The sequence below is a fragment of the Rhizobium redzepovicii genome, assembly GCF_019793435.1.
In the GTDB taxonomy this organism is placed as follows: domain Bacteria; phylum Pseudomonadota; class Alphaproteobacteria; order Rhizobiales; family Rhizobiaceae; genus Rhizobium; species Rhizobium redzepovicii.
In genome coordinates this window covers 1-57,671 of the sequence record NZ_JAILYH010000023.1, presented here as the reverse complement: position 1 = coordinate 57,671, position 57,671 = coordinate 1, and the positions used below count along the sequence as shown (strand labels likewise).

Below are 57,671 nucleotides of genomic sequence, written 5' to 3'. Positions count from 1 at the left end.
GGCGGCGACCGACGAATTCACCGTCACCATCAAGGGCCGCGGCGGCCACGCCGCCCAGCCGCACCGGACGATCGACCCGATCGCCATCGGCGCCCAGATCGTCGCCAACCTGCAGATGATCGCCTCGCGCACCGCCGATCCGATCAGCTCGGTCGTCGTCTCGGTGACCAAGTTCAATGCCGGTTTCGCCCATAACGTCATCCCGAATGATGCGACTTTCGCCGGCACGGTGCGCACCCTCGATCCCGAAGTGCGCACGCTGGCCGAGACGCGGTTCCGGCAGATCGTCGAGGGCATCTCCGCCGCTCACGGCGCCGAGGCCGAGATCGGCTTCAACCGCAACTACCCCGTCACCATCAACCACCCCGACGAGACCGAGCATGCGGTCGCCACCGCCAGCGCCATTGCCGGCGAGGGCAACGTCAATGCCGAGATCGACCCGATGATGGGCGGCGAGGATTTCTCCTACATGCTGAACGCCCGCCCCGGCGCCTTCATCTTCATCGGCAACGGCGACAGCGCCGGCCTGCACAACCCGGCCTATGACTTCAACGACGAAGCCATCGCCCACGGCATCTCCTACTGGGTCCGCCTCGCCGAACAACGCCTGGGCGTCTGACAAGAATTAAGGCTTGGCTTCGCGCCAAGCCTTTTGTATGCATGGCATCCAGTGGTCCCGTAGCTCAGCAGGATAGAGTACCTTTCATAGTGTGGAAGTTTACTGGTTGGGCGAAATCCCCAGCAGGGCAGGTCATCGGCGCACCAGTAAATTTACTGCCGCCCCTAATGACGAAAATTGGACGCCAGTTCACGGCAATCTGGGCAAAGCCTGCCGCAGAGCTAATCGGAACGATGTCTCGCGTAGCTGATTTTCGAATTTGAGAAGTCACCCGTTCAAGCAGATCGCTGTTGCAGCTGGGGTGTTGATCTTCGGGAGAGCATGGGTTACGAACCATCTTGAACGAAGGTTCGTCCACATAGCTCAGCAGGATAGAGCACAGGATTCCTGGTTGCATAAATTGGGGGCTACACTCTGAAAGGTTGTAGTCGATCTACTCAAATTCGGGGAACGCTTCGCTGTACTCTCAGCATGCCAATCCCGAGCCAAGCTTCGGAGAAATCCGTTGAAGGTGTAGAGACTGGATGGGTAGCACCTAAAGGCCTCGGCCCATGGTGAAGGGACAGTCCAGACCACGAACGCTCTCGGGCGGCGGTTAAAGCCGAAGTGGTATGAATCCTGGGGTCGGAGGTTCGAATCCTCTTGTGGACACCACTTCCTTTGAAGTTCGGAGTAGGACATCTACCTGCACGCGTTTGGTCGCAGCCCTACGGCTCCAATGTCGCCGTAGCGAAGCATTGCATGTCATTCTATCAAGTCGATGACCCTGGTGGCTGGTTCGAGGACAACCACCGTACCAACGCCGTTGCGGAAGGTGAGATCGTCATTTTCCGAAATGATTATGGGTACGCGCATGTCCTGGTGCAAAAGGTCACGACCCAACGCCGAGCTGCTTTTCAAGTATCAGCTGCGATACTTTGATTGATCTCATGGTCGGAGCAGGAGCGGTCTGGCTCGACTGTGGAAGGTCACATGTTGACCTGCGAAACCCCCGTCAGCCTGAGCCACGAGTCGAGGGTTTCCCAAGATTCGGGAATGACGGCATCGGCAACTGCGCTCTGGTCGGCGAATAGCACATAGTTTGTTCCTCGCTCTCCAGTGGCGCTCCGGTACCGAAGCCCATCGATCTTCCCTCCTTCAAAATCGAAATCGCGGAGAAACTCGGTGAAGACCTGCGTCGGGATGTAATCCACGTTCACGCGGTTATCTCGTTCTACGGGTTGAATGATCAGTTCGGCGAAGGCGCGCAAGAAGCGCAGCACCAGACGGTCGATCCGAGGTGCCGTGGAAAAGAAGCCGGGCACACGCGGCAATGACGCCAAGTCCATTATCCGGATTGTTCGCGTGGTTCCGAACCTCCCCACGGAGGCCATGGAATCGCGTATTTCCGCCAGTGCAAGCTTGCGACGATCCGCACCATAGAACATGGGAATACCCGGAGGGTTCATCCGGTTTGATTGTGTTGCATACTCCGCTGGCGGTGGCCCAAGGTCCGCGGCCAGCCGAAAGGGTCGCCTGAACTGTCGGGCGCGCGCTCTGTAAAGAGTGAGCCCGATCGGCTTGTCCACGATCAGCCCAAGGCCTTCTGCGTGGTTGCAAACCTCGGTGAGGAACTCAAGCGGAGACCGCCGGTCCGGTTCGTAACCGGTCGACCTATTTATGTCGTGGAAGAAAAACCTTCGGCGGTGCTTGGTAATCTCGCAGAACTGGTTCCACGAGAACCTGAGGCTTTCGTCGGGCTCTAGTGCCAGCCAATCGAATTCGCACCATTGGTCATCTCCGATGCCGTCAACCAGGGCCTGGTACAAACGGCCGGAACAATCGCGCGGAAGCTCGATTGCCAACTTCTCACCTATCATATCCCAACTGTCGATGTTCCAGGCCTGGAAACCACCCTCCCGACCGTCATACGGTAACTCGTCCACGGCTCTCGAAAACGAGCCCTGTATCCGTTCGAGTATGAAGTCAGTAACGTCGTCTATCGGCATCGTTGCCGCGTCTTTGCGACCGCAGAACTCGCACCCGCGCGGTCCTGCGCAACCCCGGATCATTTGGCGAAGGTCATCGTCGCCAAAGCATTGATAGCAGACATTTGTGGGCATAGATCGTTCGACTACTTTCCAAATGGCCAAGACGGCAGGTTGTAGGCTCTTAGGTTTTGCAGAGCTGGCGGGCAAGAAGCACTGCGGTCAATTAATACCTCCGAGCCTGACGTTCACCAGGACATCGTGCATCAGACATGACGATTTTGCGCGATGTGAACAAGCAGCTTCGATCACAGGACGGCGACATCGGGCTTTCCGCCCGCTCGGCTGGATGAGCTGTAGCTTAGGGCTTTCTTTACCAAACATGATACAATAGCCCGCAACTTTGGAGCTCCTGATGGCCGACACGACGATCGAATGGACCGACGCGACTTGGAACCCGGTAGCGGGCTGCTCCATCATGAGTTCCGGCTGCACCAACTGCTATGCCATGCGCATGGCCGCTCGGCTTGAAGCCATGGGCGTAGACAAGTATCGGGGCCTAACCCGCAAATCGGGCGGCCGCGCCAAATGGACTGGCGCACTCTTCCTCGACGAGACCGCTCTCCAGGTTCCCCTGGGCTGGGCCCGGCCTCGGAATGTATTTGTGAACTCGATGTCGGACCTTTTCCACCCTAACGTGCCGGTCGAATTCATCAGAAAGGTCTGGTCGGTGATGGCACAGACCCCGCGCCACACCTACCAAATCCTCACCAAAAGGCCGGACCGAATGGCAGCCGTTCTCCGAAGCGGGTTCAACGTTCTGCCGAATGTCTGGTTGGGAGCGAGCGTGGAGGATGGCAAGGTCATCCACCGGCTCAATGAGCTGCGCGAAGTCCCGGCAGCAATTCGTTTCGTTTCCTTCGAACCACTGATTGGCTCCGTGGCGAGCGGTAGCCTGGAAGGCATCCACTGGGCAATTGTCGGAGGCGAGTCGGGCCCGAACGCGCGGCCAATGGACCCAGCCTGGATCGATGAAATCTTCGACCTTTGCACCGACTCCGACACGGCTTTTTTCTTCAAGCAATGGGGCGGCTTCAACAAAAAGAAGACCGGCCGGTCTTATCGCGGTCGTACGTGGGACGAGATGCCGGCATCGATAATGTGACGCGCGAACCGGTTCGCTAAGTCAATAGCCTTTGGCGATGGATTTGACGCCGCGAAGAACAGCGAAAACCGTTGCGGCTTCCGTTGTGGTGGTAGGGGAAAAGGGTCGGCGACCAATGGGAAAATCGTTTCGAGCCGTCGCTTAACGTAGGCTTCAAGGCCCGCCACGTCTGCATTTCGCTGGCGTTCCTCTGGGGCATCGAGAGCACCGAGGAGGTCCGTTGACGGAGGCACCGAACTGTAGAGCTCGGCCTCCCATTCGTCGGTACCGAGCATGTTGGTCAACACCTTGCGTTTGGTTGCATCGACAGCGCTGATGTTCCGCGCGGCCTGTCGGTAAAGCCCTGATAGAGGAAACAGGAACCAAACGTCGATCGCCTTGGTCCTGGCGATTGCCTGCAACGTTTCCCATGCGACTTCCATTCCATATGGATCGAGAAACATTATGGCTCGCCGAGAAGACCAGTTCACTCGGTTGATATTCGCTTGGATGAAGGCGTTTGCATCGCCGTTCAGAACATGGATATCACGATCAGGATGCGACGACTTGAGCATCTCCAGAGCCGTGCAATGCGCGGGCTTTCGTTCCATGAAGATCAGGCGGTCGAACTTCGGCTCAATGTCCAAGGCGATTTTTGCCGAGCCTCTGCGGCTCTCGACGCGCTCCGGAACGGGCTCGTCAAAGAGATCACCATCCTTCGCCTCGATCCGTACAGTCCGCGAACCTGTTCCGGCGAAGGCGTCGATGTACCACAGCGAGTTGAACTTGTGGCGCAAGGCAATGGAATATGCCTTGAGGTATTTTTCGACAATTTCAAGCTTTATCTCAGTATGCTGCCCACCAAACTCGTGATCGTTCAACGACTTCATCAGGTTCTCGCAACCTCTGCCTCGATTCGCGCACCCTATATTACAGGTTGTAGATTCAGGGTCACGTCGTCGTTGCCCTTATTTCTTTGGAAAACCTTGAATGGACGCGGATAGTGGAAATTGGAGGATGACACCTGGCCCGTCGGCCTCGATCGCCTCCACCACCTACCTTGTGAAGGTGACCTAAACGAGAAGACTGAACCAGGTGTTACTGACGCCGGTTCCTCAATGGGCCTGAACGCATCGCGAAGAAAAGGGCATGACCATGGGTGCATTGCTCGGGCTCCTCCTCCCTACCAAAACATTTGTCTAAATTGCGTGGTGCTGTTCGCTTCTTGCAGACCAGCGGCTAATCTTCATCCTCCAGCTCATGAGCGAGGGAAACCTTTGGTAACGTCACGGGCTCTACCAATGTCACAACTCGGTCGACGGCCCTCAACGCCGCCACAGCGTCGGTGATACCTTGACCATCTCCACCTCAATCGCTCCGTCAGCCGTCTGTCGAACGCCGCAATTTCCGGGCCTGCAACTGTTCATCGACGAAATTCTTTATGTCCTTGAACAGATCGGCGTCCATGATGATCGTCCCCGGACGCGTCCTGCCTGTTACATGCAGGCTCACTTCATCCAGACCGAAACCAAGTCGGTCCATACGAGCCACCCAGATGTTTAGGCCGTCTACAATAGCGTCGAGCCTGGGGGATTCCTCATCCGGGCCTTTCCGGCGAACGATCGCACGCATGGCAGCATTCTGTTGTTCGGTTTCCTCCAACAGCCGTCGAATTTCCAGGAAGTTGTAGCGGTCCCCTTCGCTCATGATGGACGTGTCGACTTTGTCCAAGTCTTTCCTCGCCATCGGGTCCACCGATTGCATATTCCTGATCGACACGTAAGCCTCCCGCCAAATTCGGGGAATGTCCGGGTAGTCGTTGTAGATGGTGCTGGTCATCGGAAAGACGTCCTCGCCATATTTCGCGATGCCTTCCTCGATGATCAGAGGGACTGTCGGCTTGAGCGGTTTAGGGCGACCTACCAAGCCTTGGCATATGGTCCACAACATCCGCATGTTGCGGTGAGAGATCGTATTCGCCTCAGGTTCCTGCTCCGTCAGGGCGAGACATTTCTTGTCGGCGACCTTGATGATATCCGCGATACGCGATGTCATGCTTGGGCCTCCAGCAGCAAGGATTCCCGCCGGTCCAGACTAAATGACTCGTCCATTACGCTCGAGACAAGCGCCTGCATCTCGGTGCGAATACCGAAATCTTGAAGCCGGGAACTTCCATCGACCAATTGTTTGCGTTGCAATGCCGTGGTGCGCCTCACCATGAGGTCGGCAAGAAGGTCCGCAGATTTCCGCCTCTGCGCTTCAGTGGACTTGAAATCGAGTTCGGGGGGAACAATGCCGCCGGCGAAAGCTATCCGGTTCAGATGATTGGTGAGCTCGTTGCGAATACGCGGATTGCCAAGGATCGGATAATGTCTCGCGGCGGCCGACATGAAGAGCGAGAATTCGAAATGATCGACTTCGACAAACTCGGTGACCCGCTCCCGGTCGTATACTATGAGTGCGGGTGCGTCACCCGGCTTCATTTCGTCAAGGAGCTTCGCACATGCGGCCAGTAGAACTTCGGTGTTGAAAATGCCCTGCTGAACTAATTCCTGCTCTTCGAGTACGGGTATCAACTCGGATTGCAATGCGTCGTACTTCTGCAGATACTCAGCCTTCGCGATCGCGCCACTATCGAGCTGGGCGCGCAATTCGTCTGCCTTTGCGTTGCACTCCCGCTCGACCAACGCAAGATGCTGACGTTGCTCACACAGCTTCGAACCGTACCATTCAAGCTGGTTCATCCACTCCGGTCCCGTCACGAAATGTCGGCAAATGACGCAATTCCGCGTTGGCACAGATTTGTAGGTATGCTTGTCAGGACCGTTCTTTACAGTTTCTTTCCGATCGATGGGACCGCCGTCCCAGCACCGAGTGCAATCGAACGGGCACATTCCGATATCGACGTTGCAATATTCCAGTTTCGAGGGCGACAGGACTGCCTCTTCGATCGCGGCGGCTTCAAGGGCCACCGTCCTCTTGCGAGCCTGCTCGTAGTTCCACGACTTCAGACCATCAATTAGCTCTCGCTGATGCTGGGCGGCGGCTTCGATCGCTCCTGCCTCCAACATTTGATGGACCTTGTCCGGGTCCCACTCGAGGTAATATCTGGTCATCATAAACGTGGCATGCCCGGCCACTAGCTTGCTCAGGATTTCCATGGGGACGCGGGCGCGGTAGAGGTCGGTCAATCCGCGTACCCGCAGCCCGTGGAGATTGTAGATACAACCCCATGGCTGTCCCGTGGTGGAGTTGATTTTTATGATGTCAATCTGATTGGACGGTTCGCGTTCGTTCCAGCGGCGCTGGGCCTCCGCCATGACATGTTGCCAAGCGTGGCCTACTTCCGACGCTGTGACAATTCTACCTTTGAACGGCCGATCCGACGTTGGAAACAGCCTGAAGAGCGCGTGGATTCGAGGCATGCCGCGCTTTGTGCGCTCAGGCGTTCTGTCCGGCGTGTCCAGATACTCATCGGGACCGATAGCATCGTCAATCGGGTTGTATTCCTGCTGCCACTGTCGGAGAGCCCAAAGCCTTCCGAGAATGAACTCGTGCTGCCAGGGCAGTACGTATGGCGAACCGGTCTTGTTGGTGTTTACGAAAATGCCTGTGGTAGTGCTTTCCTCGAACCGGTGGGCGTATCCATGGGTAGGCACGTCGGTTCCGTCTTCTTCCGCGGCCCAGAATCCTGCTAGGTGACCTGGGTTATCCTCCCATTGACCCGTGTCGGAGTTGAACTGGACTCTGTCGCCTTCCCCACTGTCCAATCTGCGCCATTGACCGATCCGCAGTGGCAAATGCGTTGCGCATAAGAGGAGCGTTGGAATAACCGGGCAAAATATAGTCTGCGGTTTGCCATCGATCATGAGTTCGACGTTGAAGTGGCCGGATTGCCCAGGCCATCCGCCCTCGCCTTCCGATAGAATTTCGCGAACGAGAGCGAACAGCTTGATGGGCAAGGGTCGCGCTTTGGAATGGCTAGGCTTTTTGTTAGCCGGTGGACCAGCCGCTTTAGTCAAGGCCATTTCGGCTTCGGAAATCAGCGGATAGACCATCAGCACTGGGTTTTTATCGACCATTTGGCCGGTGAAATGATCAAGAAGTCGCTTAACGTATGTGGATTGGGCTATGACGTAGTTCGTTATGCTCCCGTTCCGCTGCTTCAAGAATTCGGTGAAGGAAACAGGTCGTGCTTTCGAGGTCAGAACGTCAAGGAGAGACATTCCGGGGTATCCAGACCGCAACCACGAAAGAATGTCGTAACATGCCTGCTGGATACCTTTTGGTGGAATCGTCGTTTTGAGGAGGGCGACATCGGCAAGTGCCACAACTTCTTGGTCTAAAGGATCGGTTGAGGTGCGGAGTTGGTCCCAAATCTTGGAACCAACGGCCGCCCCCGCACGCCGACCTACGCTCGATTTTATCAGAAGGTCGCGGTCACCGTAGATTTTATAGAGACCGGTGATGACGTTCTTTGCGCATTGCGTCACGATTTCTGACGATCCAAAGACCTCCCTTCTCCAATGACGCCCGTCATCAGTCCGATAGGTGTCCACTACCGAATTGATAAATTCCAGCGGCGCACTGTCCACGGAGTCCACTCCGGCGGAGGAGATGACGAAAGGTGCCAACAGCCGCATAATCGCGCCATCGGCGTGACGTCGCGCAGAGGGCTTGAGCTTCTCCAGAAAGCTAAACGATCCGACCGCGTCCAGCCTTTCGTAGAGGTCAAAGCCAAAGGTGGTCTCCATCACGAAATAGCGGCAGACCTCTTTGTGAACAGCACTCTCCTTGCCGTAAAACCACCACGCAGAGAGAATAACGTTCGAGTCCAAAATCAAGTCCATCGCGCTTTTGATGGTGTCGTCGATAGGAATATGGTGTTGCAGCTCCTCCAACATCTTGCAGGCCGCCTTCACCGACCGCCCAATCCTGCCTCCCTTCGCGACGCTTTGCGGATTTGGGGTGTTGTTGAAGTGGACCGGACCTTCGTCCGTTTCGAACACAAGCATTTTGACTCCTGGATTGCGGGCCGATCGGCGTTCCGCGGCACTTTTGTTGCTCAATCAGCGGGCGCGCGACCACCATCCCCGACCCGAATGACGGCCCCCCCCGGAAGATGACCGGACGCCGTAGGTTTCCCCATGGAAATCGGCCTCGAAATCTTTCCGTGCTGCGGCGATCGGATTTTGAATGGAAACGGATGGGTCGTTGTCGTTGGCGGCCGCTTTCTTGAGGATCGCGTTGACCTCGTCTGGCGAGAGCTCGACGTAGCGCAAGTGGCTGTCAGGGTGCTTATGGTGCATGCATACCTGAATGATGTCACCGCTGATCCCAAGCGTTCGTAGGAACCTGCCATAGAAATGGCGAGCGCCGTGCGGAGACGTTCCGAAGCGTTTTCCGTACTTCAAACCAGATTCCGGATATCTACGAGCAATCCGCTTCACGGCGGCCTTCCAAGCCGACCGAAACGCGGCGGGAGTATAAAGGTCGCCTACGTCGCCCCCGTTTACGGTTCCCGTACGCCCCGAGCTAACAAAGAGAAAAGGGTGGTCTCCTAATCGCGCAGGTCGCCGCATCATCAACGCCGGACGAATGACACGCAGGTACGTCTTCAGGTGCTTACCCAACATGTCTTTTAGCCCGCCGACGGGAAGCCAATAGATAGGGTCGCCCTCGTCGTCGTTGCGGACACTCTTCCAGCCTGCCTCGTCTCGGCCGTCGTGCATCGTCCGCGAGGTCCGCTGGAAGTGCTGCAAATAATCTTTTCGGGTGATCAATTCCGCGCCGTACTGCAGCAGTCCTTCCTCCGGGTGGTGGAGGTACACCGCCGGCGTCTGCCCGACGAACTGGACGTCCGAGCAAAACAAATGGAACGACTCGCTAGTCCGCAGCCCGCCGTAGAACAGGAAGAACGCGATCAGCTGAGCCGTCTCGTCCGTCTCGCCCCGTTCGTTCGTGAAACCTTCCATCAGGAACGCGGGAACCCACTTCGCAGGGAAAGAGTACGTCTTTGGCGTCGACCTGCCGGGAGAACGAACAACGCCGGTGAAAGGGTGTGGTGGCTTGCCATCCTCGCCATCCATATATTGCTTGAGATGGGCGAGCAGTGATTTCGAGCGGCGGATGGCAAGGTGAGCCGTGGCCCTGAATGCCTCCGATGAGCTGGTCGTGCCTTTGTATCGCTCCAGCCATTCGGGTGTGACGCCCATCTTCGCCAAGTGGTCGAAGAATGTGTCGAGGACCGAGAGAAGCCGGAAAGCCCGCCGGGCGCTACGGCTCCTCCAGAACAGCCCTTTCTCCTCAATCGGTACGCCGTCGTCACGGAACGAAATGGTTCCGTAGGCAAGCGCGACGGCGAACGATCGGAAGAGGACATTCTCCAGGGGCAGCGCGTCCCCGTTGAGTTGAGCGGCAGTCAACGACGGAAGAATCGCGACGGTATGGTCAATCAGGAGGCCGAATACCTGGCAGGTCTCCTTTCTGTGCTGCTTCGACATTTTCGGGTGATCGTCGAAGTACCGATCTATGATCTCCATGGGATGGGCCACGACGGAGCCGTCCTCAGACTTCCCTATCAAGAAAAGTCGATGCCAGCTTCTCAGAAGCCCTGAGCGCATCATCGGCTGGCGGCAAACGACGAAATTCAACCCGCGTGCCTTGTTGCGCCGGTACGAGTTGAGCTTTTGACGTCCAGATTTGTGTGCGTTGGATTGGGATGCCACTGTTTATTGTCTCCTGGCCACACAGCAGCTTGGCGTGATCTCGTCCATTAGGAGCATGTTAGCTTCCTCAAAACGCACCGCTTCGATACGCCGCGAGGTCTCGCGCGCGTCGGTGCTGTGTTACGACTGGATTTGGCCGCGGCTCGAACTGCGATTGGGTCCAAGCGGGCGGAAAGGTCAGAAGCCGTTGCGGGTTATCAGGTCCGCTATGTCGTCCGGTTCATCCTGAGGCGGCGACACCTCCCCGGGCGGGCAATCGGCCAAATACCACTCGGTCACGGCCTCCCCATTGATCAAATACGTGGTGGGAGTGCGAAACGTCGTTTCGTGTTTCAACTTGAGGTACAGTTCCAAAGGTATCGGAAAAAATTTTGGTCGCGTCATGTTTCTCTCCATTCTTACCACGCGCAGATTGCCGTGTGCGCGTTCTTGCGACGAATTTTGGGGTCAAGGGCTGCGCAGCACCGGAGGACATAAGAAACACCTCCAACCGGTGTGAACGATCTCCGGACGCGGCAAACAGGAGTGCGCCGCCACGTGTACGTCAGCGCACTTCCCGTGTTGTTTTCGCATCGAGGGTACGCCTCACTGCCTGGCACGCATTTGGAAGTGCGCGTACAGCTTTCATCTTGGAACCTTGCTACAGGACGAAGACGTCCGTTGTCATGGCGTGCGCGGCCGCACAAAGACGACCGCGCACGCAGCGAAGTGATTCGAAGATTGCCCCTGCTGAAATATCGCGACACACGATTTGTCCCCTGGAACTGGCCCAGGGCACTCGAAATCGCTATCCAAAACCCAGGATACAGGTTTTCAACACCGCTGACGCGGACTGAAACCGGTTCACTGTTGCAGGGGGAAAAACGCCGGGATAGAAATCTACATATTCGCTCCTTTCTTGGTGGAAGGGATTCGGATGACATCGGCGGCACGTGTTAGCGCACGTGCCGCTTTGCGTTTATGGACGAATCGTCGCGTGGGCACAGTAGCAGCTTAACGTACCCATTCAAGCAAGCGATTGACGTGTACACACGATGAAATGGACACGGATTTGCGGGCGACACGCACCCCGGAATGCAAATAGGTCCGAGATTATGTGCCCACAGAAATCAGGTGAGTACGTCGCCGCCGCGGTGGCAAAGCCTCAGTGGCCGTGTTAACTGCATCCTGAACGACCGATTTTCGTAGCCAGAATCGGCTGCGGCGAGGAGATGGAATGTCGAACGCGCAAGGCACTCTTGAGGATGTACTCCGCAACATCGACTTGGACATTCAGCGTTTGCGGAATGAGCGTGATCGCATCGAGACTGAACTCGAGCGGGTCGAGCACGAGATACAGCGAGCGGAGGAATCCAAGCGCTACATCCTCTCAGCCGCAAAAGGCAACGTGCCCCCACGTAGTGGCGGTGTGTCTCTCGCAAAATCGCCGAGGTCCATAAACGAGCAACGCCGACCTGCCCGCGATCAAGCAGGTACGTCCCAGCGCCAGTACGTCATCGATTTGGCCATAGCGATTCTAAAGGACCGGGACAACAGGCCGATTCGACGTGACGAGCTCTGGACTGAAATGCGGGCACGCGGTTTGCAACTCCGCAACAGCAACCCCGAACATTATATCGCCAGCAAGGTGCTTGGGGGTGCCAAGGACATCTTCGGCAACAACGGAGGCTATTTCCTGCTCGGGCATTCCCACTCCCCCGCGGACGACACGAACGAGTGACCGGATCATAAATGTCTTGTTCGGTCTCAGTTGCAGGTTTTGGTCGGCCTCTCTTATATATCGTCGTGGTTGACAAAATGCCCTCGTGAGAATGCATCTTTTTAGCTGGAAAAACCGTAAGTTATGCTGGGCCCGATAACCGATCTACTCAACGAGAACCTAACCCGCGTAGAAAATCTCGTCTCTCTATACGGCCCGGAGAAACCGGGCCGACGTCGCGTTCAAGACACCGACATACTACGCGGTGCGCTAGTCCTTCTCCACGCGGGGCTCGAAGACTATTTGAGGTCGCTTATGGTCTGGAAAATCGACACGTATCCGCCAGAGGTTCTGAACAACTATATGTTTCCAAATGGCAGTAAGCGGGGAATTCAAAAAATCTCGCTCGGTGAACTTGCATCATCAAAAGGGCGATTGGTCGATGATGTGATCACAGAGGTCGTCAAAAGTTACTTGGACAGGTACCAGAGTTTCAATGATCTTGGCGAGGTGAAAACTGCCCTCAAGCAATGCGGCATAGCACCAGAAGCAGTTGAAGCCAGGAATTTCGGAAAACTGCACGAGATGATCGCGCGTCGCCATAACATCGTCCACAAGGCTGATCGAAACGAAGTGATCGGGGGCCAAGGAAATCACGGAACCCAGTCACTGCGCAAAGGGACGGTTGAAGGCTATGTCGCCTCGGTGAAGGATATCCGAGATTTTGTTACCGACAGTCTTTAGTAGCCCGAAGCCGGACCAGCATACTCAGTATTGTCCTACACCGAGATGATCGCGACGGGCCTAAAGATGTCTACAGGTCCTATTATGTGTCCGTCTCGAAGAAAGCTCATTCCATTGACCTCCCCCTGCCATCGATCAAGAGGGCGCAGGCCCGCGAGGTTTATGAAGTCCGTTTTTGCCGCTTTTATCAGGGATCGCGCGGTTTGCTCCTCGACTCCGAAAAAAGTCCCCCCACTTACATCAAGCCTCAGCAGATTTGGGGGAGATATCACCGGTTTCCCGCCGAAATCGAAATACGGTTGAACTGCCCTTGTGTCGGTGGGGAAATAGCCGCCCACAAACCTTACGCTAGCCAGCGCAGGGTGAAGGCATTCCCACACAGCAAACTGGAACTCGAGATCGCTTGGCAGCAAAAATCCGCTTATTAAGGCCGCAGCAATGAGGGGTTGACCAAGCTTCAAAAACGTCGATCCGTAATGGACGGCTTTGACCGCTACCGCCACGCGGCCGTCTTCATCGCGAAACTCTCGGTCACCGACCGTTTCAGGGTCTTCAGCAGACAACTTCGTGTAAACCGCGGGACTATTTTGCTCTGTGGCCCAACGTGTTGCCACTATGTAGCCCTTAACCCGCAACAGCTTCCCAGCGGCGTCAAGCACCTTCACTCTCTTAAACTGGTTTCGCCACTTTTTAAAATCCGCGCTTTTGAAACCGACTGCGCGGCTCGTCCCCTTTGCTTCTGCGAGGGACACGGCCCCGCCACCATCGGCGCAGAAATAGTCTGGAGCGTCACCTTTCGTGGTGTAGTCAGTTTGAACGGAAACGCCGCCCCTGGATGTTAATGTGCCATGGTCGCGTACGTGTTCGAGGTGGGCGATATAGGTAATGTCGAGCTTCTCTGCCAAAAACCAGCGACAAAATGCGTGCCCAAGTTCGTTTGACGTGTTGCCGCGAGACGTTGTGGAGGCCCCTAATCCATTCCGTTGAAACCGAAAATCTGGTGTCGGCATCAAGTAACGAACATGATCGAAGTGCACCGGGTCTGGATTTGGCGGAATCCTCTCCCACTTGTCAAAGAAATGATGGAGATATAGGTCCGCGAGATCAACGCTGAGCTCAGTCACAGGCTTGGTCACATCATCGTGCCGCTGCAACTTCGCGGGCACAGAGGGAAATGCATTGATTGCTAATTTGATTGATTTTTTCATTTGATTGATCCGGGAATAGCAATCGCGAATGTTGAAATGACGACCTTCGAAACGGCCTACAAACTTTAGTCGACGTGCGGATAAATCGCGCCCACATTACCCCTATAGGATTTCGAAACACGCATAATTGGAAGCAACCACCGTCGGCACAAGCAGACCCCGGTCGAGCCTCGTATTCCGAGCCTCGCACGACGTCTCAGGGATAAGAAGGCAGGCGTGACAGGCAGCGCCATGAAGATGGCGATCATCATGATCGCCGTTGGGTGTATGCTCCGCGCAAATCGGATCGTTGGAGCATAGCTCAAGGCGTTTCATCGCTCGGGTCAGCAATTCGCCCACGCGGTGAGCCATACCACTCAGCCCGCCGAGCGTTCCCTGTCCGCCGGCCGTCGATGTGTAAATTAGCAATCCATATCGATCCGCTTGGCCGGCACCGCTGGAATAGACACGCTCTTTCAAGGACGAGAGTGGATAGCCGCATTCCAATGAAAGCTCGGACATCAGTGCGTGGGAAAGCGAATGTAGCGCCCAGTAGGCTATTCCTAAATGCGAAGGAGGTCGACCGAACCTCTCGGCCTCACGAGATTCCCCCTCTCTCAACACACGCATCCGATCGTCCACCGCGGGTTGGCTTCGCCAACGATTCAGATGCTCCGGATTGACGTGGAGAAAGATACCTTCGCCGAACTGCTCGATGGCCGGGAGCCATTCGACGTTCCTAGCTAGATCGGCACCGTCAACTGCGAGCTGAATTTCATCCAGCTCGCTTTCGGCGGCCGTTGGCGGTGGCTCGAGGCGCGTGAAACCATATAGACAAGTTACTTCCCGAAGCCGATGAACCTTGACGACCCCCGCCAGGAAATCTCGCCACGGCTGATCCAGACGCAGTTCGTCCAACGGCAATGTTTCCGCGAAAAGATGAGACGACGGGCCGTCATGTCCGATGAAACGAGTGCCGGACGCCAAGATGTCAAACTCTGCGATCCTGGGATTAGCGGAAGTCCTCGCATCCCCAGTCTCTTCGTCGAGTGCGCGCAAAATTTCTTCGTCTGAAAACTCCGCGAACGCATCCTTGGTATGGGGCAAACTACGCAGGATATCGATGAAATTCGGCAACGGCCGAATTGAATCGATGGTTGGTCGATGCTCCTGAACCGTTTGGCGGACGCGATCATCCGAGTTCGTCAGCGAGATCACTGTAACGGTCTGGGCAAAATACGTGTTGGTCGCGGATCGCGGCAGCAAACGTAGGTCAATGCCACATTCCTCGTCATGCAGCCTTTGCGGCTGGAGCCAAGGGCTCTCTGATCGGCAGGTGCCCAAGAACTTCGGCTTGTAGAGGTCGGCCATGGTCAACATGGCACCGCATGTGCAGCGGACCGAGATGTCCGACGGGTCAGAGCTTACACCGCGCTCAACCCAGTACATTGGCTTTCTACACGTTTGATCGCCATTGCGATGAGCCAGGTATCGCCAACCGATGTCCTGCAGGTGCCCCTTCGTGCAGGCGGCCACGAAACGGATCGGGTTCACTTCCCGGCGCTTGCCCCGATCATCTTTGTAGGAGAGCTTGCCGCCCTTGGTGGCCGTCAAGTGGTCGAACTCCACCATTCGTCGGCGCTTCTCGAGGGCAGCAGAGGTTTGATCCCCGCCGCCACCGGACGCATCCCCATCTTCGTCGACGGTAAACCAGCTCGGAAAAAGCAATACCTCTACCCCAGGAGCGCGGTCATCGCGTCGCTCCTCGTCCTGCTCCGGTGGCTGACGGAGGCCTGAGAAGGTGGGGCTCAGCTTGTCCCCCAGCTGATCACGAAGAAGAGCAATCAGGCGATCCTCCGCCACGGTCTTCATGTTTGGACCATAGCGCCAACCCTGCAGCCCCGACACGATCACGGCCTGATCCGGGAGGTCGAGCATAGCGCCTGGCCCGTAAGTCAGGAGCAATTGGCTGAAGCTTTGTGTGATGTCTGCCATGGTTCTTCTCGCTACTCGAACAAGCGGCCGTCAGGCCTTCTGATTTTCAGCAGTGCGACCGGTTCGGTATCGCGCATGGATCGAGCAGCGACGAAGAAGTTGTTTCCGCGTAGGCCCAAGGTGTCTTGCAACAGGCGCTGCACCGGCTCCGCTTTCGCGTAGACGAAGCGATCCCCGTTTTCCGTCTGTCTGTCAGCTATTGATATCCACGCGTCGCGCAACTCATCAAGCCGGGCAAGGCACCGGTTGACCAGTTCCTGCTCGACGTTCGCGGTCGCCATCTTTTCTTCGACTATCTTGCGAACAGCCGTATAGGCAGCGGGGTTGTCCCCCATCCGCGTGACAAAGTCGTTCTGGCTGAGGTCAGGCTCCACATGGCGCGCGGCGGCAACGAGTGTTGCTGCAAGTGCCCGGTCCAATGCCCGAGGAGAGAACGGAGTGACGCTTGTGGCCTCGACGGCGCGGTAGAAGCTCATGTGGAATGCGCGGAACTGTTCGTAATGCGTTCGGTCTCGCGGCTTGTGGATGTTGAGAAGTGTGATGACGAGCCCGGGCTTGGAGGCTTCACGGCCGACGCGAGACGTCGCCTGAATATATTCGGCAGCCGTTTTCGGCTGACCTTGCACAACCATCAGACCAAGGCGGCCGATATCCAGACCGACAGAAATCATGTTGGTCGCCAAGGCTACATCGACAGCGTTCTTCTCTAGCACCGGATAGCCTAGCCGCGTGCGTGCCTCCGATACCTGGTCGGTGCTGTAACGCGAAGTCAGCTCCTGGACTTCACGCAATGTCCTATCGGCGAACGGCTGTCCACTCGGTTGTTTGCGGACACGGCTGCTGCCGTAGCTGGTCAGATGCGCCCGCACCTCATCCTCGACGATACGCCGTGCGCCTCCGAGCTCTCGAAGGGCGTTGAAGTAGCAGAGAGCCGTCAGGTAGGGGTCGGCAGGATCGTTGTCGTTCCCTGTCGAAAGGGCTGCGGCACCGGAAAGGATCGTCTGCAGCGCCCGCAGGTAAACCAGTTTCGGGCCACGGCCTGGCGATGCAATGCCGGCATAGAAGCGCGATGGCGATTCCCGGTCGACCTTCGCAAAGAAGGAGTCGTGGCGGCTGATGCCGGGCGGCGGGAAGATCGCCGTCTTCGAGCGGCCGAATAGGTTCTTGATCTGGGTTTCCGCCCGCCGAACGGTTGCCGTGGACGCAACGATCTTCGGGCCACGACGCTCGCCGTTGATCTGGCGTGAGGCGAGCAGATCGAATGCCGTCTCGTAAAGGCCGGCGATGGTGCCGAGTGGTCCGGAGATCAAATGCAGTTCGTCCTGGATGATCAGGTCGATGGGGCGCAGTTCCCGCGACATGCGGGTGCCATCTGCTTCACCGGCACCGTAGAACCCTGAATAATCCGAGCGGGTGACGTGGCCGAAGAATGCGCCTGCGCGACCTTCCCAGGGGACGCTGGCAAACTTATCGACAGTCGCGATCATGAAGGCTGGCAGACGACGATAAATCTCATCATCGACCACCACTATCGGTAGACGGTCAGCGCCTGAAAATTCGCAATGCAGATTGTCGCAGCGAATGTCCAGGCGTTCTGGCTTGGTCAGGTTTGGATGAATCTGGAAACTGTTCTTGTTGAAGCGCTCACCACACCAAGGGCAGTTCTTCATCGGGGCCGGTGCCGGCCCGTTTCGGCTGCGGTGTTCCGCCAACCAGGCAACGGCAGTGCTTGGGTTCTTGTTCCTGGCGTCGCCGAGCGCGTTGGGGGTCGCGCCTCCCCCTACCCAGAGACCGATCTCGATGGGCCAGGTCCCGAGTTCAGGATTGCTTTTCCGCTCGAGCTCGAGCGCGCAGACGAGACCTGCCGCACGTTGCAGCTGGTCGAGCGTCAGAAGCCGCAGCGTGTAGCGCATCACGACCGACAGCCCCGCACCCTCCAGGCCCGGATTGGCCAGACGGCGGCGGGCAATGGCGAAGGCCGCGAGCCCCAAATAGGCTTCTGTCTTGCCGCCACCGGTCGGGAAGAACAGGAGATCGACAATCGGCCGATCGTCATGGCCGGGGTCAGCCAAGCCGTCGAGGTTGAGAAGGATGAAGGCTAGCTGGAACAAGCGCCATGTCGGTGCGCGTTGCTCTGACAGCGGCTTCTTGTTGTCGGCCGCAGCCCGCTGTCGGTTCGCCCGCGCCATGACCTTGTTCATGATACGGAAGGCCTCGCGGCTCGTCGGGTCATTCACCAGACGATCGATCCCGCCTTCGATGCGGCGGCAGGCCTCGCGGATTCTCACAAGGCAGTCGCGCGCGACGTGTTGGCGGCGTGCTCCCGAGACGTCGGCAATCAACCCATCCTGCTCGATGGCCCATTTGGCATATTCGACCGGCAGGGCGGAAAGTGCGGCTTTCAGACTGGCGACATCAGCCGCGGCCTTCTCCAGTTCGTCCATGCTCCGCTCCACAGCGGGAACGGGAATGTCGGCACCAAGCTTTTCCACCTCTTGGACGGGGATAGGATTGGTGAATACGGTCACGATCCGACCACGCTCGTCGAGCACGCACCAATCGGCTGAGGTGTTGTGGCCAACGGCAAAGGAGCAGACATCACGGTAATGGAGATCGGCAAGGCGCTCATCGAAATCGCTGGCATTATACGATGCGCGGTCGTCGCGAGGCGCAAAACCATCGACGGTATGCAGTTCGAGGCGAGCCTGGAAGCAGAAGGCGATGTCTCCGAAGCGGCGATATGTTTCCGGGCGGGCGTTCACCAGAAAAACGGAGACTGCCAGAACATCGTCCCGGATGCCATCGATGCCTGCCGTCTGGGCCGGCCGAACGGTAACCACCAGTTCGAGCCCGCCCCCTGGCACCTGCGGGGCTGCGCTCTCGGGCACCACGATGCGCTGGGGAATCCCCTCCTGCAATGTTGCCAGATCGATGGTCAGGCGTTCCTCGCGCGGAATTCTGCGCCAATCGAGTGAACTCTTTGGCGGCTCCTTCGGCTGCTCGCCTGCCTGAACGGCCTTTTCTCTCTCGTCGGGCAAAAACACGGCTTTGTCGAGCGGCGGTTCGGTAACGTAGTCGCCCCACGTAACGCGCGCTTGAAGCGTCTTCGCCGAGCGCGGCAGCAGCACTGTCAGACCTAGTGAAGAGGGAACAAAGGAACGCATCGGCGGCCGCTCGCTCGCGCCGTCGTCGACGGCGCTGCCCGAGCCAGGAGCGCCCAGTTCCATACCCTCGGCCGAGCGCAGGGCGTCGAGCTGGGCTTCTGCCTTTTCGTCGTCGGCAGCGCCATTTCCGAGAATTTTCTCGGCGCGGCGTTCACGGCTATCCTTGCGGCGGGGGGCGAGAAAACCGGTGAGATACCAGGTTGAGGGGCTCGTGCCGGAAATAATTTCCCGATCGAGATCAGGATCGAGGTCAGGATGCGCTCCAACCAGATCACGGCGCAGCAGGTTCATCAAGCGTTCACGAACTTCAACGGGGGATGTCGGCTTGGGGAGGATGCTTAGCGCATCTTGCAACGGTGTCGTGGTCGTATTGTTCGACATTACTTCCCCTCCAGCTGCGCAAGTTGCGCCAGCGCCTGATCAAGCCACTTTTGTGTATATGATGACTTGAGGTCGAACTTGGGCTTGAAGCCGACATCACCGAGTAGCCGCTCGAGCGACACCAGACGCTCGCGGAGACCAAGGCGAATGCCGATCCGGAGGCTGGCTTTGTCCGGACCGCACAATACCCAGGCGTCCTTCCTACGGATCGCATGCGCCCAGAGAGCACGTTCGCCAGCGTCGAGGTGCGCGATTGAAAGGTCTCTGGTCACCGCCTCGGCATGGTCAATATCCTGAACGGCGTGGACGGCCTTGAGTGTCTTCGCCAGTACATCGCTATCAATCTGCTCTTCGGGTCGACGTTTCTGGAAACCGGTCTGCGTCTCGACAAAACAGTCGCCAACCGTCTCGACCGCGTAGCCCCCACAAAGCGCTTTCCACGCCGAGACACGCCAGCACTCGATGATGACGTTGGTGTCAACGAGAACAGGGCCATGGTGTCGAGCCATGCAGCCTCACAACTCGTAAGGCGCTTCGACGCCATGGGCTGCAAACAGATCGGCAAAATCGTCAATGGCAAGACCAAGGATAGAGGCAATCCGGCGCATCGATGTTTGCCCCTCATCCAGTGCGGCAGCAACAATCTGGACGAACGGCTTTGAGAACAGCGGCGGTGTTTCCGGCTTTCCCGGTTTCGTCCTGCCGTTGTTTCTTAGGTCATCTCCAGAAATCGCATTGCTCAGCTCGCGGCTCAAACGCTTCATGCCGACGAGCCTCCAACGCAATGCCTGCGATGTCACTAGCATCTCGTCTGCCACTTCATTGAGGCGATCGACCAATTTCTCATCCGTCAACCCCCCCCATTCACCAAACCGATCCAGCACGGCTCCAGGCATCAGAAGCGCCGACGCGAAATTGTCTGCCAGTTGCTCGACGCGGTTTCGCCTTTTCGGCATGGCTTCCTCGATATGCTCGGGGGGCATCTTCTCCCATGTCAGGATGTGAAAAAGCTCATGTGCAAGATCAAAATGGCGTCGCCCCGGGATTTCATTGCGATTGATGAGCACGACATCCAGTTCGGGTAGACGACAGGCCGCTCCCGAAACACCGTCGATCGGGTCGACCATCAGGACTAGGATGCCGAGCTTTTCCATGGCATCCGCCAGCCGGCGAGCCGGCACGTCTCCGAGATCAAATTCGGCGGCGAAGCGTTCGCCAGCGGCACTTGCGTCGTTATAGCTCGACTGCTTCGACAGGCTCAACGCTGGCCGCATGAGAGGAGGCTTGTGGCCTGTCTGGCGTGCGAGTGTGCGGAAGGCTGCAATCAGACGACCGGCGGACTCCTCGTAGCCACGGAGCCCGTCTCCATCGACCCCGGTCTGTCGCCAGGAAAAACGGCCTTCTCCGGCGAGCATGAACGGATCAGTGAGATAGTCGATCGGCACGCCGAAGATTTGGACGGCACGCAACAGTTCGTCCGCTGCGACCTTGCGGTCGCCGGTTTCGATGGCCGACAGGGTTTGACGATCGTTAAAGCCGAATTTCTCAGCCACGTCTTCCTGTGAAAGCCTTCGCTGCTCTCGCAATGATTTGATGCGTGCGCCGATGGTCGTGGTCATTGGGGTTCTCCTTCGCCCCATATAATCTTGCAAATTCCATTATGCAAGAATTTCTTGCGATCTTCTATTTGCCAAACGCGACGCCAAGCAGAACCGCGACAAGCGATCCGACGAAGCTCGCAACGGTCGGCACCCACCAGCGCCAATCTGTATGTTGCTCGCGCGCTTTGGCATGCAGTTCGATGGCAATGTCGATTAGAGTCTTGATCTCGGCGTCCGGCACCCGCACCCGTGACACAAAGGTCCGTTCCTCGGCGGAAAGCTGATCGTATTCTGGCTTCGTCAGCAGCCGATCCTCTTTGCGATAAAAGAGACGAGGCGACGCTCGACGCCAGATCAGCGCATAGTGATCGACATTGTCAGGCGACTTGCGGAAGAACTCTGGATGTTCATCGAACACCTCTCGCCAATGATCCGCTTTCGTCTTATCGCCAGAAATGTAGTCTGCCCACTTCTCGCAAGGTTGGCTGGAGCGCACGTTCTGGGACATGAACTGAATGGCAGCAATCACGTCTGCGAGACGGTTCTGCTTGAGATAAGGCATTTCCGTCATTCCGCCTCCTCCCCATCCTCGTCTTCATTGCTCCGCGCGGAGCCTTTCGGTGCAATACCCAGCCGAACCTCTTCCGCATGTCGCTCGGCATTGAGCGCCAGCAGGCGGGACATTACACGATCACGGCCTTCGGCATTCCAGAAGTAGCGACCCTGATAGGTGGGGTCATCTTCAGTCTCTTTAGTGAGAAATTGGGGACGCAGTTCATCGGCAAGGTCATCCCAGCCATAGGCGCGCAGAACGGCACGATCCATTTCGTCGTGAAGCTCGCGCAGATGCTCGATGGGCTCGCTTCGCTCGTCCATATCATGGAAGCGGCTGTACGTCTTGGTCATGCCCTCATTAGACGAAACCATCACTGATGCACGGCATTCCAGATATATCGCACCGATACCATCCAAGGCTTCATTGTTCTCTTGGCAATCAGGTAAGGCAAAAGTCTCAAAGCAATCTTTGGGGATGTAGCGCGCATCATTTTTCATGGTTGCGGAGAACATCCTTATCCAGAGTTCATGTACCCGCGATTGGAGCACAGCAAAAAACGAAATAGCATCGGTTGGGAAAACTACGGCAGTATGGCTGAAGACAACGGGTCTTGAGACAAAAGCGAAACCGAGCATGTTACCGGTCTGCGCAATTGCCAAAACGCGGGGATACTGACCTAAGGCGTGAGTAAGCTCTCTGCGGACTCGCCAAAAATGCCAGAATGGCCATGTAGACAAGTCGCCCTTCTTCTGCAAACGCTCGGGCAGCACTTTGTCTCTTACAATTTCGAAAAGGTCCGGCCATTGCCTTGCTTGATTCTCATCCATCTCCCCGAAGTTGATGACATATCTACGAGGTCTATGGCGGGGATCGGAGTTGATTTCTTCGCCACCAATGTAGGGAAATATAATCTCGGAATTTCTTGGCGCGGCTGAAATCAGATACTCCATCTTGGACAACGACGACGCCATCGGCTCGTCGTCGGCAAACAAGAAGCCCTGGCCCTTAATGTCACAACCGATAAATGATTTCCCGGAGTTCCGATTAAGTCGTTTAGGGTCCTCGTGACTACCGCCGCTGTACAGAAATGCAGAAATGAACGAAACGGGTTTGCCGTCGAGGGTGCAACTCTCAACGCGGGAATCGCCTTTCACTACCACTGCCGAGCTGACAACGACGGCAGCCTCGCCGGGCCAACGTAGACGGCGTTCAGCATGAACGATCCGACCACCATTTTTTCCAATCCAGGCGAGGCCTCCGCGCCTAGTATCGCCTTGAGCGATGGTCTTTGTGGCAATGAGACCAAAGGCACTCCCTGCCCTGAGAAGTCCGAAAGCGCGGCGAAAAAAATGTGCGACTAAGTCGACGTTTCCATTGGTGTCCTTGTTAATCTCGACTAGCCAATTTCCGACCGCAGAGCCAAGCGAACCTGATATGCGCTTCCCGCCAAGAAATGGCGGATTACCGATAATGGCATCAAATCCCGGATTGTGCCGTCCGAACACTTCTGGAAACTCGATCTCCCAGTGAAATGGTCGCCAACCCTGTTCTGTCCGGAAGGTTTGTGTCTTGGCTTCCAGGAGGTCCCAGCGTGGCTGAAGATGGCCGCCTATCCAGCTTTCAACCTTGGCCCGCTCCATCTCGCGTGCCTTCGCCTTATCGGCAGCGAAGAAGGCAGCGATGACGGCATCTCCAACGATGCGTGCCGGCTCAACCTCTGTCTCGACACGGCGAAAGCGAGATTCCTGTACGGCACGCGTGATATCGTCTGGCGCATTCCGGATCGCCTCGCGTCCCTCTTGGGCGCGGTCCACCGCCTCCTTGATCATGCTGCGGAACAGCGGCAGGCCGAGCTTTGAGGCGTCCCAATGGGCGGCTTCGATCTCATGCCGTGTCAATCCGACCAGGCTATCGCCGCTTTTGATGGCATGGTCGAGGAAGGTAAATTCGTGATCCCGCGCTAGGGTCGCCAACCACAGGGATAGACGCGCCAGGTCCACCGCCATCGGGTTTCGATCAACGCCATAGAGGCATTTCTGAGCGACCAGACGCCGGGCATGCAACGCCTCATCCTCATCCGGCGGAATGGTCGGCTTTTCCGCGCCGTACATATTCCAGGCCTGCTCCAGCCGCGCACCTAGCTGGCGGCAGGCTTCGACCAGGAATGCGCCCGAGCCGCAGGCCGGATCACAAACCTTCAGCGAGAGCACAGCCTCGGGCGAGGCCTTGGGGCCAATTCGCTCGAAGGCCGGTTCCAGCGCATGGCGGACAATCGGCTCGGTCAGCGAACGCGGGGTGTAGTGCGAGCCTGACCTTCGGCGTTCTTCGGTCGGCTGAAGAAAGGGTGTGCCGGGAGCGATGGCGGAGCCATCCGGCGTGGCGCGTAGGTCGATCAGCCCGCCAAAGGTATCCAGGAGCGCCGGGACGTCGACCGCGTCCATGATGACCTTAGCCTGCTTGGCCGACAGTTTGATTGCGTGATCCTTCAGCCACTTCTGACGGTCATTAGGCTTCTGGGCGAGAAGCGCCTCGAGGCCGATGAAGGTCGGCAGCTTCTTTTCGTCGCGAAGCGCAATCATCTGCTCGTCGGCTCGCAGAGTGGTGAAGCCCATCACCGTTTCATAGACCGAGCCGATGCTTTCGACATCAAGGGAGCGGTAAGACAGGCGCTCGCGGATTTTCTCGCCCGACAGGCTCCGGGCCTCCACCGTCATCAAACCGTGGAGGATGCGCAGGATGCAGCCATCCGAAATCGGCAGGACCTTCGCCTCGTCCTTCGAACTGCCCTTGTCCCGGCCTTCGAGGAACGGGAAGACGTCGGGATCGAATAGCTTGCCGCCTCGACGGGCGACCCAATCGCCGTGGCCTTCATGGATAATACGGAAGACGGCGAGAAGCTGGCCCCAGCCACCACGGCGTTCGTCCATCGTATCCGGATTGAGCGCCTCGTCGGTGAGAAGCTTGGCATAGAGCGTCTTTATCGAATACGCGCCTTCCCACAGCGTCTTCAGCTGCGGATCGGATGACGAGGGCAACAAATCGCGATCTTCCGCGTAAAGCAAGAAGACGAGCCGCATCAGGCAGGTAAGCAGGCCCTCGTAGAGATGATGCGACTCTGCTTCTGCCAGCCGTTCGATGCGTTCTGGATCAGCCTGGTGAAGACCGCGTAGGAGTTCGTGGAGCGCGCCGAGGACTTGTCCCGACAGCTTTTCCGAAACCTCGTTCTGGGCTTCTCGCGACTGTTTGAGAACCGGACGAAGCCGCTTGTCCGGTGCGCCGGTAAACAGCGCGTTTCGGCCAAGGCAAAGCTTGAGACCGGCCAGCATGGGCCGTCCCTCCACTCGACCGAGGGCGGCGAGCGGCCACGATATCCACCCTGCCGTTTCCCCGCGTGGCGCATAGACGACGCGCAGGGTGTTACGTGCGACCAGCAGGCCGACACCAACGCCAGTTTCACGCAACAGGCGTTCCAGTCGCTGGTGCGGGCTTGCTTCCCAGTCGCGATCGCCGAACTGGCCTCGACCATCAGCATCCAGGCTCGGATGGACTGAGACCAGCATCTGTGCCGGTATGCCATCTTCCGTCACGTCGTTCCAGAGAACGACCATGTCCGGTGTCAGCAGGGTTTCGTGTTCGGGAACCACCCGTGTCAGATCGGCCGCGACGGCGGGCCCAGCTGGACTGCCGGCGACCAGCTTGGTGGGCCAACCGAGCACCGTCTCAAGGAAGCCCCAGGTGTTGCGCAGCACGAAGAACTTGTCGTCCTCTCGCCTGGCTTCAGGAGACAGTTCCAGGGCCTCGGCAACCGCCTCGGTATCCAGTGGCGTCTGCCGGATCGGTGTCAGGCCCTTGTCTCGGAGGACGTTCGCTCCAACAACCAGACCTTCGGGCTGAAGGTAATTCAGCCATTCCGTGGTTTCATCTGCGCGTGCGTAAAAATTCATGAAACTGCTCAATTCGTCGCGGGCCAGAGATAGACAATGCCGAGCGGCTCCAACTGCCGCGCCTTCACCTCATACCCGTCCCTGACCTTCTGGGGTTCGTTATCGAGGTCATCCTGCAGGCGAAGCAGTTTCTGATCCCAGGTGCGGCGATCGGCCTCCATCTGCCGCATCTCCTTTTCCGACTGCTGGCGCTGCTCTTCCGTCGAAAAGTCAAAAGCGAATTGATCGATGGGCTTCTTCTCCCGCATCGCCTCGCGCACCTTCTGAATCTGGCGCGAAAGCAGATCGGCCATCGCCTCAGCTTCGCGGCGACCGTTTTCAGCAAGCTCCGTCAGAGCCGTCTTCTCCGATGCCTCGGCTTTATTCTCGAGGTATGGGCGAAGATCACGGATATCGAGTTCCACCGTTTTCTCGAGCCGATCAACGACGCTCTGGATCGGCGTGTGTCCTGTGCGCAAGGCATCATCCAACTGGGCGATCGTCGTCATCTCGCCCGCCTCTGCGAAAGGCGACAGAGGAGCCTCATTTCGACGAACATCGCGCCAGGCGGCAGTGATCGGGATGATTTCCTCATGCAGACGGCGTGCGCCCGGGCCAAACAGCGACAGCCGACCAATCAAGACGACGCGCGGCTGTGCTCCAGGACCGATGATGGCGGTGACCCTACCGATATTGGAACGGAAGCCCTGCGACGAAAAACGGGAGATCAGTCGCTTGACCAGTCGGTGCTCCAGATGGAGCTGAACCACGTCCTGCGGCTCTGGCTGTCCCTCTTTCACAAAGGGAGGTTCAAAGACGAGGCCACGAACCGGTGTCTTCTGCCTCCACCGCTCCCGTTCATAGGGACGTCCCGGGCGGCCGGGCCGGAGTTCGTCAAAAAGCGTTGCCCAACTGCGATCCTTGGCGAATGCCGGCTGCTGCGGATCAAGCGCCAGAGCCTCGGGTACGCTGAAATGCCCTGGCGACAGCGAAGCGTGGTCATCCTTCAAGGCGATCTCGACCACCTGCCGGATTTCGGCTCCATCGACGCCGACCCGCTTACGTGCCTGCTCGAGCAGGCGCTGAAGTCGGTCTTGCTCTTCCTTCAGCCGCCCCAGACGTTTTTCCTGTTCGTCGCCAAGTTCCTCTTCCGCAGTCGAGACCTTGGAGGAGTTCTCGGCTTCGATCTCGGCGGAGATGCGTTGTGCCTCTCCGCGGCGGATGCCATCTCGTGACAGGCGCTTTTCAATCGTCTGCCGCAGCACTTCGCCCGAGGCCCCGAGTTCCTTTCGGATGACCTCAGTCTTGCGAACCAGAGCATCGAGAACACGGTCCTCCTCACGTTGGGTGTAGAAGAAATAGCTGCAGTTAACGGTCTTAGATGGCTGCAACTTTCGGTCAATTCGGCCGTTTCGCTGTTCGAGGCGCGAAGGGTTCCAAGGCAGATCGACGTGGATCAGGTCGTGGCATCGCGCCTGTAGATTTAGGCCTTCGCGTGCCGCATCCGTACAAACCAGAATGCGCACCGGCTCCTGATCGAAGGGGGCATTGAAGGCAATCTTGATGCGGTCCCGCTCTTCAAGGCTGGTTTGGCCGGTGAAGACCAGAATGCGGCCGTCGAGGTCAATCTTGTTGCGGCTTCGCTTGAGAAGCCCTTCCTTCAATCGGTCGACAAGCCAGCGACGCGTATCGTCCCATTCGGTGAAGAGTATGAGACGACGATCCCGCCATTGGTGCGCGCCGTCCAGCATCTCGGCCTCGGCCCAATCAAGGATCGCCTCTATGCGGCCGTCAGGACCGTCCTTCGCGGCACTAGAAATCGCCAGCATGTGATCAACGTGGGCAATCGCGGCGTCGATATCCCCGAGCTCTGAGCGCGCTTCGACCGTCGCCATATCGATTAGATCGTTGTCTTCGGCCAGATCGATGACCTCGTCTCCAGAGGCAACGGCTTCCTCGCGCTTTCGATTGAGCGTCTTCCGATGTGTTCTCAATGTTCTGTCGAACGCCGCAATTGAGGAGAACAGGCGTTGCTGGAGATTGGCAAACAGGAAACGAGCCCGCGAGCCGTCATTGGATGACGACCGGTATTCGTCCAGCATCGCCGCTAGGGTGAGTTCGGGGGCGTTGGCAGGCAAGTTCTCGATTTTGATCGGCTTGACGATGCGCTCGGGGAACGGCTGCCCCAGGAGGCGAAGGTCTTCTTTCAGTCGACGAACCATGACCGGTTCGAGTTCCTTCGCATCGACATTAATGCCTCTCGTGAAGCGTTGCGGGTCCAAGATTTCCAGAAGCGTCGCAAATGAGTTGGAATGCCCGTTGTGCGGCGTAGCCGACAGAAATAGGCGATGTTCGAAGCGACTCGCGATCTGCCGTACGGCGCGGGTCATCTGGCTTTCGGTCGCCCAAACGGTTCCGGATGAAGGTGCCGCGTGGTGGGCTTCATCGAGAATCAGCAGGGACCTCGCCCGGAACTCGCCCAGCAGATCACGAAGCCCGGACATGTAGGTCTCGTCTGACAACACGCTGTGAGAAACCAGGAACCGTGAACCCACACTCCACGGGTTGGCGGAGAAGCCTCGCGTACGACGCGTCTCCAGCAAATACTCGCGGTCTACGATTGTGAAATCCAGGCCGAACTTTTGTGAAAGTTCATCCTGCCACTGTAAAAGCATGGACGCCGGTGCCGCCACAACAACGATTTCGGCCCGTCGCCTGAGAAGCAACTCGCGGACGATTAGACCAGCCTCAACCGTTTTTCCCAGCCCGACATCATCGGCGATCAAGAGATTGACCCGAGGCAGGTCCAGTGCCTTCGCTAAGGGCAGAAGCTGGTAGGCGTCCAGGCGAATACCGGCGCGAAACGGAGCCTGAAATAGTTTGCGATCTGCCGCAGATGCGGTCCGCCATTCGGTTGCCCGCAAAAACGCACCAAGACGTTCGGGACCTTCAAAAGTTGTCTGAAACAGAGCGGTCCAGTCGTTGGGATCGATTACCTGTCGGTCGACCTCCGACTCAAGCGTGACACGAAGCACTTCACCTTGCGCGTCGTCTTCTACGGAGATCAAATCCAAGAACGGTATCGTTCCAATTTTACCGCTTTGCTCAACGACCCAACTTTTAGAGCGAACACGTACGAACGTACCAGGCAATAGGTCATTGGTGGCCTGCGTTGCCATTTTCCCCGTATCCAAATTCCCACTCCCGATTCGTCCAGAATCCAAAACAACCGCTCAGCCGATTCCGAAGGTTGATTTCTACCCCATCTCTTCGTCGATGGCTTTGAATACTTGTAAGTGCAAGGAGTAATTTCGCGCAACCGTACATCCCTCCCACGCCTATGCTGGCAACGGAAGTCGAAACCCTGTGTGTAGCGAAGTCACTCGCGAAAGCACCGAGGCGGCGGCGGGCCGGGACGCCGATCTAGTCGGTATCACGAAAATGAGTGCCCGCCCACGCTGTCCTCTGGTTTCCGCGCGCACCAGTCGAGATCATTTTTCGACGAACCTACCTCAGCTCTCGACCTGGAAATGGTCAGGACGTGCTGGACACTATGGTGTCGCTCACGGAAGAGGGCATGACACAATGCTCTGCGTTAAACACGAGATGGTTTTGCGCGACAGGTCCCCGACCGGGCCATCTTCGTCGATCGCGGCAGGATGGCCGCGCGAAAGGGCCGTACGACGGAAAGGTGAAACGCCGCACCGGGGAACAGGATTACTGAAAGCGATCAGTGGGCTCGCCGATGGCCGTCGCATCGCAGTGCTGCCTCCGACGGCGAATCTACTGCCCGCCAAGCCACCCGCGCGAGCGTTAGATTTCAATCACTAAACTCGGGTCGAAGCCTGTGGCCTCCCCCGGATAACCACGTGGATTGCAAACGATCCGAGTAAACCCGAGCATGTAGTCCAGTCTTTGGTGCACATGACCATGGACCCACAGGTCGGGCTCTGCCTTCCTGACGAAGTCATCGCAGTCCGAGGCGTAGCACGGCGCGAGTGGGTCATCTCGGAACCATCGAGAAATCGACCTCGATGAGGGCGCATGATGGGTGACAACAACCTTTTTCCTGACATCGGTCCGCCCCAGGCTTTCCGCCAGGAATTTCATGGAGGCATCATGCCTCCGGTACGCATGAATGGGTCTGAACTTTTTGAACGGCTGTTTGGACAGTTTAACGCGCTTGTAGTCGTTCATGCCCTTTTCGGCCCACCACATGGACATTTCGGGATTGTGATCAAATAGGCGGAAGTCAGTCCAAAGGGTCGCACCTGCGAAAAGTACGCCGTCAATGACTACATCACGGTCTTCAAGGAAGTGGAGGTTCGGATAGCGATCGCGCAACGCATTCGCCGCGGCTATGCTGTCCGTAAGGAAACTGCGGTAGAACTCGTGATTTCCAGCGACGAAGATCAATGGCACTTCCGGACCAAAGCTTTTCGCGAGCCACTCAATGCCGGGCACAACGCCTCTGTCGAGGACGTCGCCCGCGCAGACAATGACGTCGATGTCATCTGGCGGGGCCGCGCTGAACGGCTTGCCGAACTCGAGATGGATGTCTGAGAAAACCCAGATTTTCATCGAAATAGCACGGACTGAGCAGCGGGCAACTGATAGACCGCGTTTACGGATATTGAGGTCATCGATATCTCCAGGAGTGGCGGTGGGCTATGCCGACAGCGTGCGATCTGTCCGTACCTCACCAACTTTATTCATTTAGAAACGGAGCGTGCGGCAGATATCGGGCCGCAAACTGTCGACGCATGCTGATCGACAGGGCATCGTGTTCGATCAGGAGCGTCCTCACCGACTCCTCGACGGAAAGCCATCCGCAGTCCAGACGCCATCGACGATGGAAAACCCGATCAAGACTGTGACTGCTCCAAAACCTGAGAGACTTGAGCGCGTCTTCTCGGGTCTTGGTTTTTGGCGCGATCTGGAGCCACTCCACGATACTCTCTTCGGTTATCACGGCCGTCTTTTCGATCTTCTCCGCAATATCGTCGGGGACGGTTGCTAGAGCCGCATCCCGAGCCCGAATGAACCGGCGGTCTTTCGTGAAATCAAGGCCCCACTCTGACGGGTTGTCACGCCAGAATATTGTTTCGGCGCGCTCCGTCCATCGAGCACCAAGAACAAGGTCGAGGCTCTCGAACACCCGGAACGCCTCCGGGGCCAGATATGCAGGGCCGCTGCCATGATCCGCCCGAATGTTTGGACGTCGAAGTCCTATCGGACTAGGTCGGTCGAGCGCTCCTGTAAAATGTCGATACTCGAGGAAGCCCACTTGCGCTGCCAAGCAGACGATCACTGACGCGACATCGTCCAATCGGGGAAGGATGCTAGGCAGCGCAGGCTCTGGATTAACTTTTATTCCACCGCTGCCATCAAGAACTGCTTGGCCGAGTGCGACTAATGCCTGGCAAGCAGATTGTAGAGCGTCGATATAGAGATGGTCCCAGTGATTGGCAGCCAAGTCCGGTAGGGCCGCCCACAAGAATTCGACCACGGGATCGAACCACTTGGGAGGCGATGGGAGTTGAGTCCCGCCGCCACGATCAGAAACCCTTATTCGCCTGCCCAGTGGTTCAAATCCGGCATCATCGAGCATCTCGCCGAGCGAACCCGCATATGGCTTGTTCGACGCTGGCCGCCGGCCGGCTGAGGTTGTTCGTTTTGCCATCACGTTCCCGTCCTAAGCTGTGTCTTAGCAAGGCTGACGACCGAGCGCCTGTTGCCTTGTAACACTTGCACGACTTCCTCTCCGGTCATGGTAGGACTAACCATCAGTCTATCGACGAGCGCGTCCAGCGCAGGACGCTGCCTTTGAATGACAGACCTCGTCCTTGCAAGCTCGCTCTCCAGCAACACGTGGACCTGTTCTCGGAGTTCCGCATTGTAAAGCCGCATCCTCGCGAACTCGTCCGGACCGGGACTCTCCACCGCGAGTGTGTGGCCCATACCGGTCGTACCCTCGACCATCGTCGCAAGATCGGTCGCCCTGTTCAGGTCTGCCTCACTAGAGCCCGATGCCCCGTCCGCGAAGTTTCCGAAGACTTCCATCTCGGCTGCGATACCACCCAGGAAGATGGCTATCGTGTCGAGGTAGGTGGTCTTGGTTCTAACCCGCACCTCCGGGAGCGTGGTCTCGACGGTGCCAAGCACCCGCCGCTCGCCGCTGATCCTCCATTTCGAGATCGTGATGCCTGAGACTTCATGTCCGATCTCATAGCCGATTAAGGCATGGCCGGCCTCATGGACCGCGATCACCCTGACATAATCTTCTGGAAGCTTCTCGGTAACTGGGAGCTGGTCGAAAATGTGGAGCGCGCTAAAGCACTTACCTTGACGGCGGGCCGCTCGTTTCGCATCCCTGACAAGACGCTCGATCTCCGCACCCGAAAACCCTTCGGTAGCGAATTCGAACATCTCCGCGTCTGCGGACGACAGCTCGATTCCAGTGTGAAACTTCAGAATGCCGCGGCGAGAAGGGCCATCCGGAAGCGTTAGCTCCAAATGCCTGTCGAGCCTTCCTGCTCGCAGAAGAGCGGCATCGACGAGCCGAGGGTGGTTGCATGCAGCAACAACGACTACGCCCTCTCGACGTTCAAAGCCATCGAGCTGCTCAAGCGCACCAGCAATCACGCCGTTGTGGTAGCCCGCGTTCCGGTCAGAGGTCGTCCGTTTTCCCAAGGTGTCGAATTCATCGATGAATAGGACCGATGGTGCCTTATCGCGCGCCGCCTTGAAGGAAGCGCGCATGGCTTTAAGGTGCGCATCAAGAGCGCCGGCTTCCTGCCATTTAGAAACCGAGCCGTAGATGATCGGTACTTTGCAGGAGTTGGCGAGTGCACTCGCGAACAGCGTTTTCCCAATGCCTGGAGGCCCGGAAAGCAAGACGCCGGCATCGACTTCGTTCCAGCCGATAAGCCCGCATTTGTAATCTGCGAGGTCTTTCGCGAGATTACGTCCCCACTCCACAGCAGGTCCAAGGCCATGCATGTCCTCAAGTGTCGGAGCATCATCGTGTAGGACTTTGGCAGACTCGACCTCTTTGAGCCTGGTTGTCTCGCGTCGAAGGCGTTCCAAACCTTGGACCGGACCACGCCGATCCTGAAAGGCGGAATGCAGCCTTGCCCACGGTGCCGAAATCAACAGCTCGACGAGTTCGTCGTCGACCGGAATTCCGGCCCGCCGAAGTGCAGCCCTTGCATGCTCCGGAGACCGAGGCCCGATTTCGATCACGGCATCCGAGAACAGCCGCTCGTCGTCGGTAAGCCGGTAGCCCGGCGGCGATAAAAATATGCCACGCCCATTCTTCTCAGCAAGCGACTGGTCACGAAATGGCGAATTGGACCACTCAAAGATGTAGGTCTCCCACTCGGAGGACTTCCAAATCTCCCTCGCGAACACCTGAGCTGCCTGCGAGTAGATGGGTTGGTAATAATCGTCTTTGAAGATCAGCGTCGCTATGAATTTCCGCTCTATTCCATTCCAAGGCCGCAATGCGGCCGCGACGGCGCAATACGCCATGTAGACCGGCACAGTGACGTAGCGCCATTGGCGAGTTCTCGTATTCCAAGGCACGCGTGATCGCTTGCCAGACTCAGGGTTCGGCATGAGACATCCTAAAATTCGATGCGTTCAGGCCTCTGCTAGGCCTATGAAGGAGTGCTTACCTGACCATTGGCAGGTCCATGCAGTTTCCGGCACGAGAAGCTTCTCTTGAGCCCCGGCTTCTCATCCGAGAATAGGAGACATCGTTTGGGACGTCTGATCGACTACCTGTCATTAGGTTAGTGACCCCTTGAACCACCAGGCCGTGCAACGATCGGTCAGCAAGAACCAGCTTCCGCCCAGGACTGGCGACTTTGGATCAGCGGGTTGGTCGATATCTTCCCCGTCGTCAATCAGACTACAATGCTGCTGGGCAAGCAGCCATCGTCTGTCGGCGCTTACCTGAAGCAGACCCGAATCACTTGGTGCCAAGATAGCCTCCATTTTATGGTTGTTTTATCATCCTATAGGAATCCTTATAGACTCCCTTTCGGATATTAAAAGACCCCATACGGTAAATGTTGACAATTTTTCCGGCGGGCGGCTTCTCGGATCAATGAGGTTACCTGCTCCACCGGAAGCACTCAGGGTCGCACGTGCATTAACGGGGTTTTCACAGCAAGAAGCCGCCGATCTCGCCGGCGTCACAAGGCGGTACATCTCGACCGCCGAAACGTCGGAATCTATGTTCGACCTCAATCTCGCGCTGATCGACTTTTACATGTCCCGTGGGATTGAGTTTCTGGGAGAAGCTAAGATCGGAACAGGGGTCCGCGGTGCAGGCGCAAAATGGAGCGCTCCTGGATCGGCGGACAACCCGGAAGAGCGATTGCGATTCCAAACCGAAGACGTTGGGATATCTTTTCCAGCCGCCAGAGCTCTCCTGAACAAAACGCAAAAAGTCATTGCAAGCGAAACCGGGTTGTCCGTTGCGACAGTGAAAGCTTTGGAGCGCGGCGACCATTGGACTGACTCGTCAGAGACGATGCAGGGCTACTACGAACGGAACAACGTCGAGTTCCTCGGATGGAGCGACGCCGCGACAAAACGCTACTATGGAGTGGGCGTTCGTTGGCTCCCAAGCCTGAAAATATCTTCGTAATCGAGCGCGCGCTTCCTGGCGCTCGCGGCACCATCGCCACCTTTGTTGCGACGTATGCTCACGTGGTGATGTAACGGTTGCCATCCCAGTGACCAAGCTAAAGCCGAAGCGTCTCGCAAGCTCGACGAAAAGGACGGGCCAATGGGCCCGGCATTTGTTTTGTATACGGCCGAACGGACCGCCAGACGGAAGGTCGCTGGTCCGAACGGCTCGTATACCTAAACGGAATCCGCCTGACGGGCGGATACTTCTTTGTTTGATAAGCCACTCGTGCCTGTCCCTGTAAAGGCACGCTCGCCGCAGGGGCTCGCTCTCCGGCCTTGACAGGGTCATTCACTCGTAGCGTCGGCTTGGGAACAGCAACGCCAGGTGTGGCCTTGCTGCCCATTGATGACTGGAGAACCAATCAGCCGTTGGAGGGTGGGGCAGTAACTACCAGTAAAGTACGCACCGCTATGAAAAGAGCACCAGATTCCTAATCTGGGGGTCACGCGTTCGAATCGCGTCGGGATCACCAGTTTTTCAATGACTTAGGTGCCGCATAAAGGCAGCCCTGCGAGGGAAGAAAACGGCTTGGGCTAACGGATCGTGCTCAATGGTGACGATTCGCCCCCGCTGTGGCATTCTCCCGGCATGCCCGCGCCATCCAAGAAATTAAAGCTTCCCCCCTCATTGAGAATCAGTACTTCTCCCGCGCCCATCCGGCGGATGCCGGCCGCACCGCGCGGCCTAAGCGCAGCGCGGCGGTTTTTTATCCTCCCTGCCCCTCAGTCAAAAGCTGGCTCGATTAGCAGGTCCGCGTCAATCTTGAGCGGATCCAAGTACACTGGATGCTCAAGCAAGATGTCGATGATGAATCGCAACATGTCCGCCGCCGTCGCACGCTCAGCAACATATGGTTCCGCCTCGGGCTCGAGGAGGCGTTTTTTCGGTTTCTTGGTTTTCAGTCCGTGGACTATCGCTGACCGCGCTTCATAGATTTTTTTTACGCTCGCAACGACGTCTGACGGTTTTCGCGTCCCACTGAGCTTTGCTAGCGCTCCCGCACGTAAGCGGAGCTTGTAAGAGAGCGCTTGATTCTCCTGGTCGCCGAGGAGCACTTCAAGGCCTATCGTCGCGTCGAGGATCGCGTCTACGGCGTCGTCGCGCGTCATGCAGCTGTTCAGTCGCTTGAGCGCTATAGCAACCCTCTCTTCCCGCCGTCCGTGGATGAGATTGTAGAGCCTCCGAACGTCTTCCAATTCCCGCGCTGTAACCACACTCTGACCGCTGCCCGCCCAGCCATAATTGTCGAAACTGTTTGGATAGCGGCGGTAGGTCGCGCCGAAAACCGGCGGAAGATCTACGAAGTAACCGACAGACCACCGCCTCGGCACCATGCAGACCTGAGCGTAACCCGTAATTGCACCGGTGGCGGCGCGAAGGGCCGCGAAAAAAACGTCGATCTCTTCTAGGACGTTCTGGGATGGGTCGTTGAGTCCATCTCGCACTCCTCGAATGGTTGACGCCGGCATGCTCCAGTCCGTCGAAACGTATGCATGGGTCGCCGCGCTGACGACGCCAGCCACGGCTCCGGAACCGCGACGGTCGATACGGGAACGAGCCAACTGCAGGCCCTTGGGAATGCGGGCGACATAGGCGTTTCTGCTGAGCCGAAAGCGGTCAGCCGCGAAGTGGGTTAGCGCGATAGGCACCATCACCGTCACGGGGTAATCGTCGCGGATTACGCCCATCAAGATAGGGCGAAGCACTTTCCCGCGATTATCAGGATTGAGCGGGCCTGTGCCATAGGCGTGCAGGTACCGCTCGACCGCTGTAGCTACCATCCGATCGACATCATGCCCCGAATACGGCTCGTATAGCTGGAACCGCTCACCCAACTTACTTCCTTTGAGCAGTGAGATGAGCTTTGCGCCTTCGGGGAATTCCCTCTCGGGGTGGCGGTGCGTGAGTGCGCCGAGGAGTGACAACGGCCGAAACACTCCGACGTAATTTCTCGGCGCATTATCCGAATAGAAGCCATGCTCGCGGGAAATAGGGAACCCGCTGTCCATGAGCGACAAAGTTGGATAGTCGTTATGCGGGCTGAAATATTGGCCCGGGTTCCCAATTTTCTCTAGGACCGCCGCATGCAGTTCGTCGAAGGCAGCTTCGAAAGCCCGGTATAGCGACCTCGCTCGCTCGACTGCCACCTCGTCAATCACGACTCACCTCGCCTATTCTTCAGGCGGAAGTATTCTTTTCTTGAGACAATTTACAAAGTCGTTTTCCCTCTCCCGCTATCTTTTCCCCGGCCTAAAGCCCTACCCGCGCTGTCTGTGCCCGCAGGCGGCAAAGCGCGGCCTTAAAGCCGACGTCGTGGAGATCGAGGCTGATCGCTGAGCGCGCCGAGGCCGGGAAAATCCTCACCGCCGCAGATCCCCGCTACCTCCTCCGCCATAACGAAGCGATGACCCATTCCGTGATGAGCGGCGCGAGCCGACAACATTTCAAGTCAGACCTTCTCCGGCCGGAGGTGAGGCAGAGATTGCCGCGCTCATCACCAGCGAGAATTCCACACGCCGTAACCTCACACGTGCAGACGAGCAAATCGGACCCATCTCTTGACTGATGCGTGCGCCATGCCATTCTTCGCGCTGGGGATGTGGGAGAATTCATGAGATCGATGACCGTAGCGCTGCTGGCGTTGTCGGTGCCATCCGGCTGCAGTTTCTTCGATTCCAACCTGGTAAGCGCTTGCGAGAAGGTATTGAAGGAGCGGTTGGTATCGCGATCCGGATATCGGCGCGTGGAGATTAGTCAGTTATCCGACAAAGTGATGACGCGAGAGGAGTACGGGGATTATCTTAACAAGACAGAGAATGACGCCAATGCGCGGACATTGTATATGCGGCTCTTCGATGAGATTAAGCCCACAATTTTCTCTCTGATCATCACGTATGACGCTCCGAATACCTATGGAACGCTCATTCGAGGCATGGCCGCGTGTGATTATTTCGACAACGAGGGAGATGCATCAACCGCGGCTTATTATTCCGTCGAAGTCGATGGAAAGAGCAGTTCAGATTGGTCGCTCGACAGGGTGAAAGAATTGATCAAGTGACGGATCGGCTCCGATTCCTCACCCACATCGTATAGGGGGCAGCTATGGTGACACGATACCTTTTTCTTGATGGGGGATGTCTGCGCGCTCGCCTAAACGACATTTCTCACCGCTACTGCGAAGGACCGCCATTCAAAATAAACTGGTGGAGCCTCTCAGCCGGGTACGAGAAAATCTTCTACTACGACGCGCTCCCGGCCCGAAAGCCGAGCCAGTCTGACGAGGATTTTGAGGTTGAACGCCAGGAGGTTGAACAGCTTCACGCGAAACTCGCCACCTTTGATCGGTTTCGCGTCAACGAAGGCGACACCCGTTATCGGAAGGGGCGCGGTTTAGAGCAAAAGAAGGTCGATGTAATGATCGCTGTGGACATGATGATCCACACGATCCGCCGCAATATGACAGCCGCTAGTCTACTTGCGGGAGACGCTGACTTCACCCCCCTGCTCAACGCACTCTCGAACGAAGGGATGTTTGTCACCCTTATCCATCCGCCGAAAGCCTCCAAAGAACTGCTTGCGGCCGCTGACGCTCGACGCCCGATAACTGTGAAGCAAGTGTACGATTGGTTAGACGCATCATTTCAGGCGCGCTTCGGATCATTTCCAATCCCATCGTATGCTGATGCTTCGCATGATGGAAACTGTCAGCACATCTGGTCCGATGATTTATTGGGTATCGAGGTATGGTGCCATCTAATCGATAACACCATTTGGGCATCTTGGCCGGCACCGGAGCGCAGCGATAGACTGAATCTAAGGGGCGGCAATTGGAAGAACACTCGGCTCATCGCGTGTGATGATTACGGGGTCGAGTTACCGGCCGAGTTACAATCAGAATTTAAGCACCTCTAGGTGCGGCGGTCGCCTTCAGCCACGCGCCGGCAGATACACCCGAACAATGCTCGGAGCAAGAAAGTGTCGCCCGCAAGGACGAAAGGAGCATGATCCGATGATTATCAAAGCCCGGAAAACGACGCAGTTCCAGCCTGGCCGCGGCTACTCCAAGGAAGATTGGGATGCCGTCTCCGACAATCCCCCTCTGTCCAAGGAAGAGATGGCAAGCGCCAAGCCCTTCAAGGAGGCATTTCCTGAGGTTGCCGAGAAGATGGAAAGGGCCATTGCGGCCCGCGGTCGACCCAAGCTGGACAATCCGAAGCAACCCCTGAACATTCGTCTCGATGCCGATATCATCCAGTTTTACAAGGCCACTGGCAAAGGCTGGCAGTCAAGGATGAACGATGCGTTGCGCAAGGCGGCTGGCTTATAGCGCCCTTCGAAGATCCGCTGCAAAAACCGGCGGCCGTCGGCTTCCAAAGCTTGGCTAGCCTCATCATCACATTGCTGTGCCGTCGGCTCGCCGTGTCCTCACCGCGCGTCGCGCCCCCAATCCCAACAGCGCCGCCGCAACCCACCCACCGACAAAACCAATCGCACCCCAGACAAGACCTGCGAAGCTGACCGGCACACCCGGCACAAAATCCCGCCAGGTGTTGGCGAATACGACATCGTCCGGCTCGCGGAGCAGCACGAAGGGCTTGGCCACGGGTGCCGCGGTGCCGAGTTTCACTTGCTGCGCCAGCAGCGTTTCGTAGCGCGAGATCGTGCCTTGCATCGAGACGCCGCGGTCGCGGAGGAAATCGTCGGGGGATTGCGCATAGGTGTTCAGCGCCTGCTGGCGATCGAGGTGGTGGTCGGCGGCCTGTCTGTTGAAATCCTCGACGATGACGCGCAATTCGTCGATCGCGCCGCCGATCCGCTGGCGGTATTGCTGGGCAAATTCAGGCGCCTGTGAAAACACCGTGCCGCCGGCAAGCCCGGCGACGATGGCGATGATCCTTGCAATCGGTCCCATTCTCTCGATGCCTCCGGCGATCTCCAGCAGTAACGATCCGTGGCCGCAAAGGTTGCCGATGACACAATCGGTAACGCTATGTGATTGAACCGACAGCGCTTCCGGCGAGTTGCTCCCCTGACCAATGAGTTGCTCCTATGAGCAACTGAGAAAGAGAGGCTTGTCATGAAACAGATTATCCTTGCCTGCACACTCGCTGCCGCATCCATCTTTTCCGCAATGCCATCTAAGGCGGCCAGTGTGACGATCACCACGGGTGATGAGCGCCCCTACTACCGTGATTCGGAACGTCCCTATTACCGCCATCACAGCCCCTATTACCGCCACGACATGCGTCGGCGTTACGTTTCCAGCGACTGCTTTACCAAGACGGAAAAAATCCGCCGCCACGGCCATACGGTCATCAAGGAAACCAGGGTCTGCCGATAGGCGATCCACGCACGAAGCCCGGCTGATCCGCCGGGCTTTTCATCCGATTTCGTCACGCGGAACTTCGCCATATCGGCCGCGTTATTCGCGAAAGGAGTAAGCGTCATGCGTATCAAGATGACTCTTCTGGCAATCGCTTATGTCGCCGTCAGCGCCGTGCTGCTTGCCATCGCCTATCAGCCGCACGGGCCGGTGGCCCTGCAGAAGACGGATCGCATGGCCGGTTCGTCCTTCCTCGTCGAGCGCTTCGCCGGTTGATCGGCTGAGCGCTGAGTGAGAGACGACGACGCATCAATGCCGCTCATTGATCGGAGGCCCGCCGAGCAGGATCCGGTTCTGCACCGCATGCACGCCTTCGACGGCCCTGGCAACCGCGGTCGCCCGTTCGATCTCGCCGACGGTGCCGACCGTACCGGTCAGCACGATGTGCTCGTTTTCCATCGTCACTTCGACATCTGATGCATCGATGCCGCCGGCAATCGCCAGCGCGTTGGCGACGGCGGCTTCGACCGATGCGCGATTGGCAATTTCCGCTTCCATCTCGGGCTCGAGCCCGTGGAATGTCTGCTCCTTGAAAACCATGATCCGTTTCTCCTCAATATCCGAGCGTCAAACCTGCGGAGGAAACGCCCGTCGGCCGGTTTTGGTTGCAGGGCGGCTACCAGTTGAGGCGATAGCGCAGATTGACGATGCCGGCCTCATCTGCCGAAAACGGATTGCTGACCGATGCATCGAGATTGAGGTTGGGCAGGATTGCCTGGTTGACGGCAACCGAACTCGAAAAATCGCCGCTGGCATTGCTGATGCCGGCGCCTGCCGAAAGGGAAGTGCCTGTCCAGGGATGGATCAGCTTCAGCGCCTGCGACGCCGTCACCGAGGCCTGTTTGATATCGACCGCATCATATTGCACGCTGATCGACCGGCTCGATTGCATGTCGAGCGAATCCGACAGGATCCAGCTGCGGGAGCGGCTGAGCGTCAGCGCGCCGCTGCCGCGCAGCGTATCGACACTGATCCTTGCGCCCCGCTGCGATTGGCCTGCCGGCGTGACGTTTGTCCTGACGATCCTGCCCCACAGCATTGCCTGTTCGGAATCGGGCAGCGGCGCTCCGCCCTTGGTCGAGGCGAGCGCAATATCGGCGCCGGCGCTGGTTTCCCATTCCGCCGGCAGGCGGAAACCCATCGTCGCCTTGTAGGACCGGTCGGAGAGTTTGGCCGGCGCCCAGATTAGCAGATCATCGGCCCTCGCCGCCGAGGCGAGCGAGAAGAGGAGGGCGAAGAGAAGACAGGCTGTTTTGACTATCGTCATGAAATCCAACATTTCCACGGACACGGGGGCTGCCACGCACATAGATGCACAGCGAACGTGAGGGGGATTGCGGCCAAGCCGCCCATCCCGATTTCATCCTCGGTTTTAATGTTTGCCGGAAAGCCGTCGGCGCCTCAGCGCCTGTTTCCGAAAGACGCCGTAGCGCCCCGAATTGCCATGCGACCGTGAACGGCGCGACGAATTTCGAATCCGCTGGCAATGTCACAAGGATCACATCCAGCCGCGGCTCTGTAAACCCCTTGAGGGATGAAATCTGCTGCACCGCACACTTGCCGCCCCCTGCAAAGCCTAGTAGAGCCTGAGCCTACGAGAGAAATTTTCGCGAAATTGCAGATAATGACCGGCAAAACCGCGCCGCGGCGCCTCAGCATCTTCGGCTCGACCGGCTCGATCGGCCAGAACACCCTCAATGTCGTCGATCACCTGGGCGGACGGGAGAATTTCGAAATCTCCGTGCTGACCGGCAACGGCAATGTCGAATTGCTGGCCCGGCAGGCGAAAGCCTCAGGCGCTGGGATGGCGGTGACGGCAAGCGACCGGCATTACCAATCGCTGAAAAGCGCGCTTTCCGGCAGCGGCATCGAAGTCGCATCCGGAAAATCCGGCCTGATGGAAGCGGCCGACCGGGAAACCGACTGGGTGATGGCGGCAATCGTCGGCACCGCGGGCCTAGCGCCGACGCTGGCCGCAGCAAAGCGCGGCGCCGATATCGCCCTTGCCAACAAGGAATGCCTGGTCTCGGCCGGCGATCTGTTCATCGGCGCCATCCGCAAGGGCGGCGGCAGGCTGCTTCCCGTCGACAGCGAGCACAATGCGATTTTCCAGGTGCTGGAGGAAAACCAGCGCCATGCCATCGAGCGTGTGGTGCTGACGGCCTCGGGCGGGCCCTTCCGCACCGCCTCACTGAAGGAGATGGCCGGCGTGACGGCGGAGACCGCGCGCGCCCACCCGAACTGGTCGATGGGCCTGAAGATCTCGATCGACAGCGCCTCGATGTTCAACAAGGCGCTGGAGATGATCGAAGCCCGGCATCTGTTCGGCCTGACGCCCGAACAGATCGAGGTCATCATCCATCCGCAATCGATCATCCATTCGATGGTCGGCTATAGCGACGGCTCGGTGCTGGCCCAGCTCGGCGCCCCCGATATGCGCACCGCCATCGGTTACGCCCTGTCCTTTCCGCGCCGGCCGAACCTGCCGATCGAGCGGCTGGATTTCGCCAGGCTCGCCCGGCTGGATTTCGAGGCGCCGGATGAGCTGCGGTTTCCGGCCTTGCGGCTGGCGCGCCTGGCGATGACGCGCGGCGGCGTTCAGGGTGCCGTGCTGAACGGCGCCAAGGAAGTGGCGCTCGAAGCCTTCATCGAAGGGCGGCTGCCCTTCCTCGCCATGGCCGAGATCACCGAGAGGGTTATGGACGATCTGGCCGGCCTGCCGCCGGCCGCCGAGATGGACGATGTCTTCGCCGCCGACAGGCAGGCCCGGCAGAGGGCTGCAGACCTTATGAAACTGGAGATCGCCGGCTGAAGCTTACCGCAGCCGGTTGCCGGCCTCATCGAACAACCGGCAATCCGAGGGTTCGAACAGCAGGCCGACCTGCTCGCCCGCCGCGATGCTGATCGGTGAGCGGTGCTCGACGGTCAGGGACTGGCCGTCGGCGAGCTGGCAGTAGAGATATTGCGTTCCCCCGAGATATTCCGAGAAATCGACGGTGGCCGTCAGCTTGCCCGACCGATCGGGCGCCACCTTCAAATGCTCCGGCCGCAGACCGAGCGTCACCGCGCCTCCGGCCGGCCGGCCCGTGCCGACCAAGGTGGTTTCGATGCGGGAGCCGGCGACTTCGACCAGTCCCGCCTCGCCCCAGCGGGCAATCAAGAGGTTCATCCTCGGCGAGCCGATAAAGCCCGCCACGAAGGTATTGGCGGGGTCTTCGTAGATCTGCCTTGGCGTTCCGGCCTGCTCGACACGGCCGTCGCGCAGCACGACGATCTTGTCGGCGAGCGTCATCGCCTCGGTCTGGTCGTGGGTGACGTAGATCATCGTGTTGCCGAGTTCGCGGTGCAGGCGGGCGATCTCGATGCGCATCGACACCCTGAGTTCCGCATCGAGATTGGACAGCGGCTCGTCGAACAGGAAGACATCGGGCTTGCGCACGATCGCCCGGCCGATCGCCACACGCTGGCGCTGGCCGCCCGAAAGCTGCCCCGGCCGCCGGTCGAGAAGATGATCGATCTTCAGGATGGCGGAGGCGGCCTTCACCCGCGTCTCGATCTCGGCGGCATGGGTGCGCGCCATCTTCAGCCCGAAGGCCAGATTGTCACGCACGCTCATATGCGGATAGAGCGCATAGGACTGGAAGACCATGGCGATGCCGCGCTCGGAGGGATCGAGATCGGTGACCATGCGTCCCTTGATCTCGACCTCGCCGTCGGTCACATCCTCGAGGCCGGCGATCATGCGAAGCAGCGTCGACTTTCCGCAGCCGGACGGGCCGACGAAGACGACGAATTCACCCTCTTCGATCGTCAGGTCGATCCCGTGGACCACCTGCAGATTGCCATAGCTTTTGCGCACGTCCTGGAGCACGACGCTCTTGTTAGCCATACCGTTCGTCATCCCCAAACGACCTACTTGTCCGACTGGACCCAGACGAGCATCTCTCCGGGCGCGCGGTTGTCCCAGAGATGATAGGGCACGAAACGCGCGGTGGCGACCTGCCTTTCGGCCGGCGCATTGCGGTAGAGCGGTGTTCCCCAGTTCGACGTCTCCTCGCGCTCGACCTTGAGATCGAGGGCGACGGCATCGTTGAGATCCTTCAGCACGACGGGCTCGGCGGCCGGAAGTTTACGGGGCAGGACGATGGCGTTGAGATCCTCGCCATTGTCGGTCGTCTCGACGCAATAGACCAGCGGCCCGCGCATCAGTGCGACGCGGCCGGCATCCTGGCGCACCTTCGGATTGGCATATTGCGGGCGCAGCGAAAGCGGCAGGGAAAGGGCGACACGATCGCCATCGGTCCACTCACGATCGATCCTGGCATATCCATCGCGGATATTGGCAGCGAGATCGAGCATTTCCCCATTGACGCTGAGGGTGGCCCCCTCGGCCCAATCGGGAATGCGCAGCGACAGCGCGAGTTTGGCCGGCGTCTTGAGCCTGGTGGTAAAGGCGACCGCGCCATCCCACGGGTAGTTGGTGGTCTGCTCGAGTTCGACTTCGGCGCCGTTGGCGAGCTTCAGCCGGGCGGTGCTTTCGCCGTAGAGATGCACGGCGATCTCATCGTCGGCAACGGCATACATATAGGAGCCGATCGAGGTCACCAGCCGGGCGATGTTGGGCGGGCAGCAGGGGCAATGATGCCATTTCCAGCGATGATGCTTGCCCGCACTTTCGAGCGGATTGTCGTAGAAGAAGGTCTTGCCGTCGGTGGAAAGGCCGGGCAGCGCGCCGTTATAAAGCGCCTGCTCCATGACGTCGGCATAACGCCGGTCCGGGCCGCGCCCGAGCATGCGGCTTGCCCAGAAGACCAGGCCGACCGACGCGCAGGTCTCGGCGTAGGCCGTGGCATTGGGCAGGTCGTAATAATCGGTGAAGCCCTCGTTGGAGGCGGCCGGGCCGATGCCGCCGGTGATGTACATCTGCTTGGTGGTCAGATCGTCCCATAGCGTTTCCAGCGCCGCCGTCAGGCTGTCGTCCTTATATTCGGTAGCGATATCGGCCATGCCGGAATAGAGATACATGGCGCGCACGGCATGGCCGACGACCTTGGTCTGCTCGCGCACCGGCTGATGTGCCTGGCCATACTCATAGGTCTTCTGATGGAAGTCAGCGGCGCTCCGGCCGTCGCGAGCGGCTTCCGCCGTGAAGAAGTGCGGCTCGGTGCCGCGCTCGTCGATGAAGAATTTCGACAGTTCGAGATATTTCTTTTCGCCGGTGACGCGGGCGAGCTTGACCAGCGCCAGCTCGACCTCCTCATGACCGCAATAGCCCGGAAGCTGGCCCTCGCCATGGCCGAACATGGTGATCATGTAATCGGCAAAGCGGCACATGATATCCAGCAGCTTGCGCTTGCCCGTCGCCTGGTAATAGGCGACCGCAGCTTCCATCAGATGGCCGGCGCAATAGAGCTCGTGATGGTCGCGCAGGTTGGTCCAGCGGCGGGCGGGCTCGACGCGCTGGAACCAGGCGTTGAGATAGCCGTCCTTATCCTGCAGTCTCTCATACATGTCGATGATTTCATCGGCGCGCGCCTCCAGCTTCGGGTTCGGCCGGCGATAGAGCGAATAGGCGATGGTCTCGATCGATTTGCCGAGATCGGAATCCCAGAACATCTGCGTCGTCCCGCCCCATGGCTGAATGGGAATGACGACGCCGGGGCTCGGCTGGGAAACATCGATCGCCTTCAGCATGCCGGCCTCGACGCAGCGGTCGAGCAGGGTCTCGGCGGTGGAATTGCAGACGGCGTCCTGCCATTTGCCCCAGAAGCCGCCGAGCTCCACATCGGGAACGGCGACGGGACGAAACTGGCGGTCGTTGCTTGATTTGGTCATGGGTTCGACTTCCCTGTGGTTATTTCACCGCGCCGGCCATCAGCCCGCGCATGTAGTAGCGTTGCAGGAGCAGGAAGACGATCAGGCAAGGGATCGTCATGACGACAACACCGGCCTGCACCGCTCCCCAGTTGATGGCGCCGAGCCGACCGGCGCGAACCGCCGTCATCAGCACCGGCAGAGTGTATTTCTCATTGCTGGAGAGCAGCACCAGGGCGGCGAGAAACTCGTTCCAGGCATTGAGGAAGGCAAAGATCGCGACCGTCGCCACGCCCGGCAGCACCAGCGGCAACAAAACGCGGGCGAGAAGCCTGAGATCGCGGGCGCCGTCGATGCGGGCGGCCTCTTCGATTTCCTTCGGCACCGCATCGAAGGCATTGCGCATCATGAAGACGGAGAAGGGCAGCTGCAGCGTCACATAGACGAGCGTCAGCCCGATGAGCGAATTGTTGAGGCCGAGCTTTGCCAGGATGATGAAGAGCGGCGTCAGGATCGACTGGAACGGGATCATCAGCGTGGCGATGATCAGCACGAAGAGCGCATTCTTCATCGGGAAGCGATAGCGCGAGAAGCCGTAGCCGGCGAGCAGGCTGACGCCGACGGTCAGCACCACGGTGGCGACCGAGACGAACAGCGAATTGATCATGTGCCGCCAGATGCCGGCGCCGAACGTATCGAGCAGCGCATAGGCATCGAAGCTGACGCCCGATGTCGGCCATGGCGGCAGCGGCGGCAGGCTGGCTTCGGTCCCCTGGCGGAAGGAGGCGAGCAGCGTGATCGCAAACGGCGCCAGGAAGAACATCGAGATGGCGATGCCGGTGAGATGATAGGCCGATTTCACGCGGAAGGCCTTGCGGGCACGGCGTTCCCTTGAGGTGCTCATGGACGCTCCTCCCCGACGCGCAGCAGCCAGAGCTGCACGATGCTGATCGCCACCAGGATCGCGAGAAGCACGATCGACAGTGCCGCGCCGTAACCGAGATTGAACGACACGAAGGACTGGTTGAAGATGTAGTAGACGACCGAGATCATCTTGTTCTGCGGCCCGCCCGAGGTCATGATGTAGAACTGGTCGAAGGCAAGGATCGAGCCGGTGACGGAGACGATCAGTGCCAGCGCGATCGTCTTGCGCATCAGCGGCAGCGTCAGATGCCGGAAACGCTGCCAGCGGCCGGCCCCATCGATGCGGGCCGCCTCCGTCAGTTCGGAGGGAATGGCCTGCAGGCCGGTGAGAAGAATGATCATGGTGAAACCGGCGATCTTCCAGACGACCATCACCACAACAGTTAGGAAGGCGGTGTCGAAAGTCGCCAGCAGATTGGGGCTCTTTTCGACAAGACCGAGCGCCTTCAGGGCCGGGCCGATGAAGCCGCTATCGACATTCGCAAGCCAGACCCAGAGCAGCGAGGCGGTGGCGAGGCCGACGACGACGGGCAGAAAGATGACGGTGCGATAGGCGCTGACGAACTGCCGTTCCTTCTCGACGAAGATGGCGAGCGGAAAGGCGACGGCGAAGATCGCGATGGTGACGATCACCGTATAATAGGCGGTGAAATTCAGCGCCGTCACGAAGCGCGTGTCGTTGACCATGCGATAATAATTGTTGAGGCCGACCCAGCGCGACGCCCCCATCAGCGGCCAGTTGTGCAGGCTCATCCATCCGGTGAACAGCACCGGCATGATGAAGAAGACGATGACCAGCGCCATGGCCGGGGCGATATAGGCAAGGCCGCGCCAATTCGATTGGCGCCGTCGCCTGCGCCGAGGCAATAGGGTCTCTGAACCGGAACCGGTCATCGAAACGCTCCGCATCTGTCGGTTGGGATTGGCCGGGAAGCTGCCACCGCTCCCCGGCCGCGGCCGGGGGAGAGTTACTGGCCGCTATCGATGATCGATTGCATTTCCGACTGGGCGCTCGAAAACGCGCCGTCGACATCGTCGCCGAAGATCGCGGCGTTGGTGAAGCTTGCCCACGGGCCGTTGGCGCTGTTGATCAGGTCGTTGAACTGCAGCGTATAGGGCGTCTTGGCGACACTGATCGCCTTGAGGCCGACCTGCATGCGCGGGTCGAGACCTTCCAGCACCTTGTCGGCAATATCGCCGCGCGTCGGCAGGCTGCCGTATTTCGCCATGATCTTCTGGCCGTCTTCCGAATAGACATATTCGAGGAAGCCCTTCACCGCGTCGATCTTCTTCGTACCCTTGGTGATGACAAAATTATCGCCGCCGGCAAAGGACGACGGCTTGCCGTCGACGCCCGGAATGAGGGTCACGCCGAAATTGATGTCGGGATGCTCGGTCACCAGCGTGCCGATGGCAAAGGCGCCGAGGCTCTGCTGGCCGATCTTGCCATTGGTGAAGGTCAGGAAGTTGGCGCCGGTATCGCTGGCCGCACCCGCCGGCACCAGGTCCTTCTTGACCATGTTGCGGTAGATGTCGACGGCCTTGCGCATCTCAGGCGTATCGAGCGTCGCCTTTTTGCTGTCGGCCGACAGGATATCGGCGCCGGCACCCCAGGTGAGCGGCGTGAAGGTGAAGATCATGCAGCCGCCACAGCCGCCGCCGGAGAAATAAAAGCCGTAGGTATCGTCACCCAGCGCCCGGATCTTCTCGGCATTGGCAGTAATTTCGTCCCAATTCGCCGGTGCCTTTTCCGGGTCGAGCCCGGCCTTCTTGTAGAGATCCTTGTTCCAGGCGAAGACCGATGTCTCCACCGACAGCGGCAGGCCGTAAATCTTGTCCTGATAGGTGCCGAGACGGACATGCGAAGGCGACAGCGAGTTGAAATAGGGCAGCGATTTCGCCCAGTCCGTCAGATCCTCAAGCTGGCCGGCCGCGGCAAAGGCGGGGTTATAGATCAGATCCATCGACAAGGCGTCGGGCGCCTGTCCGCCGGCGATCGCCGTTGCATATTTCTGCACCAGCTCGGAGAACGGCACCTCGGTCATCACGACCTTGTTCTCATGGCCGGCATTATAGGCTTCGACGACCTTCTTGAAGGCGTCGCCGATGCCCGAGCGAACCCACATTTCGACATTTTCAGCCGCCGACGCAGCCGAAAACAGGCATAAGGTAGCGATGCTGGTCGCCGCCAAAAGACGCTTGATCATGACACTCCTCCCGATATGGCGCATCTCCCTGCGCCTTTGCTCATTCCCTAGATCTCATTCCCTTGATCATCCGAGGTTCTGCCCCCGCATGACTGCCGGACGATCAGCCGGCACGGCAATTTCCTCACTCCCGGCTCGACGGGCCGTCCTTCCGCAAGCGCCAGCACCGTCAATCCGGCCTGCCGCCCGAGCTCCTTCAACTCCATATCCACCGTCGTCAGCGGCGGCCGCGTCTGGGCCGCGACAATCTCCCAATTATCGAAGCCAATCAGCGAGACATCCTGCGGCACCTTGACGCCGCGCTCGCGCAAGGCATCCGCGGCACCGCGGGCGATCTGGTCGTTGCCGCAGAACAGCGCGTCGGGCTTTTCTCCCGGCCTCTTCCAAAGCTTCTCGACCGCCTCATGGCCCCAGCTTTCCGACCAGACGCCGTAAAGCACCGGCTCGCGATGACCTGCCACCTCGTGATAGGCGCCGGCGCGTTCCCGCACCGAGAAGAAATCCTCCGGCCCGGTGATATGGGCAATCCGCCGCCGTCCGATCTTGGCGAGCCACTCCACCGCCAGCCTCGCACCCTGCTCGTCGTCCGAACGGAAGGTAACGCTGTTCTGCGTCCCCTCGGTGAAGGCGTAGACGACAGGCACATGCAAATTCGACAGATCGACGGGCAGGCGCCGGTCCAGCCGCTTTCCCGTGGCGATGATGCCGTCGACCTGCTTGTCGAGCATCGCATCGACATGGATCTGGGCGAGCGCCGGATCGTCTTCGATGGCGCAGAGGAAGACCGAAACCCCATGGTCGACCAGCGCGTCCGAGATACCCGCCATCACCGGCAGGGTGAAACGGCCGTAAGTGTCGTTGGTCAAGAGCCCGATGGTGAAGCTGCGCTTGCTGAGAAGACCTCTCGCCAGCGCATTCGGCCGATATCCGATTTCGCCGGCGATGCGCTTCACCCGCTCGCGCGTTTCCGCGCCCATCCGGCCGGTGTCGTTGAGCGCCTTCGACGCGGTCGATATGCTCACCGCGGCAGCCGCCGCCACCTCATGGATGGTGATCCTGCCTCTTTTTCCTCCCGATATGTTCAGACTGTCCTCCTTCTGAAGTGGCTTGAGAAAAGCTTTTACCAACCGCTGTGTCAAGTGAGAAAAGGTTTTCTCATGTAGTTCAGGCGTTGTCAGCGGGAGGACGGTCGGCGGCAAGGCGTAAATGCAGCGGAAGGAGCCACGCGCATCGGCGGCATCGAGGCGGCGCCGAGCGGATGATCGGAGTCAGGGCAAAGAAGATTGGCCGGCGGCAGAGGCGCACGGCTGATCACCGCCAGGACCTCCGATGGAGGTCCTGAATGGCGCGGTCATCGAAAAATCAGGCGACGTGCCTGGCCAGCGCGCAGCGCGACCAGAGCGAATGGAGCGCCTCGACCAGATGGGCGATATCGGCATCGGAATGCAGCGGCGTCGGCGTGATGCGCAGCCGCTCGGTCTTCTTCGGCACGGTGGGATAGTTGATCGGCTGGACGTAGACGCCGCAATTGTCGAGCAGCAGGTCGGAGATCCACTTGCATTTGGCGGCATCGCCGACCAGCACCGGCACGATATGGCTTGGATTGGGCACATGCGGAATGCCGCTCTGATCGAGCAGCATCCGGAGCTTGCGCACCCGGTCCTGATGGCGGGCGCGCTCGAACTGGCTGACCTTCAGGTGCTGGATCGAAGCGACGGCGCCGGCGGCAAGCGCCGGCGGCAGCGCCGTGGTGAAGATGAAGCCGGAGGCGAAGGAACGGATGAAGTCGCAAAGCGCTGCCGAAGCGGCGATATAACCGCCCATCACCCCGAAGGCCTTGCCGAGCGTGCCTTCGATGACGGTCAGCCGGTCCATCAGCCCTTCGCGCTCGGCAATGCCGCCGCCGCGCGGGCCGTACATGCCGACCGCATGCACTTCGTCGAGATAGGTCATCGCGCCGTATTTGTCGGCGAGGTCGCAGATTTCCTTGATCGGGGCGATATCGCCGTCCATCGAATAGACGCTCTCGAAGGCGATCAGCTTCGGCGCCTTCGGATCGGCGGCTTTGAGCTTGGCTTCGAGATCGGCGACGTCATTGTGCTTCCAGATCACCTTGTCGCACTTGGCATGACGAATGCCCTCGATCATCGAGGCATGGTTCAGCGCGTCGGAGAAGATGACCAGGCCGGGGATCCTGGCGCCGAGCGTGCCGAGGGCTGCCCAGTTGGAGACATAGCCCGAGGTGAAGATCAGGGCTGATTCCTTGGCGTGCAGATCGGCAAGCTCACGCTCGAGCATGACGTGGTAGTGGTTGGTGCCAGAAATATTCCGGGTGCCTCCCGCACCCGCGCCACAGTGGTCGATGGCGTTTTTCATCGCCTCGATCACCTTCGGGTTCTGGCCCATGCCGAGATAGTCGTTGGAGCACCAGACCGTGACTTCCTTTTCGCCATCGGCCGTATGGCGCGTCGCGCGCGGGAAATTGCCGCGGTGACGCTCGAGATCGGCAAAAACGCGGTAACGGCCCTCGGCATGAAGCCCGTCCAACTCGTTTTTGAAAAACGCTTCGAAATCCATCATCTGCTCCAGTGTCGCGCGGCCGTTCTTGCCGACCGGACGTCCGCGCGTCAATACTTACCCTTTGCTTTAACATCAACTGCGGCAAAAGGCCCAGTTTTTTGAATGATTCCAGATAAAAAATCCGCACGCCGCGATCAATGAAACTGATGCCGCGAAACGCAGCTGGTTTGCGATCCCTGCATAGGACGACGACAGCCGACTAGCAAAAAAATCAACGCAACGGTGGACAACCCTTTCTTCCGACATAGTTTTCGCTCTAGTCTGACGAAAAATAAAAAGGGACGGCCTTCGCCCGCTGGGCAACAACCTCGGAGAGAAAAGATGAAAAAAGCTGTCATACTCGCATTGATCGGCCTGTCGATCGCAAGCTGTACGCCGACTCAACAGGGCGCCGGCATCGGCGCTGCATCAGGTGCGGTCATCGGCGGCGCAGTCACCGGCAACGTCCGCGGCGCAGCCGTTGGCGCCGCGATCGGCGGTGTGTCCGGCGCCCTCATCGGCAGCGTCGCCGAACAGCCCGGCCAGTGCTACTATCGCGACCGCTACGGCCGCCGCTATATCGATACCTGCCCGCGCTGATACCGCTGGCAAACCGGTACACTCAGGAAATCCCGGACACACCTCCGGGATTTTTTGTGCTAAATTAGCGCGCTGGCAATTTAAAATGGTACACCCCGCGCGATTTTGCCGCTAAGCTGTTCACGGCTGGGCAACGAAGCTTCATTGAAGACCTAACCAAAAGCAGCGTATGCGGATTAGAGGGACAGGCCCGAAAACAGGTACTGCGTATCGGCGAACAGGCACCATGATGGTGGTCGCAGCAGCAGCTGCGTTCTCACCGGTCCTGATCGGCGACGCTTACGCCTTCAAGCTTTTCGGCATCACCATTTTCGGCAAGGACGATGACGAAGCTCAGCAGGTGCCCGATCCGGTGCGCTATAACGTCGATCTCAAAGCCGACACCGCCGATCCCGACCTAAAAGAAGCGCTGCAAAACAGCTCCCGCCTCCTCAGTGACCAGAAGCTGCCGGTTTCCGGCGATCTCGGCGTCGTCGTCAAGGCGCGCGACGACCGCGAGCGGTTGATCGCAGCTCTCTATGAAAAGGCCCGTTACGGCGGCGTGGTGACGATCACCATCGACGGCAAGAATATCGACGACCTGCCGCCCAATCCGACATTCGATCGGTCCGGGCCGGTCCCGGTCACCGTCGACATAACGCCCGGCCCGATCTTCAAGGTCAGGGAAGTCCAGTTCGGCGGCGATGCCGCAAACCACAATCCCGCCGATTACGATCTGGCGCCGGGCGCCCAGGCCGGCTCGCTTGCCATCATCAAGGCCGGCGACAAGATCGTCGAGCAGTTGAAGAGCGAGGGACGGCCCTTCGCCAAGCTGACCGAACGCAAGGTCGTCGCCGACCATAGGAGCGACACCGTCGATATCGTCCTTGCGGCCGAAGGCGGCCCGGTCGCCCCGATCGGCGATGTCGGCGTCACCGGCGAAAAAACCGTCAAGCCGGGGTTCATCCAGCGTTATTCCCGGCTCGACAAGGGCGAAGCCTATTCCCCGGAGGCGCTGAAAAAGGCCGGCGAGCGGCTTCGCGCCCTCGGCGTCTTCTCAAGCGTCACCATCCACGAAGGCGATGCGCTGGCGCCGGACGGTACGCTGCCGATGACGATCGAGGTTTCCGAAGGCAAGCAGCGCTATTTTGGCGTCGGCGCCCAATATTCCACCACCGACGGCTTCGGCGTCCAAGGCTATTGGGGCCACCGCAACCTGTTCGGCGAAGCCGAAACGCTGCGCATCGAGGGATCGGTGTCGCGGCTCGGTGAAACCACCGATGTCGGCAGCCTCGACTATTCCGCCGGTATTTTGTTTACCAAGCCCGGCGCCTTCTTCCCCGCCGCCACGCTGAAGGCCGGCATCGTCGCCAAGACCGAAAATCCGGATGCCTATAATGCGACGCTCGTCACCGCCTCGCTCGGCCTCTCCTACGAGCTGACCGACCGGGACACCGTCTCGGCAAGCGGCGAGGTCAGCTGGGAGCGCGACGACGACGCCTTCGGCACCAACGACTATCTGACCTTCACCCTGCCGCTGCAATATGACCGTGACGCCCGCGACGACAAGTTCAACCCGACGGAAGGCTATCGCGCGACATTTTCGGCAAAGCCCGGTTACGAGATCTTCAACGCCACGCCCTATGCGGCATTCCAGGGCTCGATCTCCGGCTATCTGCCCTTCGGCGCCGAGGACGGCGTGGTGCTGGCCGGCAAGGTCGCCGCCGGCGTCTTGATCGGCGGCGGCGGCATCGAGAATATTCCCGCCACGCAGCGCTTCTTTGCCGGCGGCGGCGGCTCCGTGCGCGGATACAGCTACCAGGAAATCTCGCCCTATAACGACAATGGCGACCCCACCGGCGGCCGCTCATATGTCACAGGTTCGCTGGAAGCCCGCATCGCGATCACCGATACGATCGGCATCGTGCCCTTCATCGATGTCGGCACCGTATCGGACAGCACCTTTCCTGGTTTTTCCGATATCCGCGCCGGCGCCGGCGCCGGAATACGATATGCCACACCTTTCGGCCCGCTGCGGCTTGATTTTGCCATGCCGCTGAACAAGTACGAAGGTGGCACAGATTATGGAATCTACGCCGGCATCGGCCAATCCTTCTAGAAGGGCCGATATCGATTTGTGAACCATCGTGAAAACGGGGTAGTGTCCGCGCCGATGCAAATGCTGGCAAAAATCGTCAACTGGTTCCTGCGGCTCACCGCCTACGGCGTGGGCGCCATCTTGATTCTTGCCGTCCTGGCACTGGCGATCTTCGGCTTCACCGCCTTTGGCGCCCGCATCGTTACCGAAAAGATCGCCTCGACGCTGTCCAACCGCGACATGACGATTACGGTGCGTGAGCCGCAAGGTCTTTTGACCGGCGGGCTTCGCGCCGCCGAGATCACCGTCTCCGATACCAGGGGCGTCTTTGCGGAAATTCACGGCATCGGCATCGACTGGAACCCGCTGGCACTTCTGACCGGAACCTTCCATGCCAAACGCTTCGAGATCGAAGCGATCGACGTGCTGCGCAAGCCGGTGCGCACCCTGCCCTCGCGGCCCGCAGCGGAAAATGCCGGCGGCTTCAGCCTTCCGATCAAGGTTGATATAGATCGCGTCGCGCTGCCCGATATCAAACTGGCCGAATCGTTTGCGGGACGCGCCTTCGCGCTCGCTGCCGAAGGCAGCCTGTCGGCAAACCGCGATGGCGGCGAGGCGATTGTCAATGTCCGCCGTCATGCCGTCCCGGATGCACGGCTGGTCGCCGATATCGCCTATGCGCCAGCGGAAAACCGGCTGCGGCTGAAAGCGCAGCTTGCCGAACCGAAGGGTGGACTGCTGGCAGGTTTTCTCGGCCTGCCCGACAATCCCGCCGTCAACATCGATCTCGACGGCCAGGGACCGATATCCGACTGGAGGGGCAAAGTGCAGGCCGCTCTCGACGGACAGCAGCGCGCCGCGATCGAGGCCCGGCATCAGATCAGTGCGGACGGACTGCACCACCTCGACCTCAAGGGCGGCGGCGACCTGAGCTCGCTGCTTCCAGCTGCGTTCCGGCCGCTTTTCGCCGGCCAGACCAATATCGATCTTGCTACCACCTTCAACGACCACGGCAAGATCGATATCCAGACCGGCAATATCGCCACCGGCAGCGTCGTCATCGCTGCCTCGGGCACGCTCGATCCGGCCGGCAACAACAGCCTGAACGCCAATCTGCTCGGCACATCGGGGCCGGTCGATTTCCGCTGGCCGCTCGCCGAAGGCGAAGCACGCTTGCTGATCTCAGGCCTCAACCTGGCCCTGACGGGCGATGCGCAGGCGGCCCGACTGAATGTCAGCGGCTCGCTCGATACCGCGACCCTGCCGCAAGCCGTTATCGGCAATGTCAAGCTGACGGCAAAGAGCGACGCCTTCAATCTCGCCGCCCGATCCGGCAGCGTCCAGCTGCGTCTCGTTGCCGGCGACATGACCTTTGCGGAGCCGAACCTCAATCGTGCCGTCCAGGGCCCGGTCACGATCGCCTCGCCCCTGCAGATAACGCCCGGCAGCATCGGCTTCAACGGCACCACCCTCGAAAGCGCCAACATCAACGGCGGCCTCAACGGCTCGTACCGGTTGGCAGACCAGGCGCTGACCGGCAACGTCAAGCTTACCATCGCCCCGGCAGCCTTGCCGGCTGCGGTCTCGGGCAGGTTCGACGGGCCGATCTCGCTGGAAAGCCAAGTGACCGGCACCATTCCGTCGAAATTCGCGCTGTCCAACCTCGTCGTGACCTCCGGCACGCTTGAGGCCGCCGGCAATGTCGCGCTCGACGGCTCGAAGGTGAATGCCGATCTTTCCGGCCGGCTGCCCGACATCGGCAAACTCATCACCGGCGCCAACGGCGGGGCCGGATATGCGGTAAGAGTGGGCGGCGAGCTGCCAGCCATCTCGGTGACGGCCAATCTCAAGTCCCCCAGCCTTGAAATGGCCGACCGGACGCTCGGCAACCTCAATATCGACCTGTCGGGTCTTGCCGATCCCAAGGCGCCGCAGGGCAAAATTGCCGCCACCGGCACGATCGACGGCCAGCCGATCGCCATCAACGGCGACATCAGCTCCGCGGACGGCCGGATGCGTATTCCGGCACTGACCGCCGATATTGGCGGCAACCGGCTGACCGCCAATCTGGAATTCTCGCCCGCCCTGCAGCCGACCGGCGCCCTGACCTTCGACTTCCCCAATATCGGCCTGCTCGCGGCACTCGGCGGGCAGAAGGCCGAAGGCGATCTCAAGGGGTCGCTTGGCGTCGTCAGCGACAACGGCAAGATCGCGCTGAAGCTGCGTGCAACAGGCGCCTCGATCCGCCGTGATACGCTTGCGATCGTCAAGCCGGATATCGATGTCACGGTCAGCGATCTCTCCACTTTTGCGGCAAACGGCACGGTCAAGGCCGAGGAACTGAATGCTGGAGCAAACAGGCTTGCCGGCCTTGCGCTCGGTTTTACCAGGCAGCAGAACCAGACCGATTTCGATCTCAATGCCGCCTATGACGGCAACCCAGTGCTGGCCGCCGGCAATATCGAGATGGCCGATGGGGCGATCGACCTTAACCTTGACCGCTTTTCGGCAAGCCCCCGCAATATCCCGGTCGAACTTGCGGCACCGACGCAGGTCGCAATCACCGGCGGCACCGCCAGCCTGACCGGCCTGACGCTGAAAACAGGCACCGGCTCGGTAAGCGTCACCGGTTCGGCCGGCGAGACGCTGAAGCTCGATGCCGACATTCACGACCTGCCGGCCGCTCTCGCCAACGGTTTCGTACCGAACCTTTCGGCCGGCGGCACGATCTCCGGAAAGATTGCCGTGACCGGAACGCCGGCCGCACCCGTCGCCGACTTCAAGCTCGACTGGAAGGATGCGACGACTGGCCAGACCAAGGGAGCCGGGCTGGCGCCGCTCGGCATCACCGCCGGCGGCAAATTCGCCGACAATAAGCTCGATTTCGACACGACGATCGGCAGCGGTGACGGCTTGTCGCTTAAGGCCGCCGGCAATGTTGCACTCGCCGACCCGAAGGCGCCGGTGCTTAATATCGACGCCGATATTCTCAACCTGCCCGCCCGCATCGCCAATGGTTTCGTTCCTGATCTTGCCGCAGCAGGCGTGATCACCGGGAAGGTCTCGGCGACCGGACCGCTGTCCGCGCCGACCGCCAATTTCGATCTCGATTGGAAAGATGCTGCGACCAGCCACACCAAGCGCGCCGGTCTTGGCGACCTCGCAGTGAAGGCATCCGGTAAATTCGCCCACAACAAGCTTGATTTCGACACAGCGATAGCGGGCGCCGACAGCCTCTCGCTGAAGGCAAACGGCAATGTCGCCGTCACAGGCACGACGATCGGCAACGTCGAGGTCGATGCAACGCTCAAAAATATCCCGGCGGGCATCGCAAACAGCTTCGTCGCCGATCTTGCCGCCAAAGGCGCGATCTCCGGAACGGTTTCGGCGGCAGGCTCGCTTGCTGCTCCCACCGCCAGTTTCGACCTTAGCTGGAAAGATGCTGGGACGAGCCACACCAAGCGTGCCGGTCTTGGCGACCTCGCGGTGAAGGCATCCGGTAAATTCGCCGACAACAAGCTTGATTTCGACACAGCGATTGCGGGCGCCGACAGCCTCTCGCTGAAGTCAAACGGCAATGTCGCCGTCACAGGCACGACGATCGGCAACGTCGAGGTCGATGCAACGCTCAAAAATATCCCGGCGGGCATCGCAAACAGCTTCGTCGCCGACCTTGCCGCCAAAGGCGCGATCTC

General features: G+C 59.0%; 43 protein-coding genes (1 of these 43 running past the window's edge). 15 read left to right on the top strand and 28 right to left on the bottom strand.

Annotated elements, in window-relative coordinates; genetic code table 11:
- A protein-coding gene (locus K6N12_RS29105; RefSeq protein WP_097629623.1) for a M20 aminoacylase family protein crosses the window boundary here: on the top strand, positions 1–619 show its 3' portion. 545 nt of this gene lie to the left of the window's left edge; the window shows 619 of its 1,164 coding nt (coding positions 546–1,164); the start codon falls outside the window, past its left edge; its stop codon occupies positions 617–619.
- Positions 620–1,360: 741 nt separating this feature from the next.
- Entirely contained in the window at positions 1,361–1,540 is a 180-nt protein-coding gene (locus tag K6N12_RS29100; RefSeq protein ID WP_222149057.1) for a hypothetical protein, read from the top strand.
- Positions 1,541–1,587: 47 nt separating this feature from the next.
- Here the strand turns inward: K6N12_RS29100 and K6N12_RS29095 are convergent, their stop codons facing one another.
- On the bottom strand, positions 1,588–2,670 hold the full coding sequence (locus tag K6N12_RS29095) for a HEPN-associated N-terminal domain-containing protein (protein WP_281424330.1): 1,083 nt from the start codon (positions 2,668–2,670) through the stop codon (positions 1,588–1,590).
- A 331-nt stretch (positions 2,671–3,001) separates the two neighbouring features.
- On the opposite strand from K6N12_RS29095, the gene K6N12_RS29090 reads away from it, so the two are divergent.
- Entirely contained in the window at positions 3,002–3,751 is a 750-nt protein-coding gene (locus K6N12_RS29090) for a DUF5131 family protein (RefSeq protein ID WP_222149055.1), read from the top strand.
- Here the strand turns inward: K6N12_RS29090 and K6N12_RS29085 are convergent.
- From K6N12_RS29085 to K6N12_RS29065, 5 genes are all read right to left on the bottom strand, one after another.
- Positions 3,706–4,620, bottom strand: coding sequence for a three-Cys-motif partner protein TcmP (locus tag K6N12_RS29085; RefSeq protein ID WP_222149054.1), 915 nt, complete (start codon positions 4,618–4,620; stop codon positions 3,706–3,708). The two genes, K6N12_RS29090 and K6N12_RS29085, sit on opposite strands and share 46 nt — an antisense overlap.
- A 490-nt stretch (positions 4,621–5,110) precedes the next feature.
- Positions 5,111–5,785: a hypothetical protein gene (locus K6N12_RS29080; protein WP_222149053.1), complete on the bottom strand. Its 675-nt coding sequence runs from the start codon at positions 5,783–5,785 to the stop codon at positions 5,111–5,113.
- A complete protein-coding gene (locus K6N12_RS29075) occupies positions 5,782–8,745 on the bottom strand; it encodes a VPA1269 family protein (protein WP_222149052.1) in 2,964 nt (987 codons plus the stop codon). Before K6N12_RS29075 ends, K6N12_RS29080 begins: the two co-directional genes overlap by 4 nt.
- A gap of 54 nt (positions 8,746–8,799) precedes the next feature.
- Positions 8,800–10,458 (bottom strand): hypothetical protein, encoded by a 1,659-nt coding sequence (locus K6N12_RS29070; protein WP_222149051.1) that lies wholly within the window; start codon positions 10,456–10,458, stop codon positions 8,800–8,802.
- 177 nt (positions 10,459–10,635) lie between these two features.
- Positions 10,636–10,842, bottom strand: a complete 207-nt coding sequence (locus K6N12_RS29065; protein ID WP_222149050.1) for a hypothetical protein — start codon at positions 10,840–10,842, stop codon at positions 10,636–10,638.
- 832 nt (positions 10,843–11,674) lie between these two features.
- On the opposite strand from K6N12_RS29065, the gene K6N12_RS29060 reads away from it, so the two are divergent.
- Complete coding sequence (locus K6N12_RS29060; RefSeq protein WP_222149049.1) at positions 11,675–12,178, top strand: hypothetical protein; 504 nt, start codon at positions 11,675–11,677, stop codon at positions 12,176–12,178.
- A 294-nt stretch (positions 12,179–12,472) separates the two neighbouring features.
- Positions 12,473–12,901 (top strand): hypothetical protein, encoded by a 429-nt coding sequence (locus K6N12_RS29055; protein ID WP_485064274.1) that lies wholly within the window; start codon positions 12,473–12,475, stop codon positions 12,899–12,901.
- A 35-nt stretch (positions 12,902–12,936) separates the two neighbouring features.
- Here the strand turns inward: K6N12_RS29055 and K6N12_RS29050 are convergent, their stop codons facing one another.
- From K6N12_RS29050 to K6N12_RS29000, 11 genes are all read right to left on the bottom strand, one after another.
- The gene (locus K6N12_RS29050; protein WP_222149047.1) at positions 12,937–14,109 is read right to left on the bottom strand and encodes a hypothetical protein; all 1,173 of its coding nucleotides are present in this window, start codon (positions 14,107–14,109) and stop codon (positions 12,937–12,939) included.
- Positions 14,110–14,211: 102 nt separating this feature from the next.
- Positions 14,212–16,083: a DUF1998 domain-containing protein gene (gene drmB / locus K6N12_RS29045; protein ID WP_222149046.1), complete on the bottom strand. Its 1,872-nt coding sequence runs from the start codon at positions 16,081–16,083 to the stop codon at positions 14,212–14,214.
- Between the two features lie 11 nt (positions 16,084–16,094).
- Entirely contained in the window at positions 16,095–19,628 is a 3,534-nt protein-coding gene (gene drmA / locus K6N12_RS29040) for a DISARM system helicase DrmA (protein ID WP_222149045.1), read from the bottom strand.
- A complete protein-coding gene (locus tag K6N12_RS29035) occupies positions 19,628–20,137 on the bottom strand; it encodes a hypothetical protein (RefSeq protein ID WP_222149044.1) in 510 nt (169 codons plus the stop codon). The genes drmA and K6N12_RS29035 overlap by 1 nt, the downstream gene beginning before the upstream one ends.
- A gap of 6 nt (positions 20,138–20,143) precedes the next feature.
- Positions 20,144–21,247, bottom strand: a complete 1,104-nt coding sequence (locus tag K6N12_RS29030) for an XRE family transcriptional regulator (protein ID WP_222149043.1) — start codon at positions 21,245–21,247, stop codon at positions 20,144–20,146.
- 64 nt (positions 21,248–21,311) lie between these two features.
- Complete coding sequence (locus tag K6N12_RS29025) at positions 21,312–21,800, bottom strand: hypothetical protein (RefSeq protein WP_222149042.1); 489 nt, start codon at positions 21,798–21,800, stop codon at positions 21,312–21,314.
- Positions 21,797–25,729, bottom strand: a complete 3,933-nt coding sequence (locus tag K6N12_RS29020) for an Eco57I restriction-modification methylase domain-containing protein (protein WP_222149041.1) — start codon at positions 25,727–25,729, stop codon at positions 21,797–21,799. Before K6N12_RS29020 ends, K6N12_RS29025 begins: the two co-directional genes overlap by 4 nt.
- An 8-nt stretch (positions 25,730–25,737) precedes the next feature.
- Positions 25,738–28,887 carry a DISARM system SNF2-like helicase DrmD gene (drmD, locus tag K6N12_RS29015; RefSeq protein WP_222149040.1) on the bottom strand — a complete coding sequence of 1,050 codons (3,150 nt, stop codon included), beginning with the start codon at positions 28,885–28,887 and terminating at the stop codon, positions 25,738–25,740.
- 634 nt (positions 28,888–29,521) lie between these two features.
- Complete coding sequence (locus K6N12_RS29010; RefSeq protein ID WP_222149039.1) at positions 29,522–30,289, bottom strand: metallophosphoesterase; 768 nt, start codon at positions 30,287–30,289, stop codon at positions 29,522–29,524.
- 127 nt (positions 30,290–30,416) lie between these two features.
- Positions 30,417–31,391 carry a hypothetical protein gene (locus K6N12_RS29005; protein ID WP_222149038.1) on the bottom strand — a complete coding sequence of 325 codons (975 nt, stop codon included), beginning with the start codon at positions 31,389–31,391 and terminating at the stop codon, positions 30,417–30,419.
- Entirely contained in the window at positions 31,391–33,328 is a 1,938-nt protein-coding gene (locus K6N12_RS29000; protein WP_222149037.1) for an AAA family ATPase, read from the bottom strand. Before K6N12_RS29000 ends, K6N12_RS29005 begins: the two co-directional genes overlap by 1 nt.
- A gap of 622 nt (positions 33,329–33,950) precedes the next feature.
- Here K6N12_RS29000 and K6N12_RS28995 point away from each other — a divergent pair.
- Entirely contained in the window at positions 33,951–34,367 is a 417-nt protein-coding gene (locus K6N12_RS28995) for a helix-turn-helix domain-containing protein (RefSeq protein ID WP_246645678.1), read from the top strand.
- A 767-nt stretch (positions 34,368–35,134) separates the two neighbouring features.
- Here K6N12_RS28995 and K6N12_RS34865 read toward each other — a convergent pair.
- Positions 35,135–36,571 carry a HEPN domain-containing protein gene (locus K6N12_RS34865; RefSeq protein WP_097629622.1) on the bottom strand — a complete coding sequence of 479 codons (1,437 nt, stop codon included), beginning with the start codon at positions 36,569–36,571 and terminating at the stop codon, positions 35,135–35,137.
- Between the two features lie 452 nt (positions 36,572–37,023).
- On the opposite strand from K6N12_RS34865, the gene K6N12_RS28985 reads away from it, so the two are divergent.
- From K6N12_RS28985 to K6N12_RS28975, 3 genes are all read left to right on the top strand, one after another.
- On the top strand, positions 37,024–37,470 hold the full coding sequence (locus tag K6N12_RS28985; protein ID WP_222149035.1) for a hypothetical protein: 447 nt from the start codon (positions 37,024–37,026) through the stop codon (positions 37,468–37,470).
- Positions 37,471–37,514: 44 nt separating this feature from the next.
- Positions 37,515–38,324 carry an NYN domain-containing protein gene (locus K6N12_RS28980; RefSeq protein ID WP_097629620.1) on the top strand — a complete coding sequence of 270 codons (810 nt, stop codon included), beginning with the start codon at positions 37,515–37,517 and terminating at the stop codon, positions 38,322–38,324.
- A gap of 97 nt (positions 38,325–38,421) precedes the next feature.
- Positions 38,422–38,739 carry a BrnA antitoxin family protein gene (locus K6N12_RS28975; protein WP_054182468.1) on the top strand — a complete coding sequence of 106 codons (318 nt, stop codon included), beginning with the start codon at positions 38,422–38,424 and terminating at the stop codon, positions 38,737–38,739.
- A gap of 66 nt (positions 38,740–38,805) precedes the next feature.
- On the opposite strand, the gene K6N12_RS28970 is transcribed toward K6N12_RS28975, so the two are convergent.
- Positions 38,806–39,324, bottom strand: a complete 519-nt coding sequence (locus K6N12_RS28970; protein ID WP_097629619.1) for a DUF2937 family protein — start codon at positions 39,322–39,324, stop codon at positions 38,806–38,808.
- 165 nt (positions 39,325–39,489) lie between these two features.
- Between K6N12_RS28970 and K6N12_RS28965 the strand changes: the two genes are divergently transcribed.
- Entirely contained in the window at positions 39,490–39,753 is a 264-nt protein-coding gene (locus tag K6N12_RS28965) for a hypothetical protein (RefSeq protein WP_097629618.1), read from the top strand.
- 105 nt (positions 39,754–39,858) lie between these two features.
- A complete protein-coding gene (locus K6N12_RS28960; protein WP_165503973.1) occupies positions 39,859–40,011 on the top strand; it encodes a hypothetical protein in 153 nt (50 codons plus the stop codon).
- Between the two features lie 33 nt (positions 40,012–40,044).
- On the opposite strand, the gene K6N12_RS28955 is transcribed toward K6N12_RS28960, so the two are convergent.
- Both K6N12_RS28955 and K6N12_RS28950 read right to left on the bottom strand, forming a co-directional pair.
- Positions 40,045–40,335: a BON domain-containing protein gene (locus K6N12_RS28955; RefSeq protein ID WP_097629617.1), complete on the bottom strand. Its 291-nt coding sequence runs from the start codon at positions 40,333–40,335 to the stop codon at positions 40,045–40,047.
- 76 nt (positions 40,336–40,411) lie between these two features.
- Entirely contained in the window at positions 40,412–41,062 is a 651-nt protein-coding gene (locus K6N12_RS28950) for a hypothetical protein (RefSeq protein WP_097629654.1), read from the bottom strand.
- A 354-nt stretch (positions 41,063–41,416) separates the two neighbouring features.
- On the opposite strand from K6N12_RS28950, the gene dxr reads away from it, so the two are divergent.
- Positions 41,417–42,607: a 1-deoxy-D-xylulose-5-phosphate reductoisomerase gene (gene dxr, locus K6N12_RS28945; RefSeq protein ID WP_097629653.1), complete on the top strand. Its 1,191-nt coding sequence runs from the start codon at positions 41,417–41,419 to the stop codon at positions 42,605–42,607.
- A 3-nt stretch (positions 42,608–42,610) separates the two neighbouring features.
- Here the strand turns inward: dxr and K6N12_RS28940 are convergent, their stop codons facing one another.
- The 7 genes from K6N12_RS28940 to hemA form a co-directional block, all read right to left on the bottom strand.
- A complete protein-coding gene (locus K6N12_RS28940) occupies positions 42,611–43,696 on the bottom strand; it encodes an ABC transporter ATP-binding protein (protein WP_131711722.1) in 1,086 nt (361 codons plus the stop codon).
- Positions 43,697–43,707: 11 nt separating this feature from the next.
- Positions 43,708–45,630, bottom strand: a complete 1,923-nt coding sequence (locus K6N12_RS28935; protein WP_097629615.1) for a glycoside hydrolase family 127 protein — start codon at positions 45,628–45,630, stop codon at positions 43,708–43,710.
- 19 nt (positions 45,631–45,649) lie between these two features.
- A complete protein-coding gene (locus K6N12_RS28930) occupies positions 45,650–46,513 on the bottom strand; it encodes a carbohydrate ABC transporter permease (RefSeq protein ID WP_097629614.1) in 864 nt (287 codons plus the stop codon).
- A complete protein-coding gene (locus K6N12_RS28925) occupies positions 46,510–47,427 on the bottom strand; it encodes a carbohydrate ABC transporter permease (protein ID WP_097629613.1) in 918 nt (305 codons plus the stop codon). Before K6N12_RS28925 ends, K6N12_RS28930 begins: the two co-directional genes overlap by 4 nt.
- Before the next feature lie 74 nt (positions 47,428–47,501).
- Positions 47,502–48,740: an ABC transporter substrate-binding protein gene (locus K6N12_RS28920; RefSeq protein ID WP_097629612.1), complete on the bottom strand. Its 1,239-nt coding sequence runs from the start codon at positions 48,738–48,740 to the stop codon at positions 47,502–47,504.
- Positions 48,741–48,787: 47 nt separating this feature from the next.
- Positions 48,788–49,780: a LacI family DNA-binding transcriptional regulator gene (locus K6N12_RS28915; RefSeq protein WP_097629611.1), complete on the bottom strand. Its 993-nt coding sequence runs from the start codon at positions 49,778–49,780 to the stop codon at positions 48,788–48,790.
- 322 nt (positions 49,781–50,102) lie between these two features.
- A complete protein-coding gene (gene hemA / locus K6N12_RS28910; RefSeq protein ID WP_183855663.1) occupies positions 50,103–51,317 on the bottom strand; it encodes a 5-aminolevulinate synthase in 1,215 nt (404 codons plus the stop codon).
- Between the two features lie 324 nt (positions 51,318–51,641).
- On the opposite strand from hemA, the gene K6N12_RS28905 reads away from it, so the two are divergent.
- From K6N12_RS28905 to K6N12_RS28895, 3 genes are all read left to right on the top strand, one after another.
- Positions 51,642–51,899 (top strand): YMGG-like glycine zipper-containing protein, encoded by a 258-nt coding sequence (locus tag K6N12_RS28905; protein WP_003582726.1) that lies wholly within the window; start codon positions 51,642–51,644, stop codon positions 51,897–51,899.
- A gap of 169 nt (positions 51,900–52,068) precedes the next feature.
- Positions 52,069–53,997: an autotransporter assembly complex protein TamA gene (locus K6N12_RS28900; RefSeq protein ID WP_179867090.1), complete on the top strand. Its 1,929-nt coding sequence runs from the start codon at positions 52,069–52,071 to the stop codon at positions 53,995–53,997.
- 54 nt (positions 53,998–54,051) lie between these two features.
- Positions 54,052–57,671 (top strand): translocation/assembly module TamB domain-containing protein (locus K6N12_RS28895; protein ID WP_485064275.1); only part of this gene is annotated, 3,620 nt, incomplete at its 3' end.

What these genes read in the sequence shown, in the direction of transcription:
- K6N12_RS29095 (WP_281424330.1), bottom strand. Translation starts at nt 2,670, where the DNA reads ATGATCCGGGGTTGCGCAGGACCGCGCGGGTGCGAGTTCTGCGGTCGC.
- hemA (WP_183855663.1), bottom strand. Translation starts at nt 51,317, where the DNA reads ATGGATTTCGAAGCGTTTTTCAAAAACGAGTTGGACGGGCTTCATGCC.
- K6N12_RS28970 (WP_097629619.1), bottom strand. Translation starts at nt 39,324, where the DNA reads ATGGGACCGATTGCAAGGATCATCGCCATCGTCGCCGGGCTTGCCGGC.
- drmB (WP_222149046.1), bottom strand. Translation starts at nt 16,083, where the DNA reads ATGGCAGACATCACACAAAGCTTCAGCCAATTGCTCCTGACTTACGGG.
- K6N12_RS28955 (WP_097629617.1), bottom strand. Translation starts at nt 40,335, where the DNA reads ATGGTTTTCAAGGAGCAGACATTCCACGGGCTCGAGCCCGAGATGGAA.
- K6N12_RS28930 (WP_097629614.1), bottom strand. Translation starts at nt 46,513, where the DNA reads ATGAGCACCTCAAGGGAACGCCGTGCCCGCAAGGCCTTCCGCGTGAAA.
- K6N12_RS29065 (WP_222149050.1), bottom strand. Translation starts at nt 10,842, where the DNA reads ATGACGCGACCAAAATTTTTTCCGATACCTTTGGAACTGTACCTCAAG.
- K6N12_RS28935 (WP_097629615.1), bottom strand. Translation starts at nt 45,630, where the DNA reads ATGACCAAATCAAGCAACGACCGCCAGTTTCGTCCCGTCGCCGTTCCC.
- K6N12_RS28980 (WP_097629620.1), top strand. Translation starts at nt 37,515, where the DNA reads ATGGTGACACGATACCTTTTTCTTGATGGGGGATGTCTGCGCGCTCGC.
- K6N12_RS28985 (WP_222149035.1), top strand. Translation starts at nt 37,024, where the DNA reads ATGAGATCGATGACCGTAGCGCTGCTGGCGTTGTCGGTGCCATCCGGC.
- K6N12_RS29035 (WP_222149044.1), bottom strand. Translation starts at nt 20,137, where the DNA reads ATGGCTCGACACCATGGCCCTGTTCTCGTTGACACCAACGTCATCATC.
- K6N12_RS28960 (WP_165503973.1), top strand. Translation starts at nt 39,859, where the DNA reads ATGCGTATCAAGATGACTCTTCTGGCAATCGCTTATGTCGCCGTCAGC.
- K6N12_RS28950 (WP_097629654.1), bottom strand. Translation starts at nt 41,062, where the DNA reads ATGACGATAGTCAAAACAGCCTGTCTTCTCTTCGCCCTCCTCTTCTCG.
- K6N12_RS29060 (WP_222149049.1), top strand. Translation starts at nt 11,675, where the DNA reads ATGTCGAACGCGCAAGGCACTCTTGAGGATGTACTCCGCAACATCGAC.
- K6N12_RS29020 (WP_222149041.1), bottom strand. Translation starts at nt 25,729, where the DNA reads ATGAATTTTTACGCACGCGCAGATGAAACCACGGAATGGCTGAATTAC.
- K6N12_RS29030 (WP_222149043.1), bottom strand. Translation starts at nt 21,247, where the DNA reads ATGACCACGACCATCGGCGCACGCATCAAATCATTGCGAGAGCAGCGA.
- K6N12_RS28940 (WP_131711722.1), bottom strand. Translation starts at nt 43,696, where the DNA reads ATGACGAACGGTATGGCTAACAAGAGCGTCGTGCTCCAGGACGTGCGC.
- K6N12_RS29055 (WP_485064274.1), top strand. Translation starts at nt 12,473, where the DNA reads ATGGTCTGGAAAATCGACACGTATCCGCCAGAGGTTCTGAACAACTAT.
- K6N12_RS28975 (WP_054182468.1), top strand. Translation starts at nt 38,422, where the DNA reads ATGATTATCAAAGCCCGGAAAACGACGCAGTTCCAGCCTGGCCGCGGC.
- K6N12_RS29100 (WP_222149057.1), top strand. Translation starts at nt 1,361, where the DNA reads ATGTCATTCTATCAAGTCGATGACCCTGGTGGCTGGTTCGAGGACAAC.
- K6N12_RS29005 (WP_222149038.1), bottom strand. Translation starts at nt 31,391, where the DNA reads ATGGCAAAACGAACAACCTCAGCCGGCCGGCGGCCAGCGTCGAACAAG.
- K6N12_RS28905 (WP_003582726.1), top strand. Translation starts at nt 51,642, where the DNA reads ATGAAAAAAGCTGTCATACTCGCATTGATCGGCCTGTCGATCGCAAGC.
- K6N12_RS28995 (WP_246645678.1), top strand. Translation starts at nt 33,951, where the DNA reads ATGTTCGACCTCAATCTCGCGCTGATCGACTTTTACATGTCCCGTGGG.
- K6N12_RS28925 (WP_097629613.1), bottom strand. Translation starts at nt 47,427, where the DNA reads ATGACCGGTTCCGGTTCAGAGACCCTATTGCCTCGGCGCAGGCGACGG.
- K6N12_RS29090 (WP_222149055.1), top strand. Translation starts at nt 3,002, where the DNA reads ATGGCCGACACGACGATCGAATGGACCGACGCGACTTGGAACCCGGTA.
- K6N12_RS29075 (WP_222149052.1), bottom strand. Translation starts at nt 8,745, where the DNA reads ATGCTTGTGTTCGAAACGGACGAAGGTCCGGTCCACTTCAACAACACC.
- K6N12_RS29080 (WP_222149053.1), bottom strand. Translation starts at nt 5,785, where the DNA reads ATGACATCGCGTATCGCGGATATCATCAAGGTCGCCGACAAGAAATGT.
- K6N12_RS28900 (WP_179867090.1), top strand. Translation starts at nt 52,069, where the DNA reads ATGCGGATTAGAGGGACAGGCCCGAAAACAGGTACTGCGTATCGGCGA.
- drmD (WP_222149040.1), bottom strand. Translation starts at nt 28,887, where the DNA reads ATGGCAACGCAGGCCACCAATGACCTATTGCCTGGTACGTTCGTACGT.
- K6N12_RS29025 (WP_222149042.1), bottom strand. Translation starts at nt 21,800, where the DNA reads ATGACGGAAATGCCTTATCTCAAGCAGAACCGTCTCGCAGACGTGATT.
- drmA (WP_222149045.1), bottom strand. Translation starts at nt 19,628, where the DNA reads ATGTCGAACAATACGACCACGACACCGTTGCAAGATGCGCTAAGCATC.
- K6N12_RS29050 (WP_222149047.1), bottom strand. Translation starts at nt 14,109, where the DNA reads ATGAAAAAATCAATCAAATTAGCAATCAATGCATTTCCCTCTGTGCCC.
- K6N12_RS28920 (WP_097629612.1), bottom strand. Translation starts at nt 48,740, where the DNA reads ATGATCAAGCGTCTTTTGGCGGCGACCAGCATCGCTACCTTATGCCTG.
- K6N12_RS29010 (WP_222149039.1), bottom strand. Translation starts at nt 30,289, where the DNA reads ATGAAAATCTGGGTTTTCTCAGACATCCATCTCGAGTTCGGCAAGCCG.
- K6N12_RS29085 (WP_222149054.1), bottom strand. Translation starts at nt 4,620, where the DNA reads ATGAAGTCGTTGAACGATCACGAGTTTGGTGGGCAGCATACTGAGATA.
- K6N12_RS28965 (WP_097629618.1), top strand. Translation starts at nt 39,490, where the DNA reads ATGAAACAGATTATCCTTGCCTGCACACTCGCTGCCGCATCCATCTTT.
- K6N12_RS29000 (WP_222149037.1), bottom strand. Translation starts at nt 33,328, where the DNA reads ATGCCGAACCCTGAGTCTGGCAAGCGATCACGCGTGCCTTGGAATACG.